The 56,518-nt window shown below is 67.2% G+C and carries 51 protein-coding genes (2 of these 51 cut by a window edge); 31 read left to right on the top strand and 20 right to left on the bottom strand.

All coding sequences use genetic code 11. The features are described 5' to 3' along the window. The 6 genes from PSQ40_RS03155 to PSQ40_RS03130 form a co-directional block, all read right to left on the bottom strand. Nucleotides 1-236: the 5' end (the start) of a foldase protein PrsA gene (locus PSQ40_RS03155; RefSeq protein WP_273948726.1), read on the bottom strand. 550 nt of this gene lie to the left of the window's left edge; 236 of the gene's 786 nt are visible here — the first part of the coding sequence; the start codon lies at nucleotides 234-236; its stop codon lies off the left edge, out of view. A gap of 70 nt (nucleotides 237-306) precedes the next feature. Then, entirely contained in the window at nucleotides 307-594 is a 288-nt protein-coding gene (locus PSQ40_RS03150; RefSeq protein WP_273948724.1) for a BolA family protein, read from the bottom strand. Continuing rightward, nucleotides 591-1,142: a septation protein A gene (locus PSQ40_RS03145; protein ID WP_273948723.1), complete on the bottom strand. Its 552-nt coding sequence runs from the start codon at nucleotides 1,140-1,142 to the stop codon at nucleotides 591-593. The genes PSQ40_RS03150 and PSQ40_RS03145 overlap by 4 nt, the downstream gene beginning before the upstream one ends. Next, entirely contained in the window at nucleotides 1,139-1,546 is a 408-nt protein-coding gene (gene msrB, locus PSQ40_RS03140; protein ID WP_273948722.1) for a peptide-methionine (R)-S-oxide reductase MsrB, read from the bottom strand. Before msrB ends, PSQ40_RS03145 begins: the two co-directional genes overlap by 4 nt. Further along, a complete protein-coding gene (locus PSQ40_RS03135) occupies nucleotides 1,543-3,027 on the bottom strand; it encodes a protein adenylyltransferase SelO (protein WP_273948719.1) in 1,485 nt (494 codons plus the stop codon). Before PSQ40_RS03135 ends, msrB begins: the two co-directional genes overlap by 4 nt. Nucleotides 3,028-3,099: 72 nt before the next feature. Further along, complete coding sequence (locus PSQ40_RS03130; protein ID WP_273948717.1) at nucleotides 3,100-3,843, bottom strand: Crp/Fnr family transcriptional regulator; 744 nt, start codon at nucleotides 3,841-3,843, stop codon at nucleotides 3,100-3,102. Between the two features lie 269 nt (nucleotides 3,844-4,112). Here PSQ40_RS03130 and PSQ40_RS03125 point away from each other — a divergent pair, with 269 nt between their 5' ends. From PSQ40_RS03125 to PSQ40_RS03045, 17 genes are all read left to right on the top strand, one after another. Beyond that, entirely contained in the window at nucleotides 4,113-5,753 is a 1,641-nt protein-coding gene (locus tag PSQ40_RS03125) for a 3-(methylthio)propionyl-CoA ligase (RefSeq protein ID WP_273948715.1), read from the top strand. Nucleotides 5,754-5,879: 126 nt separating this feature from the next. Next, nucleotides 5,880-7,112, top strand: a complete 1,233-nt coding sequence (locus PSQ40_RS03120) for a branched-chain amino acid ABC transporter substrate-binding protein (RefSeq protein ID WP_273948714.1) — start codon at nucleotides 5,880-5,882, stop codon at nucleotides 7,110-7,112. A gap of 70 nt (nucleotides 7,113-7,182) precedes the next feature. Further along, nucleotides 7,183-8,136, top strand: a complete 954-nt coding sequence (locus PSQ40_RS03115; RefSeq protein ID WP_273948712.1) for a branched-chain amino acid ABC transporter permease — start codon at nucleotides 7,183-7,185, stop codon at nucleotides 8,134-8,136. A 3-nt stretch (nucleotides 8,137-8,139) separates the two neighbouring features. Beyond that, complete coding sequence (locus PSQ40_RS03110) at nucleotides 8,140-9,435, top strand: branched-chain amino acid ABC transporter permease (RefSeq protein ID WP_273948711.1); 1,296 nt, start codon at nucleotides 8,140-8,142, stop codon at nucleotides 9,433-9,435. A gap of 3 nt (nucleotides 9,436-9,438) precedes the next feature. Beyond that, nucleotides 9,439-10,221, top strand: a complete 783-nt coding sequence (locus PSQ40_RS03105; RefSeq protein WP_273948709.1) for an ABC transporter ATP-binding protein — start codon at nucleotides 9,439-9,441, stop codon at nucleotides 10,219-10,221. A gap of 2 nt (nucleotides 10,222-10,223) precedes the next feature. Beyond that, nucleotides 10,224-10,919 (top strand): ABC transporter ATP-binding protein, encoded by a 696-nt coding sequence (locus PSQ40_RS03100; RefSeq protein WP_273948708.1) that lies wholly within the window; start codon nucleotides 10,224-10,226, stop codon nucleotides 10,917-10,919. Between the two features lie 186 nt (nucleotides 10,920-11,105). Next, nucleotides 11,106-13,217, top strand: coding sequence for a 3-hydroxyacyl-CoA dehydrogenase NAD-binding domain-containing protein (locus PSQ40_RS03095; RefSeq protein ID WP_273948707.1), 2,112 nt, complete (start codon nucleotides 11,106-11,108; stop codon nucleotides 13,215-13,217). Between the two features lie 26 nt (nucleotides 13,218-13,243). Next, on the top strand, nucleotides 13,244-14,713 hold the full coding sequence (locus PSQ40_RS03090) for a M20 family peptidase (protein WP_273948705.1): 1,470 nt from the start codon (nucleotides 13,244-13,246) through the stop codon (nucleotides 14,711-14,713). A 42-nt stretch (nucleotides 14,714-14,755) separates the two neighbouring features. Beyond that, complete coding sequence (locus tag PSQ40_RS03085) at nucleotides 14,756-15,931, top strand: acetyl-CoA C-acyltransferase (RefSeq protein WP_273948703.1); 1,176 nt, start codon at nucleotides 14,756-14,758, stop codon at nucleotides 15,929-15,931. Nucleotides 15,932-16,001: 70 nt separating this feature from the next. Next, entirely contained in the window at nucleotides 16,002-16,916 is a 915-nt protein-coding gene (locus tag PSQ40_RS03080) for a hypothetical protein (RefSeq protein ID WP_273948702.1), read from the top strand. A gap of 141 nt (nucleotides 16,917-17,057) precedes the next feature. Continuing rightward, nucleotides 17,058-18,884: an acyl-CoA dehydrogenase gene (locus PSQ40_RS03075; RefSeq protein WP_273948700.1), complete on the top strand. Its 1,827-nt coding sequence runs from the start codon at nucleotides 17,058-17,060 to the stop codon at nucleotides 18,882-18,884. A gap of 23 nt (nucleotides 18,885-18,907) precedes the next feature. Then, a complete protein-coding gene (locus PSQ40_RS03070; protein WP_273948698.1) occupies nucleotides 18,908-19,123 on the top strand; it encodes a hypothetical protein in 216 nt (71 codons plus the stop codon). Between the two features lie 162 nt (nucleotides 19,124-19,285). Beyond that, nucleotides 19,286-20,077: an SDR family oxidoreductase gene (locus tag PSQ40_RS03065; RefSeq protein WP_273948696.1), complete on the top strand. Its 792-nt coding sequence runs from the start codon at nucleotides 19,286-19,288 to the stop codon at nucleotides 20,075-20,077. A 77-nt stretch (nucleotides 20,078-20,154) separates the two neighbouring features. After that, complete coding sequence (locus tag PSQ40_RS03060) at nucleotides 20,155-20,574, top strand: PaaI family thioesterase (protein WP_273948694.1); 420 nt, start codon at nucleotides 20,155-20,157, stop codon at nucleotides 20,572-20,574. A 56-nt stretch (nucleotides 20,575-20,630) separates the two neighbouring features. Next, a complete protein-coding gene (locus PSQ40_RS03055; protein WP_273948692.1) occupies nucleotides 20,631-21,647 on the top strand; it encodes an NADP-dependent oxidoreductase in 1,017 nt (338 codons plus the stop codon). A 207-nt stretch (nucleotides 21,648-21,854) separates the two neighbouring features. Beyond that, nucleotides 21,855-22,793, top strand: a complete 939-nt coding sequence (locus PSQ40_RS03050; RefSeq protein WP_273948690.1) for a glutathione S-transferase family protein — start codon at nucleotides 21,855-21,857, stop codon at nucleotides 22,791-22,793. A 44-nt stretch (nucleotides 22,794-22,837) separates the two neighbouring features. Beyond that, nucleotides 22,838-23,743, top strand: a complete 906-nt coding sequence (locus tag PSQ40_RS03045; protein ID WP_273948685.1) for an SDR family oxidoreductase — start codon at nucleotides 22,838-22,840, stop codon at nucleotides 23,741-23,743. Nucleotides 23,744-24,052: 309 nt separating this feature from the next. Here the strand turns inward: PSQ40_RS03045 and PSQ40_RS03040 are convergent, their stop codons facing one another. From PSQ40_RS03040 to PSQ40_RS03005, 8 genes are all read right to left on the bottom strand, one after another. Next, complete coding sequence (locus PSQ40_RS03040) at nucleotides 24,053-24,661, bottom strand: bactofilin family protein (RefSeq protein WP_273948684.1); 609 nt, start codon at nucleotides 24,659-24,661, stop codon at nucleotides 24,053-24,055. Nucleotides 24,662-24,802: 141 nt separating this feature from the next. Further along, nucleotides 24,803-26,350: an amidase gene (locus PSQ40_RS03035; RefSeq protein ID WP_273948683.1), complete on the bottom strand. Its 1,548-nt coding sequence runs from the start codon at nucleotides 26,348-26,350 to the stop codon at nucleotides 24,803-24,805. Beyond that, nucleotides 26,347-27,306 carry a Bug family tripartite tricarboxylate transporter substrate binding protein gene (locus PSQ40_RS03030; RefSeq protein WP_273948682.1) on the bottom strand — a complete coding sequence of 320 codons (960 nt, stop codon included), beginning with the start codon at nucleotides 27,304-27,306 and terminating at the stop codon, nucleotides 26,347-26,349. The genes PSQ40_RS03035 and PSQ40_RS03030 overlap by 4 nt, the downstream gene beginning before the upstream one ends. Beyond that, on the bottom strand, nucleotides 27,303-27,926 hold the full coding sequence (locus PSQ40_RS03025) for a TetR/AcrR family transcriptional regulator (RefSeq protein WP_273948681.1): 624 nt from the start codon (nucleotides 27,924-27,926) through the stop codon (nucleotides 27,303-27,305). The genes PSQ40_RS03030 and PSQ40_RS03025 overlap by 4 nt, the downstream gene beginning before the upstream one ends. A 141-nt stretch (nucleotides 27,927-28,067) precedes the next feature. Beyond that, on the bottom strand, nucleotides 28,068-28,523 hold the full coding sequence (locus PSQ40_RS03020; RefSeq protein WP_273948680.1) for a GNAT family N-acetyltransferase: 456 nt from the start codon (nucleotides 28,521-28,523) through the stop codon (nucleotides 28,068-28,070). A 118-nt stretch (nucleotides 28,524-28,641) separates the two neighbouring features. After that, nucleotides 28,642-29,004, bottom strand: a complete 363-nt coding sequence (locus PSQ40_RS03015; RefSeq protein ID WP_273948838.1) for a hypothetical protein — start codon at nucleotides 29,002-29,004, stop codon at nucleotides 28,642-28,644. A gap of 638 nt (nucleotides 29,005-29,642) precedes the next feature. Then, nucleotides 29,643-30,152, bottom strand: a complete 510-nt coding sequence (locus PSQ40_RS03010) for a hypothetical protein (protein WP_273948678.1) — start codon at nucleotides 30,150-30,152, stop codon at nucleotides 29,643-29,645. 4 nt (nucleotides 30,153-30,156) lie between these two features. Beyond that, nucleotides 30,157-32,013, bottom strand: coding sequence for a monovalent cation:proton antiporter-2 (CPA2) family protein (locus tag PSQ40_RS03005; protein ID WP_273948677.1), 1,857 nt, complete (start codon nucleotides 32,011-32,013; stop codon nucleotides 30,157-30,159). Nucleotides 32,014-32,152: 139 nt separating this feature from the next. On the opposite strand from PSQ40_RS03005, the gene PSQ40_RS03000 reads away from it, so the two are divergent. The 3 genes from PSQ40_RS03000 to PSQ40_RS02990 are packed head-to-tail and all read left to right on the top strand — an operon-like array spanning nucleotide 32,153 to nucleotide 36,484. Next, entirely contained in the window at nucleotides 32,153-34,498 is a 2,346-nt protein-coding gene (locus tag PSQ40_RS03000; protein WP_273948674.1) for a Tex family protein, read from the top strand. A gap of 41 nt (nucleotides 34,499-34,539) precedes the next feature. After that, on the top strand, nucleotides 34,540-35,364 hold the full coding sequence (locus PSQ40_RS02995; protein ID WP_273948672.1) for an HDOD domain-containing protein: 825 nt from the start codon (nucleotides 34,540-34,542) through the stop codon (nucleotides 35,362-35,364). Between the two features lie 43 nt (nucleotides 35,365-35,407). Continuing rightward, a complete protein-coding gene (locus tag PSQ40_RS02990) occupies nucleotides 35,408-36,484 on the top strand; it encodes a patatin-like phospholipase family protein (protein ID WP_273948670.1) in 1,077 nt (358 codons plus the stop codon). A gap of 60 nt (nucleotides 36,485-36,544) precedes the next feature. Here the strand turns inward: PSQ40_RS02990 and PSQ40_RS02985 are convergent, their stop codons facing one another. Then, nucleotides 36,545-37,681, bottom strand: a complete 1,137-nt coding sequence (locus PSQ40_RS02985; protein WP_273948668.1) for an iron-containing alcohol dehydrogenase — start codon at nucleotides 37,679-37,681, stop codon at nucleotides 36,545-36,547. 216 nt (nucleotides 37,682-37,897) lie between these two features. Here PSQ40_RS02985 and PSQ40_RS02980 point away from each other — a divergent pair, with 216 nt between their 5' ends. Genes PSQ40_RS02980 through PSQ40_RS02970 form a run of 3 tightly spaced genes read left to right on the top strand, consistent with a single transcriptional unit; the run spans nucleotide 37,898 to nucleotide 42,045 of the window. Continuing rightward, complete coding sequence (locus PSQ40_RS02980) at nucleotides 37,898-38,866, top strand: alpha/beta hydrolase (RefSeq protein ID WP_273948667.1); 969 nt, start codon at nucleotides 37,898-37,900, stop codon at nucleotides 38,864-38,866. A gap of 4 nt (nucleotides 38,867-38,870) precedes the next feature. After that, on the top strand, nucleotides 38,871-39,743 hold the full coding sequence (locus tag PSQ40_RS02975; RefSeq protein ID WP_273948665.1) for a YbgC/FadM family acyl-CoA thioesterase: 873 nt from the start codon (nucleotides 38,871-38,873) through the stop codon (nucleotides 39,741-39,743). Between the two features lie 4 nt (nucleotides 39,744-39,747). Next, a complete protein-coding gene (locus tag PSQ40_RS02970) occupies nucleotides 39,748-42,045 on the top strand; it encodes an O-antigen ligase family protein (RefSeq protein ID WP_273948663.1) in 2,298 nt (765 codons plus the stop codon). 37 nt (nucleotides 42,046-42,082) lie between these two features. On the opposite strand, the gene ygfZ is transcribed toward PSQ40_RS02970, so the two are convergent. Beyond that, a complete protein-coding gene (gene ygfZ, locus PSQ40_RS02965; RefSeq protein ID WP_273948661.1) occupies nucleotides 42,083-43,042 on the bottom strand; it encodes a CAF17-like 4Fe-4S cluster assembly/insertion protein YgfZ in 960 nt (319 codons plus the stop codon). Nucleotides 43,043-43,087: 45 nt separating this feature from the next. Here ygfZ and mltG point away from each other — a divergent pair, with 45 nt between their 5' ends. The 7 genes from mltG to dinG all read left to right on the top strand — a co-directional run bounded on the left by mltG (nucleotide 43,088) and on the right by dinG (nucleotide 49,979). Then, a complete protein-coding gene (gene mltG / locus PSQ40_RS02960) occupies nucleotides 43,088-44,071 on the top strand; it encodes an endolytic transglycosylase MltG (RefSeq protein ID WP_337961815.1) in 984 nt (327 codons plus the stop codon). Continuing rightward, nucleotides 44,068-44,754 (top strand): dTMP kinase, encoded by a 687-nt coding sequence (tmk, locus tag PSQ40_RS02955; protein ID WP_273948658.1) that lies wholly within the window; start codon nucleotides 44,068-44,070, stop codon nucleotides 44,752-44,754. The genes mltG and tmk overlap by 4 nt, the downstream gene beginning before the upstream one ends. Continuing rightward, on the top strand, nucleotides 44,751-45,797 hold the full coding sequence (locus tag PSQ40_RS02950; RefSeq protein WP_273948657.1) for a DNA polymerase III subunit delta': 1,047 nt from the start codon (nucleotides 44,751-44,753) through the stop codon (nucleotides 45,795-45,797). Before tmk ends, PSQ40_RS02950 begins: the two co-directional genes overlap by 4 nt. Further along, nucleotides 45,794-46,150 carry a PilZ domain-containing protein gene (locus tag PSQ40_RS02945; protein ID WP_273948654.1) on the top strand — a complete coding sequence of 119 codons (357 nt, stop codon included), beginning with the start codon at nucleotides 45,794-45,796 and terminating at the stop codon, nucleotides 46,148-46,150. Before PSQ40_RS02950 ends, PSQ40_RS02945 begins: the two co-directional genes overlap by 4 nt. A gap of 180 nt (nucleotides 46,151-46,330) precedes the next feature. After that, nucleotides 46,331-47,152 carry a TatD family hydrolase gene (locus PSQ40_RS02940; RefSeq protein ID WP_273948652.1) on the top strand — a complete coding sequence of 274 codons (822 nt, stop codon included), beginning with the start codon at nucleotides 46,331-46,333 and terminating at the stop codon, nucleotides 47,150-47,152. Beyond that, entirely contained in the window at nucleotides 47,149-47,829 is a 681-nt protein-coding gene (locus tag PSQ40_RS02935; protein ID WP_273948651.1) for an ankyrin repeat domain-containing protein, read from the top strand. Before PSQ40_RS02940 ends, PSQ40_RS02935 begins: the two co-directional genes overlap by 4 nt. Further along, entirely contained in the window at nucleotides 47,826-49,979 is a 2,154-nt protein-coding gene (dinG, locus tag PSQ40_RS02930) for an ATP-dependent DNA helicase DinG (RefSeq protein ID WP_273948649.1), read from the top strand. The genes PSQ40_RS02935 and dinG overlap by 4 nt, the downstream gene beginning before the upstream one ends. Nucleotides 49,980-50,104: 125 nt before the next feature. On the opposite strand, the gene PSQ40_RS02925 is transcribed toward dinG, so the two are convergent. From PSQ40_RS02925 to PSQ40_RS02910, 4 genes are all read right to left on the bottom strand, one after another. After that, nucleotides 50,105-50,830: an NADPH-dependent F420 reductase gene (locus PSQ40_RS02925; RefSeq protein WP_409338543.1), complete on the bottom strand. Its 726-nt coding sequence runs from the start codon at nucleotides 50,828-50,830 to the stop codon at nucleotides 50,105-50,107. Between the two features lie 161 nt (nucleotides 50,831-50,991). Then, nucleotides 50,992-52,668, bottom strand: coding sequence for an alpha-keto acid decarboxylase family protein (locus tag PSQ40_RS02920; RefSeq protein WP_273948644.1), 1,677 nt, complete (start codon nucleotides 52,666-52,668; stop codon nucleotides 50,992-50,994). Between the two features lie 135 nt (nucleotides 52,669-52,803). Next, nucleotides 52,804-53,748, bottom strand: coding sequence for an AEC family transporter (locus PSQ40_RS02915; protein WP_273948642.1), 945 nt, complete (start codon nucleotides 53,746-53,748; stop codon nucleotides 52,804-52,806). Nucleotides 53,749-54,248: 500 nt separating this feature from the next. Further along, nucleotides 54,249-55,346 carry a DNA-binding protein gene (locus PSQ40_RS02910; RefSeq protein WP_273948640.1) on the bottom strand — a complete coding sequence of 366 codons (1,098 nt, stop codon included), beginning with the start codon at nucleotides 55,344-55,346 and terminating at the stop codon, nucleotides 54,249-54,251. 148 nt (nucleotides 55,347-55,494) lie between these two features. On the opposite strand from PSQ40_RS02910, the gene PSQ40_RS02905 reads away from it, so the two are divergent. Next, nucleotides 55,495-56,518, top strand: partial view of a site-specific integrase gene (locus PSQ40_RS02905; RefSeq protein ID WP_273948639.1) — the 5' portion only. Its footprint extends 35 nt past the window's final position; only the first 1,024 of its 1,059 coding nucleotides appear in the window; it begins with the start codon at nucleotides 55,495-55,497; the stop codon falls past the right edge of the window.

Here is a 56,518-nt window from a genome sequence, read left to right as displayed (position 1 = left end):
CACTTCTGGGCTTCTTGCATGAAGATCTCGCGGGCGATCACTTCTTCCTTGATTTGGCCTTCGAGTTCAGGCGTCACCGGGCGACCCGAGCGGGTCACTTGCAGGGCCAGCGCGTCAGCGCGGGACTTCGGAACCGCCTTGCCGTTCACGATGGCGATGTTTTGAGCCGATGCGGGCAGGGCCAGCGTGACGGCGATGACAGCAGCAGCAACGCTGCCCAGACACAATTTCTTCATCCTTGTTCCTCAGAAAATCCGGAGATGGTGGGTTGATTGAACCCGATGGAATGACAAGCCTTGCGGGCGTTCAAAGCACTTCAATGGCGATGGCGTGCAAGCCCTGGTCCATGAAATCTCGCAGCGCATCATACACAAGGCGATGCTGCGCCACGCGTGAACAGCCCGTAAAAGCCGGGCTGGCGATGCGGACCCTGAAATGGGTGCCAGCGCCGGTGCCATTGGCCCCGACGTGGCCGGCGTGGGCCGCGCTTTCATCGAGTACTTCCAGCCGGGTCGGCTGCAGCACCGTCTGAAGCCTTTGCTGGAGGGCCTCGGCGTTGACGCCTTGGCTGGCGAGGGGGGCGTGGAGGGTCATTCGGGGGCCTTGGCTTGATCGTCGGCCTTCATGTAGCGCGACAAGAACAGGGCTTGCCCGATGACAAACACAAACATCAGGCCCATGCCGCCAAACAGCTTGAAGTTGACCCAGGTGTCGGTGTCAAAGTTGTACGCCACCCAGAGGTTGAGGCAACCCATGGCTGCAAAAAAGCCCACCCAGCTCCAGTTGGCCAGGCGCCAGGCCTCGTCGGGCATCTGCATCTGGGCGCCCATCAGGGATTTGAGGAGGTTCTTCTTGAACACCAACTGCCCCAGCAACAAGGCCGAGCCCATCAGCCAGTACAGCACCGTGGGTTTCCACTTGATGAAGGTGTCGTTGTGGGCAATCAGCGTGGCGCCGCCAAACAGCACGATCACGCCCAGGCTGACCCACTGCATGGGCTCGACCTTGCCGTTCTTGAAGCGCAGGTAGGCGATTTGCAGGATGGTGGCCACGATGGCGATGCCGGTGGCGACATAGATGCCGGCGATCTTGAAGGCGGCAAAAAACAGGATGATCGGGAAGAAGTCGAGGAGCAGCTTCATTCTTGAGCTTCAAAGTTGAGCGAGGCCGAGTTCATGCAGTAGCGCAGGCCGGTCGGGGCCGGGCCGTCTTCAAAGACGTGGCCCAGGTGAGCCCCGCATTGTGCACAAACCGTCTCGGTGCGGACCATGCCGTGGCTGCGGTCGACGATTTCCTCGATGGCCCCGGGCTCGGCGGCCTGGTAGAAGCTGGGCCAGCCGCAGCCGGCGTCAAACTTGGTGGCCGAGTCAAACAGCTTGTGGCCACAGCAGATGCAGTGGTAGCTGCCATCGGCCCAATGCGACTCGTACTTGCCGGTGAAGGGGCGCTCGGTGGCGGCCCGGCGGGTGATCTGGAAGGCGCCGGGTTCAGCGCCTTTGGCGGCCAGTTCGGCTTGCCATTCGGCATCGGTTTTCTGGATTTTCATGATGAGCAACTGATTTCGATCGATGAAGCCCAATCGGGCGGAAAGTCGGCGTAGGCCTCGAAGCCGGGGTGCTCCTCAAATGGGCGCTCCAGCAGCTTCAGCAAGGTCTGCACGCCGGAAAAATCATGATTTTGCGCCTGGCGAATGGCCAGTTCGCCCAAATGGTTGCGCAGCACGAACTTGGGGTTGCTGCGCAGCATGAGGTCGGCGTCAGCGCCGGGGGCGCGCGCCTGGTAGCGCTGGCACCAGGCGTCAAAGGCGGGGCGGTCGAGGACCAGGTCGCGCACCGGCTCGAAATCGCCTTGGGCCACCGCTTGGCTCAGGCGGCGCCAGAAGATCGTGTAGTCGACGCGGTTCTGGGCCAGCAACTGCAGCACGCCCTCGATCAGCTCGGTGTCGCCCTCAACGGCCTGGTGCCAGCCCAGCTTGGCGCGCAGGCGGGCCTCGAAGGCCGCGGGGTAGACGCTCTTGTAGGACTCGAGGGCGGCCACGGCGGTGTCTTCGTCGCCGATCAGGGGCAGCAGCGCCTGGGCCAGGCAGAACAGGTTCCAGTAGGCGATGTTGGGTTGCTTGTTGTGCGCGTAGCGCCCCTGGGTGTCACTGTGGTTGCAGATGTGCCCGGGGTCGAAGGCATCGAGGAACTGAAACGGTCCGTAGTCCAGCGTCAGGCCCAGCAGGCTCATGTTGTCGGTGTTCATCACCCCGTGGCAAAAGCCCACGGCCTGCCACTGGGCCAGGAGGGCTGCGGTGCGTTCGCTGACGGCCTCCAGCAGCGCGGCAAAGGGTTGACCAGGCCAGCGCGGGTGGTCGCGGCAGTCCGGGTAGTGTTGGTCGATCACCTCGTCGGCAAGCTGGCGCAGGGACACGAGGTCGTTGCGCGCGGCAAAGTGCTCGAGGTGGCCGAAGCGCAGAAAGCTCGGCGCACTGCGGGCCACCACGGCGGCGGTTTCGATGGTTTCACGCCGCACCGGGGCCGGCGAGCCGGTCACACTGAGGGCCCGCGAAGTCGGGATGCCCAGGCCGTGCATGGCCTCGCTGCACAAGAACTCCCGGATGCTGGAGCGCAGCACCGCGCGGCCATCGCCTCCGCGCGAGTAGGGGGTGCGCCCGCTGCCCTTGAGCTGCAGTTCATGGCCCTGCGGGGTTTCGCCCAGCAGGATCGCACGGCCGTCGCCCAGTTGGCCGGCCCAAACCCCAAACTGGTGCCCGCTGTAGACGCTGGCCAGCGGCTTCATGCCGGGCAGCAGGGCGTTGCCCGTCAGGACCTGCAGGGCCTCATCGGTGCCCAACCAAGCGGGGTCTAGCCCCAAGGCTTGGGCCACGGCCGGGCTGTACGCCACCCAGTGCGGCTGGGGCAGGGGGGTGGGTTGCAGGGCGGTGCTGAAGGCGGGGCCCAATTGGGCCAGGCGGCTGGGCCAGTTGGCAGGCGGGGCGGCCGACGCATCGCTGGGACGCGCAGGCGCTAAGTCAAGGGTGCTCATGTGGGGATTGTCCTGCACGGCCAATGGCCTGCTCGGGGCAGGGGCTTGGGGGGGGGCATGGGCCCGGGCGGGTCAGGCCTCGGTGTCCTGCGCGGCGGAGGCGGGCGGGGCCACCGCCGAGCTGGCCTCCATGGGGGGCTCACCCGCCAGGAATCGGCTCAGGGCCTGGTCGCAGCGGATGCGCACCCGGCCATGGTCCAGGGCCACGATGCCCAGTTGGGCCAGGCTGCGCAGCACGCGGTTGACGGTCTGGCGCGACAGCCCCACCAGCTTGCCCAGTTCGTCCTGGGTGATGTAGAGCTGGCGGGTGCTGCGCCAGAACTGGCGGCTCAGGTACAGGGCCACACGTTGGTCGGGGGAGCGCAGGCGGCCGGTCTCGATCAGGGTCATGGCCTGGCCCAGGCGCATGTTGAGGTGCTGCACCAAAAACTGGTTGAAGGGCAGGTGCTGGGCCTGCAGGCGCTGAAAAGCCGCCTGCGGCAGGCACAGCAGCCAGGTGTCGCGCAGGGCCACCACGTTGTAGCGGCGCGGCTCGTTCTTCAGTGCCGAGCCTTCGCCAAACCACTCGCCGTCGGGCATGCCAATGAAGGCGGAGCGGCGGTTGCCTTCGGACTCGCTCTCCAGCAGCACCAGCCCCGACAGCACCGCATACCAGCCATCGGCACGCTGGCCCTGGGGCAGCAACACCTCCCCTTTGCGCGCGGTGAAGGTATTCACTTCCGCGTGCAAGCGGGCCTGCTCATCGGCAGGCAGGCTGGCAAACCAGGGTTGGGCGGCGAGAAACTGCCGCGCCATCGCTTCGATCCCATTCAACATGGGGTCGATTGTGGGGCCAACAGGTGGCAAGCCTGGGAAAAACCCGCCCTCGGGAAAGTCCCAGCAAGCTGTCGGTTGGACGACAACGCTTGCCGCGGTGGGCTGCAGCCCGGACATTAGTAACCCCTGTGACAGCCCCCATTCAAGGGGCTCTGTCACGGTGACAGAATGATTCCAAGAACCGCTGCGTCGCACACCGGGCGCTGTTCTGACCGGGGGCAGCGGTTCGAGATTCAGATCACTCAGACGACCAACCACCAGGAGCCAACATGTTAGGCCTCATGCAGAGCCAGCCCCTTTTGATTTCTTCCTTGCTGGAGTTTGCCGAGCGGCACCACAGCGACGGCGAAATCGTGTCTCGCCGTGTCGAGGGCGACATCCACCGCTACACCTACCGCGAACTCGCGGTGCGTTCGCGCCAGGTGGCGCGTGCGCTCGATGCCCTGGGCCTGCAGTTCAGTGACCGGGTGGCCACGCTGGCCTGGAACGGTTACCGCCACCTCGAGCTTTACTTTGGCGTCAGCGGCTCGGGCCGCGTGCTGCACACCGTCAACCCCCGCCTGCACCCGGACCAGATCGCGTGGATCATGAACCACGCCGAGGACCAGGTGCTGTGCTTTGACACCACCTTCCTGCCCCTGGTGCAGGCCGTGCACGCGCGTTGCCCCACGGTCAAGCGCTGGATCGCGCTGTGCGACGCCGACAAACTGCCCGCCGACACCGGCATCCCCGGCCTGATCAGCTACGAGGCCTGGATCGCCGAGCAAAGCAGCGACTACGCCTGGCCCGAATTCGACGAGAACTCGGCCTCCAGCATGTGCTACACCAGCGGCACCACGGGCAACCCCAAGGCCGCGCTGTACAGCCACCGGTCCAGCGTCCTGCACGCGTACGCGGCGGCGCTGCCCGATGTGATGTGCCTGTCGGCCCGCGACGCGGTGCTGCCGGTGGTGCCGATGTTCCACGTCAATGCCTGGGGCCTGCCGTACTCGGCACCGCTCACCGGCTGCAAACTGGTGTTCCCGGGCCCGGCGCTCGATGGCAAGTCGGTGTACGAGCTGATCGAATCCGAAGGCGTCACCTTCGCCGCCGGCGTGCCGACGGTCTGGCAAATGCTGCTGGGCCACATGAAACCCGCCGGTCTGAAGTTCACCCACCTCAACCGCACCGTGATTGGTGGCTCGGCCTGCCCGCCGGCCATGATCAATGCCTTCCAGGACGACTACGGCGTCGAGGTGCTGCACGCCTGGGGCATGACCGAGATGTCGCCCCTGGGCACGCTGTGCACGCTCAAGAACAAGCACCTGAGCCTGTCCAAAGACGAGCAGATGAAGATCCGCATGAAGCAGGGGCGGGCGATCTTCGGCGTCGACATGAAGATCATCGACGGCGACGGTGAAGAACTGCCCTGGGACGGCAAGACCTACGGCGACCTGCTGGTCAAGGGGCCGTGGATCGTGGCCAACTACTACAAAGGCGAGGGCGACCCGCTGGTGGCCGACCGCGATGGCCGTGGCTGGTTCCCCACCGGCGACGTGGCCACCATCGACGCCGACGGCTTCATGCAGATCACCGACCGCAGCAAGGACGTGATCAAGTCCGGTGGTGAATGGATCAGCTCGATCGACATCGAAAACATCGCCATGGGCCACCCGGCGATCGCGATGGCGGCCTGCATCGGCATGCGTCACCCCAAGTGGGATGAGCGCCCCGTGATCGCGGTGGTCAAGAAGCCGGGGACCGAAGTCAGCCGCGAAGAATTGCTCGCCTTCTACGAAGGCAAGACTGCCAAATGGCAGATTCCGGACGATGTGATCTTCGTCGAGTCCATCCCCCTCGGAGCGACCGGCAAGATGCTCAAAACACGGCTGCGCGAGCAACTCGCGGGCTACCAATTGCCTGGTTTGTAAGGCCATTGGGCAGGCGGCTGCTGGCAGTCCAGTCGCCTGCGTGATAGGCGCTAGGGGCATTCCCTTAGCGTTGCACTGCACAAAAGACTTACGCTGAAAACACTCGAAACACAACGGAGACAAAGCATGAAGTTCGTGATGAAGACAGTCGTGGCATCGACCCTGCTGGCCTTGGCTGGCGGCGCTTTGGCGCAAAAAGGAGAGACGGTCAAGATCGCTTGGCTGGACCCGCTGTCGGGCCTGATGGCAGCCGTGGGCACCAACCAACTCAAGTCCTTTCAGTTTCTCGCTGAGGAGTTCAATAAAAAGAACGCCGCCGGGGTGAAGTTCGAGATCATCGGCATCGACAACAAGCTGAGCCCGCAGGAAACCACCAGCGCCCTGCGCTCGGCGATTGACCAGGGCGCCCGCTATGTGACCCAGGGCAACGGCTCGGGCCCAGCCCTGGCCATCATCGACGCGCTCGAGAAGCACAACGCCCGCAACCCGGGCAAGGAAGTCGTGTACCTGAACTACGCGGCCGTCGACCCCGACCTGACCAACAGCAAGTGCAGCTACTGGCACTTCCGCTTTGACGCCGACACCTCGATGAAGATGGAGGCCCTGACCACCTGGATGAAGGACGTGTCCGAGATCAAGAAGGTCTACCTGATCAACCAGAACTACTCGCACGGTCAGCAGGTGTCCAAGTTCGCCAAGGCCAACCTGGCCCGCAAGCGCCCCGACATCCAGATCGTGGGGGACGACCTGCACCCACTGGCCCAGGTGCGTGACTTCTCGCCCTACATCGCCAAGATCAAGCAATCGGGCGCCGACACCGTGGTGACCGGCAACTGGGGTTCCGACCTGGCGCTGCTGATCAAGGCCGCCAACGACGCCGGCCTCAACGACGTCAAGTTCCTGACCTACTACGCCGTGACCTCGGGCACCCCGACCGCCATGGGCGCGGCCTCCGCGGGCAAGGTCTACCAGGTCAGCTACGGTCACTACAACATGGGTGGCGAGATCCAGAAAATGGCCGAGCAGTTCAAGGCCAAGTTCAACGACGACCTCTACACCACCGACATCTACACCGTGTTCACGGCCCTCACCGAGGCCTTTGTGCGCTCCAAGAGCACCGACCCGGTCAAGGTGGCCGCGACGCTCGAGGGCATGAAGTTCAAGAGCTTCAACGGCGAGGTCGAGATTCGCAAGAACGACCACCAGCTGCAACAAGGTCTGTTCATCACCAAGTGGGAAAAGGCGGGCGGCAAGTACCCTTACTCGCCCGAGAACACCGGCTACACCCTGACACCGCAGAAGTTCTTTGAACCCTATGTGGCCAGCACGCCGACTTCGTGTGAAATGAAGCGTCCATAAGGGCCGCTCACGCGACGGAGGCCCGACGCCGCTCGGGCCTTTTTTTTCACCTGATGACCAAAGACTTTCAATGAATCTTGAGTTTTTCACCATCTCCATGCTCAACGGTGTCAGCTACGGGCTGCTGCTGTTCATGCTGAGCTCTGGGCTGACGCTCATTTTCAGCATGATGGGCGTTCTCAACTTCGCGCACACCAGCTTCTACATGCTGGGCGCGTACTTCGCCTTCACCCTCTCCAAAGCCATTGGCTTTTGGCCGGCGCTGTTCATTGCGCCGCTGGCCGTGGGGGCGCTGGGCTCGCTGTTCGAGCGCTACAGCCTGCGCCGCGTGCACAAGTTCGGCCATGTGCCCGAGCTGCTCGTGACGTTTGGCCTGTCCTACCTGATTCTGGAACTGGTGCAACTGGTCTGGGGCCGTTCGACCGTGCCCTACGGCCTGCCGGAAGCCCTGCAAGGGCCGCTGTTCACGCTCTACGGCACCCAGTTCCCCAAGTCGCGTTCCTTCATCATGCTGGTCGCGCTGCTGATGCTGTTGTCGGTGTGGCTGCTGCTGACCCGCACCCGCATTGGTCTGGTGATCCAGGCCGCACTGACCCACCCGGAGATGGCCGAAGCACTGGGCCACAACGTGCCGCGGGTGTTCATGCTGGTGTTTGGTGGTGGTGCCGCGCTGGCGGGCCTGGCCGGGGTGATCGGTGGCAACACCTACGTCACCGAGCCGGCGATGGCGGGCTCGGTGGGCTCGATCATCTTCGTGGTGGTGGTGGTGGGGGGCATGGGCTCGCTCGCCGGGGCCTTCCTGGCGTCGCTGCTGATCGGCATCCTGCAAACCTTTGCCGTGGCCCTCGATTACTCGCTGGGCAACCTGGTGCAGGCCTTTGGGGTCGCCGTGACCGAGCAGACCTTCGGTTACGCCGTGCTCAAGCTCACCATTTCCCAGGTCGCACCCATCCTGCCTTACCTGCTGCTGGTGCTGATCCTCATCTTCCGGCCCAAGGGTCTTCTCGGCAAGCGGGAGGACTGATCCATGAACGCAAGTCACTACAGTTTCAAGCCCCTGAACCTGGGGCGCTTCGTGGTCTGGACGCTGTTTGCGCTGGCTTTGGCGGTGGCCCCGATGCTCTTCAAGAGCAGCCTGGCCCTGACCATGCTGTCGCAGATTGGCTACCTGATCATCATCTGCCTGAGCTACAACATGCTGCTGGGGCAAGGCGGGATGCTGAGCTTTGGCCACGCGGTTTACGTGGGGCTGGGGTCTTTCCTGGCCATCCACACCATGAACCTGGCCGGGCAGGGTGGCCCCGTGGTGCCGGTGGTGCTGATCCCGATCGTGGGCGGCCTGGCGGGCATGGCCTTCGCCGTGTTGCTGGGCTTTGTCACCACCAAGAAGTCGGGCACCACCTTCGCGATGATCACGTTGGGCATCGGTGAGCTGGTGGCCTCGATGGCGCTGATGTTGCCGGAGTTTTTCGGCGGCGAGGGCGGCATCACCACCAACCGGGTGTACGGCACGCCGTTCCTGGGCATGAACTTCGGCTCGCAAACCCAGGTGTACTACCTGATCGCGGTGTACTGCTTTGTCTGCACCGCGGCCATGTTCGCCTTCACTGGCACGCCGCTGGGCCGCATCCTGAATGCGGTGCGCGACAACCCGGAGCGCGTCGAGTTCATCGGCTACAACACGCAGCGCGTGCGCTACTACGCCTTCATCATCGCGGGCTTCTTTGCTGGCGTTGGCGGTGGTCTGGCCACCATCAACTTCGAGATCGTCACGGCTGCGGACAGCGTCAGCGCCGTGCGCTCGGGCGGTTACCTGCTGTTCACCTTCCTGGGCGGTGCCACCTTCTTCTTCGGCCCCATCATCGGCGCGGTGCTGCTGGTGTTCGCCTCGGTGCTGCTGTCCGAGCTGAGCAAGGCCTGGCTGCTGTACCTGGGTCTGGTGTTCCTGTTCATGGTGATGTACGCGCCGGGCGGCGTGGCCAGCCTGATCATGATGAACCTGCGGGTGGCCAAGTACGGCAAGCTCAAGCGCCTGGGCCTCAGCTACCTGGGACTGGCGCTGAGTGCCCTGGTGGTGCTGGCAGGGGCGGCCTCGATGATCGAGATGCTCTACCACCTGCAACTGAACGCGGCCCTGGGCCCTCAACTGCAGTTCCTGGGCCTCCAGCTCAACGCGGAGAGCACGGGCAGCTGGGTCGGATCGGTGGCGGTGCTGCTGGTGGGCCTGGGCTTGTTCGAGTCGGTGCGACGCCGCTTCAACCGCCTCTGGAACACGATCCAGGAAGAGATCGAACACGAAATCAAGCGCACGGAGGCCCACTGAGCCATGACCGCAACTTCTGAATACGCGCTGGAACTCAAGGACCTGCGCAAGAGCTTTGGCCGCTCGGAGATCATCCGCGGGGCCAACCTGAAAGTCGCCCACGGCGAGCGTGTGGCCATCATCGGCCCCAACGGGGCGGGCAAGTCCACGCTGTTCAATTTGATCAGCGGCCGCTTTGCCCCCACCAGTGGGGACGTGGTGCTCAATGGGCAGCGCATCAATGGCCTGCCGCCCTATGAGATCAACCGGCGCGGCCTGTCGCGCAGCTTCCAGATCACGAACATCTTCCCCAAGCTGAGCGTGTTCGAGAACCTGCGCTGTGGCGTGCTGTGGAGCCTGGGCTACAAGTACACCTTCCTGCGCTTTCTGTCAGGCCTGCACGACGCCAATGAACGCGCTGAAGAGCTGATGCGCATGATCCACCTCGACAAAAAGCGCGACGTGTTGGCCACCAACCTCACGTATGCCGAGCAACGCGCACTCGAGATCGGCATCACCATCGCGGGCGGCGCCAACGTCATCTTGCTCGATGAGCCCACCGCGGGCATGAGCCGCAGCGAGACCACGCGGTTCATCAACCTGATCCGCGAGGTCACGGTGGGCAAGACCCTGCTCACGGTGGAGCACGACATGGGGGTGGTGTTCGGCCTGGCCGACAAGATTGCCGTGGTGGTGTATGGCGAGGTGATCGCCTTTGACACCCCCGAGGCGGTGCGCGCCAACCAGCGCGTGCAGGAGGCCTATCTGGGCTCCGTGGTGGCCGAGAACCAGGCTGGAGGACATTGACGATGTTGAAGGTAGAGAACCTGCACGGCTACTACGGCAAGAGCCATGTGCTGCATGGTGTGAATTTCGAGGTCCAGCCCGGCGAGATCGTGGCCCTGCTGGGGCGCAACGGCTCGGGCCGGTCCACCACGGCCAAGGCCATCATGGGCCTGGTGACCTGGGAGGGCAACATCAGCTGGAAAGGCCAGCCCCTCAGCGGCCGCAAGGCCTACGAGATTGCCCACCTGGGCATCGGCTATGTGCCTGAGAACCGCGACATCTTCCCCAAGTTGACGGTGCACCAGAACCTGCTGCTGGGCCGCAAGGGCAGCGGTCAGGGGTCGCGCTGGTCGTTTGACGACATGTACGAGATGTTCCCCCGGCTGCGCGAACGCCAGCACACTGAGGCCGGCGTGCTGTCGGGCGGCGAGCAGCAGATGCTCACGCTGTGCCGCACGCTGATGGGCGACCCCGACCTGATCATCATCGACGAGCCGACCGAGGGCCTGGCCCCGAAGATCGTCGAGCTGGTCGGTGAGTACCTGCAGAAGCTCAAGGCCCGCGGGATTTCCGTGCTGCTGATCGAGCAGAAGCTGACCATCGCGATGACCATCTCCGACCGCGCCCTGGTCATGGGCCACGGCAGCATCGTGTTCCAGGGCACCCCTGACAGCCTGCGCGCCGATGCCGACACGCGCAAGGAATGGCTGGAGGTCTGAGGCCTCTGGGGGGCGGTGCCGCTGGCGCCGCCCCGGCGTCCATTGATGCCTAGGTGTTTTCCCTTGATTTGCGCTCAAACCGCTGTTTTTGTCTCAGCCGGGACAAACGAGCGTTGCGGTGCAGCAAGCTTTTCCTAAAATAAAAAACGCACGATCGTTCGTTTTCACCCTTTGAGGACCACCCGCATGACGGCAGAATACAAAGTCCATGGCGATATCGCCGTGATCACCCTGAACAACCCCCCGGTCAACGGCCTTGGTTTGGCCACGCGCCAGGGCATCGTGGCGGGCCTCGAGCAAGCCAATGCCGACGCCGCCGTCAAGGCCATCGTGCTGACCGGCGCCGGCAAGGCGTTCTCGGGCGGCGCTGACATCAAGGAATTCGGCAGCCCCAAGGCCCTGCAGGAACCCAACCTGCTGAGCGTCATCACCGCGGTCGAGAACTCGACCAAGCCCGTGGTTGCCGCGCTGCACAGCGTGGCCATGGGCGGTGGCCTCGAACTGGCCCTGGGCGCGCACTACCGCATTGCCGCCCCGGGCACCCAGATCGCACTGCCGGAAGTCAAGCTCGGCCTGATCCCCGGCGCCGGTGGCACGCAGCGCCTGCCGCGCGTGCTGGGCGTGGAGACCGCCCTCAACATGATCGTCAGCGGTGAACCCGTCAAGAGCGAGCTGCTGGCTTCGCTACCGGGCCAGAAGCTGTTTGACAAACTCGCCGCCTCGGCTGAATCGCTGGCCGACGAAGCCTTTGCGCTGGCCCGCGAGGCCGCCGCCAAGCACGCGGATGGCAGCGCCTTCCCGCTGGTGCGCAACCTGCCTTGCAAGCACCCCTTGGGCGACGCGTACTTCCAGTTTGCGCGCAACATGGTCAAGGGCATGGCCAAGAACTACCCGGCCCCGGCCAAGTGCGTGGACGCGGTCGAAGCCGCCACCCAGAAGAAATTTGCCGACGGCATGACCTTCGAGCGCGACATCTTCATCAACCTGATGTGGACGCCCGAATGCCGTGCGCTGCGCCACCTGTTCGTGGCCGAGCGCGCAGCCTCCAAGATCCCGGACGTGCCGGATGACACCCCCAAGCGCGACATCAAGCTGGTCGGCGTGATCGGTGCGGGCACCATGGGCGGTGGCATCACCATGAACTTCCTCAACGCCGGCATCCCCGTCAAGATGCTGGAGATGAAGCAAGAAGCGCTGGACCGCGGGATTGCCACCATCCGCAAGAACTACGAAGCCCAGGTCAAGAAGGGCAAGCTCAAGCAAGACAAGTACGAACAGCGCATGAGCTTGCTGAGCACCACGCTGAGCTACGACGACCTGAAAGACGCCGACCTGATCATCGAAGCCGTGTTCGAAGAGCTCGGCGTCAAGGAAGCGGTGTTCAAGCAGCTCGACGCCGTGGCCAAGCCCGGCGCCATCCTGGCCTCGAACACCTCGACGCTCGACGTCGACAAGATCGCCAACTTCACCCAGCGCCCGCAAGACGTGGTGGGCATGCACTTCTTCAGCCCGGCCAACGTCATGAAGCTGCTCGAAGTGGTGCGCGGCCAAGCCACCGCCAAGGACGTGCTGGCCACCGTGATGGCGATCGCCAAGAAGATCAAAAAGACCGCTGTGGTCTCGGGCGTGTGCGATGGCTTCATCGGCAACCGCATGATCGAACAATACAGCCGCCAAGCCGGCTTCCTGCTCGAAGAAGGCGCCACCCCGGCCCAGGTCGACAAGGCGGTCGAGAAGTTCGGCTTTGCCATGGGTCCGTTCCGCATGGGCGACCTCGCCGGCAACGACATCGGCTGGGCCATCCGCAAGCGCCGCTACACCGAAAAGCCCGACCTCAAGTACAGCAAGACCGCCGACCTGCTGTGCGAAATGGGTCGCTACGGTCAAAAGACCGGCGCGGGCTGGTACGACTACGTGCCGGGCAAGCGCGATGCCATCCCCAGCGCGCTGGTGGTGGAGATGATCGAGAAGCACCGGCAGGAGCTGGGCATCACGCCGCGCAAGATCTCCGACGAGGAAATCGTCCAGCGCCTGGTGTTCTCGCTGGTCAATGAAGCCGCGCACATCCTGGAAGAAGGCATTGCCAGCAAGGCCGGTGACATCGATATGGTGTATTTGACCGGCTATGGCTTCCCGATTTACCGCGGTGGACCGATGCACTACGCTGATCAGTTGGGCTTGTTCAACGTGGCGGAAGCCATGAAGCGCTTTGCCCAGAACCCGCGTGACGATGCCAATTTCTGGCAGCCGGCTCCGCTGCTGGCACGCTTGGTGGCGGAGGGCAAAACCTTCAATTGAAGGTGACCAACCTCTGAAAGAAACCCATGAAACTCAAACGTATCTCCCTGGCCGTGCTGGCGGTTTGCGCTGGACTGGGCGCGGTGGTGTTGGCCAACACTTGGCTCAAGCCCTCTCGCCAGCTCCAAGTCGAGCGCCTGACCTTGCCGGCCGTCGATGCCTCTGCGGCTGCGGCCCGCTTGGCTGGGGCGGTGCGTTTTCAGACCATCTCATCGGACACCGATCCCAACGCCAGCGACGAAGCGTTCAAAGGGCTGCAGGCCTTTTTGGTGCAGCAGTTCCCGCGCGTTCACCAACAACTCAAGCTGGAACACTTCGGCGCCCACAGCCTCATGTACACCTGGGCCGGCAGCGATGCCAAGGCCCGGCCATTGGCCCTGATGGCGCACCAGGACGTTGTTCCGATCGCGCCAGGTACCGAGGCCAAATGGAGCGTGCCCCCGTTTGAAGGGCGCATTCAGGACGGCTTCATCTGGGGGCGTGGCGCTTGGGACGACAAGGGCAATTTGTTGGCTCAATTGGAGGCCGTCGAGGCTTTGCTGGCCTCGGGCTTTCAGCCGCGGCAAACGGTTTATCTGTTGTCAGGTGGCGATGAAGAAGTGGGTGGCCTCGGAGCCCAGGAGATGGCGCGTGTGCTGAAGCAGCGCGGGGTGGAGTTCGAGTTCATCTTGGACGAAGGTTTGTTGGTCACCGAAGGCGTGATGCCCGGTCTTGAGCAACCGGCGGCGCTGATCGGGGTGGCCGAAAAAGGCATCGGAACCTGGCAACTCAGCGTGGAGGCGGTCCCAGGACATGCCTCGATGCCCCCCCATCACACGGCCATCGGGATGATCAGCACGGCCTTGTCACGGCTGGAGGCCAACCCCTTTCCAGCCAAGATTGACGGCATTGTCAAAGAACTGTTCGACACCTTGGCGCCTGAAATGAAGGGGGCCAACCGAGTCTTGCTGTCCAACCTGTGGCTGTTCGGGCCCCTGGTGCAGCAGCAGCTCGAAAAGTCGCCCAGCTCCAATGCCATGCTGCGCACCACAACGGCCTTGACCATCGTGAACGCAGGCAACAAGGTGAATGTGTTGCCCGGTCACGCGGAGGCCAGTGTGAACTTTCGCCTCTTGCCGGGTGACAGTCTTGACACCGTGGATGCCCATGTCAAGAAAGTGGTGGCCAACGAGGCAATCAAAGTGCAGCGTCCCCAGGACGGGTCAGAGCCGTCTGCCGTGTCGCCCACGTCTGCGCCAGGGTACCAGTGGATCAACCGCACCGTGCGGGAGGTCTTCCCCACGGCCGTGGTGGCCCCCGGCCTGATGGTGGCGGGCACCGACGCCCGTTTTTTTGCGGAATTGAGCCGCAACATCTACAAGTTCTCACCGGTGCGCGCGCGCCCCGAGGACTTGCCACGTTTCCACGGCACCAACGAGCGCATCTCGGTGGCCAATTACGTGGAAGCGATCCAGTTTTATCAGCAGTTGCTGCGCAACGCCGCCAAGGCGTCCTGAGCGCAGTGCCTTCCCCTTTTACCGACTGAAAGGCGATTTGCCATGACCAAGGCCGTTATTGTTTCCACCGCCCGCACCCCGCTCGCCAAGAGCTGGAAGGGTTCGTTCAACATGACCCATGGCGCCACGCTCGGCGGTCATGCCGTCAAGCACGCGATCGAGCGCGCCGGCATCGATGCCGCGCACATCGAAGACGTGATCATGGGCTGTGCCAACCCCGAGGGCGCCACCGGTGCCAACATCGCACGCCAGATTGCCCTGGCCGCGGGCTGCCCCATCAATGTCTCGGGCGTCACGGTCAACCGTTTCTGCTCGTCGGGCCTGCAAACCATTGCGCTGGCCGCTCAGCGCATCATTGCCAATGAAGGCGATGTCTATGTGGCCGGTGGCGTGGAAAGCATCTCCTGCGTGCAGCAAGAGATGAACCAGCACATGCTGTCGGACCCCAACCTGCTCAAGGTCAAGCCTGAGATCTACTGGTCCATGCTGCAAACCGCCGAGCAAGTGGCCAAGCGCTACAACATCGGCCGCGACGTCATGGACGAGTACGGTGCCGCCAGCCAGCAAAAGGCCTGCGCGGCCCAGGCGGCGGGTCTGTTCGACGCTGAAATCGCCCCCATCACCGTGACCGCTGGCGTGGCCGACCCCGTGATGGGCCTGCGCACCAAGGAAGTCACCGTGAGCCGCGACGAAGGCACGCGCGAGGGCACCACCAAGGAAGGCATCAGCGGCATCAAGCCCGCGTTGCCCGGCGGCCTGATCTCGGCCGGCAATGCCAGCCAGTTCTCCGACGGTGCGGGCGCCTGCGTGGTGGTCAGCGAAGACTATGCCGCCCGCCACGGCCTGAAGCCACTGGGCCGTTTCCTGGGCTTTGCCGTGGCCGGCTGCGAGCCCGACGAAATGGGCATCGGCCCGGTGTTTGCCGTGCCCAAGGTGCTGGACCGCCTGGGCCTGAAGGTCAGCGACATCGACCTGTGGGAGCTCAACGAAGCCTTCGCCGTGCAGGTCCTCTACTGCCGCGACAAGCTGGGCATCCCGGCCGACCGCCTGAACGTCAATGGCGGCGCCATCGCCCTGGGCCACCCCTATGGCGTCAGCGGCCAGCGCCTGACCGGCCACGCCCTGATCGAAGGCAAGCGCCGCGGCGCCAAGCGCGTGGCGGTCACGATGTGCATCGGCGGCGGCATGGGCGCGGCCGGCATTTTCGAAGTGCTGTAAACCAGACCAGCGCTGAAACTGCGGCCGGGCCGGCCCATAATCAACCGGACTTTTTCCGGAAGAACATGACATGACTGGCCGCCGTTTTGTGCTGTACGTAGCCCACGGCGCCGACTGCTTTGTGCAGGAGGCGGCGTACTCCATCCTCTCGCTGTGGCGGCAGACCGACGCGCCGCCCTGCGAGGTGGTGGTGGTGACCGACCGGCCCGAGCGCTTCAGGCAACTGCTGGACGACCGGCCTAGCCTGCACCTGCTGAGTTTGTCGCCCGAGCAGCGCGACACCTGGCGCGGCGCGCAGGGCTACATCCACCGCATCAAGCCTCTGGCCATCCAGTGGGCCGCGCAGCAGATGCAGGCCCAGGCCGACGATGCGTTTCTGTATGTGGACTCCGACACCGTGTTCAGCCACTCGCCCGCCACCGTGTGGGCGCAGATCGAAGCGGGTGGGGTGGTGCTCAACGAGCGCGAAGGCAGCCTGGGCGAGTTGCGGCGCAACACCCGATCGCACCGGCGCCTCTTTGAGGCCTGTCAGGCGCACCGTTTTCAGGTGCGCGGACGCGAGCAGCAGGTGCCGCTGAGCACGGGCTTGTGGAACTCCGGCGTGCTGGGCTTTCAGGGCCGTTTGCTGCCGGTGTTTGACGAGACCGCCCAACTGATCGACCAGATGCTGCCGGTGGTGCAGGTGCACACCGTCGAGCAGGTGGCGCTGTCGGTGGTCCTGCAGGACCGCGGGCTGCGCCTGCACGAGTGCCTGAGCGACGTCTTTCACTACCATGTCTTCAAGGAATTTCGCGATGACCTGGCCCTGTTCTTTGACCGCTACGGCGCACTGCCGCTGGCCGAGCGCCTGCAGCATTGGCCCGAGATCGATCCGGTGCGCCGCATCCAGCCCAAGCTGGCCTTCAATGCCTTGCCCAAATGGCAGCGCCAGTGGCGCAAGCTGTGGGGCCAGCGCTGGCAGCCCTTGCCTTACCCCTGGGCCTGAGCGGCGGGTGGGGCAGGGCGGCGCACTGTCGCGCAGGCAACCGCCGGGGCCGTGCCGACACGGCAAGCTATGGCCTTGAGCCCTGGCTGGGCCGGTCCTGGAGGACCGCCCGCTGTTCAACCCCCTCACTGAGCCCCTGACATGAGCCTCCGTTCCAGCATCGACTTTCTCCTGTACCAGTGGCTGAACGCCCCCGCGCTGAACCAGCGCGAACGCTTCAGCGACCACAGCCGCGACACCTTTGACGCCGTGCTCGACACCTGCGAGCGCATTGCGCGCGAGAAGTACGCGCCGTTCAACCGCCTGGTGGACACGCAGGAACCCCACTTCGACGGCGACAAAGTCACCCTGCCGCAGGCCACCCACGACGCCCAGAAAGCCTATGCCGAGTCCGGCATGTTGAGCGCCGCGCAGGACTACGACTGGGGTGGCATGCAGCTGCCCTACACGGTCGAGGCGGCGGCCAACGCCTTCTTTGCCTGTGCCTCGGTCAGCATCGGCTCCGGCATGCTGACCACTGGCAACGCCAACTTGCTGATGGCGCACGGCACCGAGGCCCAGAAGAACGTCTTCGCGCGCCATGAGTTTGCCGGCCGCTGGTCGGGCACGATGTGCCTGTCCGAGCCGCAGGCCGGCTCCAGCCTCAGCGACGTCGCCACCCGCGCGGTGCCCGACGGCGCCGACCACGAAAGCGACCCCCTGGGCCCGCGCTACCGCCTCAAGGGCAACAAGATGTGGATCTCGGCCGGCGAGCATGAGCTGACCGAGAACATCATCCACCTGGTGCTGGCCAAGATCCCGGGCCCCGATGGCAAGACCGTGCCCGGCGTGCGCGGCATTTCGCTGTTCATCGTGCCCAAGAAGCTGGTCACCCCCGAAGGGCAACTCACGGGCGAGCGCAACGACGTGGCGCTGGCGGGTCTGAACCACAAACTGGGCTGGCGTGGCACCACCAACACCTTGCTCAACTTTGGCGAGGGCAAGTTCCAGCCCGGCGGGCAGGCGGGGGCGATTGGCTACCTGGTGGGCCGCCCCGGCGAAGGCCTCAAATGCATGTTCCACATGATGAACGAGGCCCGCATCGGCGTCGGCATGGCCGCCACCATGCTGGGCATGGCGGGCTACCTGGCCTCGCTGGACTACGCGCGCAACCGCCCGCAGGGCCGGCCGATGGGCGTGGGTGGCAAGGACGCAGCGCAGCCGCAGATCCGCATCATCGAGCACGCCGACGTCAAGCGCATGCTGCTGGCCCAGAAGTCCTACTGCGAGGGGGCGCTGGCACTCGAGCTGTTCTGTGCCCGCCTGGTCGATGAACAACACACCGGGGATGCCGCCAGCGCCGACGAGGCCCGCCTCCTGCTGGAGGTGCTGACCCCGATCGCCAAGAGCTGGCCCAGCGAATGGTGCCTGGAGGCCAACTCGCTGGCGATCCAGATCCACGGCGGCTACGGCTACACACGCGACTTCCCGGTCGAGCAGTACTGGCGCGACAACCGCCTCAACATGATCCACGAGGGCACGCACGGCATCCAGGCCATGGACCTGCTGGCCCGCAAGGTGTTGATGGAAAACGGCCGCGGTCTGCAGTTGCTGGCCGGCCGCATCAACCAGACCATCGAGCGCGCCATCCAGCAGCCCGAGTTGGCGGCCCACGCCAACGCGCTGGGGGCCGCGCTGCAACAGGTCGGCTCGGCCACCAAGGCGGCCTGGGCCACCGGCGTGCCCACCGACGCGCTGGCCAACGCCGTGCCTTACATGCAGGCCTTTGGCCACACCGTGCTGGCCTGGATCTGGCTGGACGTGGCGCTGGCGGTGCGCGCCTCGGGCAGCCGCGACGCCGCCGCCCAGGGCCGCCTGGCGGCTGCGCGCTTCTTCTTCCACTACGAGCTGCCCAAGATCGGTGCCTGGCTGCGGGTGGTTGAAACCCGCGACCAGACCTGTGCCGAGCTACCCGAAGACGCGTTCTGACCCCCTGCCACGGAGCCTGCCCCATGCCCAGCCCCAAGCCCCCTACGCGCGCCTTGCAACACCTGCAGACCTTGATCTGGGTGTTGATCTACGGCGGCTTGCTGAGCCTGGTGCTGGGTCTGGCCATGCCCCGCGGTGGTGACGGCCTGGGCGATGCGCTGCGCCTGTGGGGTGCCCTGGTGGCGGTGCTGGGGGTGCTGCTGATCCCCGTGCGCGCCTGGCTGGAGCCCCGCGACTGAGCACCGGGGCCCCCGGCCCCACGCCCGCCAGCACCGCCACCGCCATCAACAACCTGGTTCGCCTCCGGCAAGGCCTATCGCCGCCGGGACAGGGCACTGGCCCTGAATTCACCAAAATCGTTTTTCTCTGACCTCTTTCAAAAATCAACAGGAGACTTCGCCATGACCCGTTCCATCCAGCAACTGTTTGACCTCAGCGGCAAGACTGCCCTGGTCACCGGTGGTTCGCGCGGCCTGGGCCTGCAACTGGCCCGTTCGCTGGGCGAGGCCGGCGCCCGCATCGTGCTGAGCTCGCGCAAGGCCTCGGACCTCGAAGAGGCCGCCGCCGAGCTGCAGGCCGCTGGCATCGACGCCAGCTGGATCGCCGCCGACTGCGCTCGCGAAGACGACATCCGCCGCCTGGCCGACGAGTCCATCGCCCGCCTGGGCCACATCGACATCCTGGTCAACAACGCCGGTGCCGCCTGGGGCGCGCCCGCCGAAGACCACCCCGTCGAGGCCTGGGACAAGGTGCAGAACCTCAACGTGCGCGGCTACTTCATCCTGAGCCAGCATGTGGCCAAGCACAGCATGATTGCGCGCAAGAAGGGCAGCATCATCAACCTGGCCTCGATCGCCGGCCTGGGCGGCAACCCGCCCGGCATGAACACCATCGCCTACAACACCTCCAAGGGCGCGGTGATCAACTTCACCCGCGCGCTGGCCGCCGAATGGGGCAAGTACAACATCCGCGTCAACGCCATCTGCCCGGGCTTCTTCCCGAGCAAGATGACGGTCGGCACGCTCAAAGCCATGGGCGAGGACAAGCTCGCCGCCCATGCCCCGCTGGGCCGCCTCGGCGACGACGAGGACCTGAAGGGCCTGTGCCTGCTGTACGCCTCGGACGCGGGCAAGCACATCACCGGCCAATGGCTGGCGGTGGACGGCGGCACCAGCATCATCACCGGCGGCTGAGCCCGCGCCGATGAACCCGCCCAGCGCCACTGAAATCCGTCAGACTGGCGCTTTTGATTCAACTGTGGACAGATGGCATGAGCTTTGGTGTTGAGATTCCTTTTGTGACCCTGCTGGGGTTTGAGCTGACCGTGTTCGAGGGCGGTCGCTCCGAGATCGTCTACGCGCCACAGCCCGAACACATGAACTCGTTCCAGGTGGCCCACGGCGGCTCGATCATGACCCTGCTGGACGTCACCATGGCCACCGCGGCGCGCAGCCAGACGCCCGAACTGGGCGTGGTCACCATCGAGATGAAGACCAGCTTCATGCGGCCCGGCACGGGGCGCCTGACCGGCCAGGGCCGGCTGATGCACCGCACCGGCAGCATGGCCTTCACCGAGGCCACCGTCTACAACGAAGCCGGCGAGGCCTGTGCGCACGCGACCGGCACCTTCAAGTACGTGAAGCGGCGTGAAGCGCCGGGCCAAGCGGCCCCCGCCGTGTCCACCGACTGACCCCCTGGCAGCCCGCAGCGGGCTGCCTTCCCTTGATGGCCTTTCAGGAGAGCTCCATGCCCCAAAACCAACAAATCGTGCTCGACAACCGCCCCCAGGGCGAAGCCACCGTCAGCAACTTCAAGCTGGTGCAAAGCGAGACCCCAGCGTTGCAGGACGGCCAGGTGCTGGTACAACACCACTACCTGAGCCTGGACCCGTACATGCGCGGCCGCATGAACGACGGCAAGAGCTACGCCCAGCCCCAGCCGCTGGGCCAGGTCATGATCGGCGGCACCGTGGGCGAGGTGGTGGAGAGCCGCCACCCGCGTTACGCCGTGGGCGACAAGGTGGTGGGCATGGGCGGCTGGCAACAGTACAGCGTGGTCGATGCCAACACCCCTGGCACCCTGCGCAAGGTCGACACCACCCATGTGCCGTTGTCGCACTACCTGGGCGCGGTCGGCATGCCTGGCGTGACCGCCTGGTACGGCCTCGTCAAGATCATCAACCCCCAGGCCGGTGAGACGGTGGTGGTCAGTGCCGCCACGGGCGCCGTGGGCAGCGCCTACGCGGCGGTGGCCAAGGCCCGCGGCTGCCGCGTGGTCGGCATCGCCGGCGGACCAGACAAGTGCGCCTATGCGGTCAACGAGCTGGGCTTTGACGTTTGCCTGGACTACAAGGTGCACACCGACGTCAAGAGCCTGAGCCAGGCCCTCAAAGAAGCCTGCCCCGATGGCATCGACGGCTATTTCGAGAACGTCGGGGGCTACATCCTCGACGCCGTGCTGTTGCGCACCAATGCGTTCGCCCGCATCGCCGTGTGCGGCATGATCGCGGGCTACGACGGCAAGCCCATGCCGCTGAGCAACCCCGCGCTGATCTTGATCAACCGCCTCAAGGTGCAGGGCTTCATCGTGGGCGAACACATGGAAGTCTGGCCCGAAGCGCTGGCCGAACTGGGTGGCCTGGTGGCCAGCGGCAAGTTGCGCCCGCGCGAAAGCGTCGCCCAGGGCCTGGCCGCAGCCCCCGAAGCCTTCCTGGGCTTGCTCAAGGGCAAGAACTTCGGCAAGCAATTGGTCAAGCTGATCTGAGCCGGGCCGCCGGGCGCTGAGTGGCGAGCGGGCAGGGCGCTTGCGTCCGCCCCCCGCGCCGGGTCCAGCCCGGCCCCACGGGGCCCGGTCCCGCCCAAGGCGGCGACCCGCCCCAAGGCCCTCAAGCCCAGGCCCCAGCGCAACGCCCCCCTCCCAGCCCCACGGCCGCCGTCCCCCGAGCCTCGCCCCCAACCTTTGGAGCCCGCCATGCAAGACCTCATCCTGCACCATTACCCCACTTCGCCGTTCTCGGAAAAAATCCGCCTGATCCTGGGCTACAAGCAACTGGCCTGGAAGTCGGTGATCATCCCGTCGATCATGCCCAAGCCCGATGTGCTGGCCCTGACCGGTGGCTACCGCAAGACCCCGTTCCTGCAGGTGGGCGCGGACATCTACTGCGACACGGCCCTGATCTGCGATGTGCTCGAACGCCGTCAGCCCAGCCCCACGCTGTACCCGACCCACAGCAAAGGCGTGGCGCGTGTGTTGGCCCAGTGGGCCGACACCACCCTGTTCTGGGCGGCCATGGCCTACAACCTGAGCCCGCGCGGCGCGGCCGCGATGTTTGCCGGCGCGCCGCCCGAGGTGGCCAAGGCCTTTGCCGCCGACCGCGGCGCGATGAGCACGGGCATGACCCGGCTGCGCCCCGGCGATGCCACGGCCGCCTACAAGAGCTACCTGCGCCGCCTCGCCAACATGCTGGAGTCGCAGCCCTTCCTGCTGGGCGAGGCGCCCACCGTGGCCGACTTTGCGGCCTACCACCCGCTGTGGTTCAGCCGCGTGCGCAACGCGGTGATGGGCGACATCCTCAATGCCACGCCGGCCGTGCTGGCCTGGATGGACCGCCTGGCGGCGCTGGGCCACGGCAGCTTCGACAAGATCGACTCGGGCGACGCCATCGCGGTGGCCGCCGCCAGCCAGCCGCTGGCCCTGGGCGACGAGCCCTTCCAGGACGAGCACGGCATTGCGCTGGGCAGTCGGGTCAGCATCGCCGCCGAGACCTTTGGCACCGAACCCACCGAGGGCGAGCTGGTGGCCGCCACGCGCATGCACTACACACTGCGCCGCACCGACGAGCGCGCTGGCACCGTGCACGTGCATTTCCCGCGCATTGGCTATGTGCTGCGCGCGCTCGACGCGGCCTGAGAGCGCCCCGGACCCGACAACAACACCATCAGGAGACCTTTGACATGATCCAAAACTTCAAGAACACCACCGCCGTGCTGACCGGCGCCGGCTCGGGCTTTGGCCTCGAATGCGCGCGCATTGGCGCCCGCCTGGGCATGAACCTGGTGCTGGTCGATGTGCAGCAGGACGCGCTGGACCAGGCCCAGGCCGAACTCGAAGCCGCGGGGGCCCAGGTGCTGGCCCGCCGTGTGGACGTGTCCAAGGCCGACCAGATGGAAGCCCTGGCCGCCGCCGTCAAAGAGCGCTTTGGCGCGCCGCACTTCGTCTTCAACAACGCCGGCGTCGGCGCGGGCGGCCTGGTCTGGGAAAACTCGGTGCAGGACTGGGACTGGGTGCTGGGGGTCAACCTGTGGGGCGTCATCCACGGGGTGCGCCTGTTCACCCCCATGATGCTGGAGGCTGCCGCCCAAGACCCGGCTTACCGGGGCCACATCGTCAACACCGCCAGCATGGCGGGCCTGCTGACGCCCCCCAACATGGGCATCTACAACGTCAGCAAGCACGCGGTGGTGAGCCTCAGCGAAACCCTCTACCAAGACCTGCGCCTGGTGTCCGACCAGGTCAGCGCCAGTGTGCTGTGCCCGTACTTTGTGCCCACCGGCATCAGCCAGAGCCACCGCAACCAGCCCGACGCCCTGAAGTCGCAAAAGCCCACCAAGAGCCAGTTGATCGGCCAGGCCATGAGCGACAAGGCGGTGGGTTCGGGCAAGGTGACCGCGGCCCAGGTGGCGCAGAAGGTGTTCGACGCCATCAGTGCCGACCAGTTCTACATCTACAGCCACCCGCATGCGCTGGGCTCGGTGCAGACCCGCATGGAAGACATCGTGCAGGGCAAGAACCCGACCGACCCCTTCGCCCACAAGCCCGAACTGGGTCAGCAACTGCGCGCCGCCCTGCGCGCCGCGTGAGGCGACGGCCCGCCTGGCCAAGGGCCCAGACGGGGTGGCCTGGGCGGGTGGCCGGCGACGCCGCCGCGCGCTGGCAAGGCCTGGATCAGGTCCTTGGGCAGGGCCATGCCTTGCCGTGGCCACCGCAGCGTGGCCTGCTGGAAGCATGAACGCATGGAGGGATGAGTCCCCTCCGCCATCACGGGCCATGCGCCGCATGGGCGTCATGAGTGGCATGGGCGTCATGAGTGACATGGGCTCCAGGACCCGCATGATGCACGGCGCCCCAGCCCCACCGTCTGACGGCCCCCGCAGCGGGGACTTGGCGGTTCAGGCGGTGGCCAGGGGCCCCGAGCGGGCGTCGGTGGCCGAGCCTGCGCCCAAGGCCAGCGGCGCCGCCGATGCGTCGCCAGCGCCTGCGTGCCGGCCCGAAGCCGGGCCGCTGTCGACTTCACCGAGCAGTTGACCGCCTTCTTCGACCACCAGTTTGCCGTAGCGGATTTTGCCGCTGACCCGCCCTGTGGCGTGGATCACGAGCTTCTGGCGTGCGGTCAGGGTGCCGTCAAAGCGGCCTCGGATTTCGGCGATGTCGATCTCGGCCGCGCCGCGGAACGAACCCTGTTCGGCGATCTGCATCAGGCGCGAATCCATCGTGGCCTCGACCATGCCTTCGACGAACAGGGTGTCGCAGTCGGTGATCTCGACCCCCTTGAGCTTGATGTTAGGCCCCACCGTCAGCTTGCTTCCGCCATCGGCCGCGGGGCTGGCCGCTGCGGCGGCCCCGGGCACCGGTGCGGGCACGGGCGTGGCCACCACATCCGTTGCCAAAGGTTTCGTGACCGAAGCCGCTTGCAGCGACGGGGTGCCATGGCCTGGCACGGTGCGGGCGGGCAGCACATCGGGGTCCCGTTTGCTGAAGAAGTTGGGTTGCAGCGCCATGTTTTCTCCTCAAAGAAACCCATGCTACGCAGCGTCCAAGATACATCTTGGCCTCGGCACGCAACATGGGTAACCAATGGAAAACATCGGTTCAAATCAACTTATTAGGCTTGCTTATTCCTAAAAAAAAGTCGTTGCAAATCAGACCGCTGGCCGCAACCCCTCGGTCAGTCCCTCGGTCCGCCATTCGCCCGGCTGCAGCGGCGGGTGGGTCACCGGGTCTTTCAGCTCGGGGCGGGGCGTTCGCAGCGCCGCCAGGTCGGGGCGCGGGCGGCCGCCGTCGGCTTGGCCTTGCCACCAGCGCTCCACGGCTTGCCCCATCGCCAGAAGGCGTGCGTCCTGGCCCAGCGCCGCGACCAACTGCACGCCGAACGGCAGCCCACGATCGTCCACCCCCAAGGGCAGCGACAGGGCCGGGCAGGTGCTCAAAGTGACCAGGTAGGTCAGGCTCAGCCACTCGTAATAGTGGCGCTGCGGCACGCCGTCGATGGTCTGCGCGTACAGCGTGCGCCAAGGAAAGGCGGGCAGGGGAGTGACCGGCGAAATGATCACATCCACCTCGGACAGCACCTGTTGAAACTGCCGGAAGAGCCGCGTTTGGGCCAGGTGGGCCTCGGCGCGGTCGGCCAGGCTGATCTGCGCAGCCAGGGCCAGGTTGGCGCGCACATGGGGCCCGAGGGTCTCGGGGGCGTGGCGGTTGACCTCGGCAAAGCCGGCCAGAAAGCTCTCGGCGCGGATCACGTCAAAGCTGCGGTGGCCCGCTTGCAGGTCCCAGTCCAGGCGGTCGCAGCTTTTGACCCGGCGCGACAGGCGTTGCACCCGGTCTTCAAAGTGGCGGCGCACCTCGGGGTCGAGGGCGCAGCAGCCAAAATCGGCGCTGACGGCGATGCGCAGGTCGGACAGCGCCACCTCAGGCAGGCGCAAAAAGGCTTGGGCAGACACCGGCACGGACAGCGGGTCCATCGGGTGGGTGCCGACACTGGCGGCCATCAGCAGGGCGGTGTCGGCCACGTCGCGCGCCATGGGGCCCAGCACCGAGATGGCCGACCAGCCCAGGCTGCGTGCGTCATGGGACACCAGGCCAGGCGAGGGCCGCAAGCCCACCACACCACACAGCGCCGCGGGCAGCCTCAACGAGCCGCCGGTGTCCGAGCCCGTGCACAGTGGCAGCATGTCGGTGGCCAGGGCCACCGCCGAGCCACCCGATGAGCCCCCGGCGTTCAGCGTCGGGTCAAACGGGTTACCGGTGGCGCCCCAGACCGGGTTCTGGGTGTTGCCCCCTGCGCCCATGTCGGGCACGTTGGTCTTGGCGGTGACGATGGCCCCGGCCTGCCTGAGCCGGGCCACCAGCGCGTTGTCGGCACGGGGCACTTGACCGCGCAAGCGCACGTTGCCGCAGGTGGTGAGCAGGCCCTCGGTGTCCTGCAGGTCTTTGACGCCCAGCGGCAGGCCCTCGAGCAGCCCCAGCGCCTCGCCCTGGCGCACCCGTGCTTCGGCGCGCTGGGCGGCTTGCCGGGCCCGTGCATCGTCTCGGGCGCACAGGGCATTGACCGCCGGGTTGAGCTCGTCGATGCGGCTCAGGCAAGCGTCCAGCAGCTCGACGGGCGACACCTCACCGCGCCCGATGAGCGCACGCAGTTCGACCGCGCTGTGTTCGACCAGGGCCTTGGGAGACGGCTGGGCGCTCATTCGGTGGCCAGGCCCAGCTTGTCGATCAGGGGCTTCCAGACCGCGATGTCGCGCTCGGCGAAAGCGTTCACGTCGCTGGGCTTGCTGTCGGTCAGGGTGACATTCATGGCGTTCAGGCGGCTGCTGTACTGGCTGTCGCTGCGGCACTTGTTGGTGGCCTCGTTGAGCCGCGCCACCGTTTCTGGGGGGCTGCCTTTCTTGGCCACGACCGCGATCCAGGCGGGCCGGGCCAGCACCGCCGGGCCACCGGCCTCGGCAATCGTCGGCACCTCGGGCATCAGGCTTGAGCGCTCGGCGGCAAACACCGCCAGCGGCACCAGCTTGCCAGCCTTGACCTGGGCCGCCGCGGTGCCAATGACCAGGGTCATGGCCTGGATCTGCTGGCCCATGAGGGCAGTCAGACCGGCGCCCTCGCCGACAAAGGGAATGTGGGTGGCGGGCCACTTCATGGCGTCGGTGAGTGCGCTGGTCAGCAGGTGGGCCGGGCTGCCCTTGCCGGGCGAGCCGAAGTTCAGCCCGCCGCTCTGGGCGCGGGCCACCTTCTCGAGGTCGCTCAAGCGCTGGATGCCAGCGCCGCTGGGCACCACCAGGACCAGGGGCGAGGTGCCGATCACGGCGATGCCGTCAAAGTCCTTGAGCGGATCGTAAGGCGGTTGGCGGTGCACAAAGGGGGTGATCGTCATCTGCGACATGCCAATCGTCATCACATTGGCACCGTCGGCGGGCAGGCCCTTGAGCTGGTTGATGGCCAGGATGCCATTGGCCCCGGGCTTGTTGACCACCACGATCGCCTGCCCGGTCTGGCGCGCCACGCATTCCGCCCAGACGCGGGTCATGGCGTCCGAGCCACTGCCCGGTGGCTGTTGGGCGATCACTTGCATCGGACTTTGGGCGCTGGCCGCAAAAGCGCTCAGCAAGCTGGCGGCCAACAGGCCTGGGAGGAAGCGGGGCGTCATGGTTGGGTCTCCGTGTTTTGAATGAAAAGCAGCAAGGTGTCGGCCAGCACCTGCAGCTGCGGCCGGATCGTGTCGGGGCTGGCAAACGGCGTGATCAGGCCCAGGCCACGCAGGGTGGACAGGATGAATTGCATGCGGGCCTCACCCTGGGGCTGGGCCGCCAGCTCCGGAAAGCTCTGGCCCATGCGCGCCATGAGGGTCTGGCTCAGCGCCGCGCGGCGGGCACGGATGTGCTCGGTCAGCAAGGGGTCGTCGCGCACCGCGAAGTAGGCCGTCCAGGCCACCGCAAAGCGCGGCTGGCCATAGAGCTGGTCCCAGGCCCGGTGCACCAAGTGATCGGCGCGCTGCCGCGCAGGCCATTCGGCGGGTGGCCAGAAGTCGGTGGATTCCCCCAGGCGCGTCACCAGGTGGGCCACGATGTCCATCATCAGGGCTGCCTTGGAGCCGAAGTGGTGCTGCACCGCGCCCGTGGTCAGGTCGGCCACCCGGGCCACCTCGTGCAGGGACAGGTGGCCAGCCCCTTTGGCCTGCAGGATGTCCTCGGCTGCCTGCAGCAGGCGGGCCCGCGTCTGGGCGCTTTTGACTTGGTGCAGGTTGCCCGCGCTCGATACATTACTCATGTAATGCATTGTGTCTGTAATGTATTTGGAGCGAGCCTGGGGATTGCCCTGAGGGGGGGCGGACAGGATTGGGGCGGGTTCAGTGGGCCTGCGAACGCTGAGTCTGCAAACGCTGAGTCAGTGAGCGCCGGGCCCGCGGGCTCACAGGCTTTTGTGCAGGCTCAGCAGATTGAGGTCCACAAATCCTTGCGTGGCGTAGAACTGCGCCGCTGGGCTGCCTCGGCTGGTTTGCAGGTTGATGCTCTGGTAGCCGCGTTCGCGCAGGCCGCTGCCAAGGGCCTGCATCAGCGCACGCCCCTGTCCCTGGCCTTGCAGTTCGGGGGCCACGCCCATTTCTTTGAGGTGAAAGGTCCAGCCGTCCACCCAGCGTTCGCCCCAACCGAGTGCGAAACCCAGCAAGCGCTCACCGTGCCACTGGCCCAGGCCCCAGAAGGTCGGCACCGCGGCAAAGCCGCTCAAGCGCTCCAGTGCGACGGCCTCGGTCCAGCCGTCGTGCCAGGGCGGCCCATTGAAAATTTCGACATAGAGGCGGGCCAGGCGAGCCAGATGGCCTGGTTCCAATGCGGTGATGGTGTTCATGGCGGCAATGGTGTTCATGGCGGGGCTTCGCCTGGGATCAACAGCCCCGGGCCGGCGGGCCGTTCCCTGGCTCAGCGAGCTTGACCGTCCCGGTGTCGCCGCGTCAGCGCGGGGCCGGGCCGCTCAAACGCGACCCTCAAATGTGCAGTTGCCGCTCGATATCGCCGAGCTTGTAGCGCGCCAGCGCCAGGTTGCCCTTGGTCTTGTCGAGCACCAGGTACAGAAACAGGCCGGGGTGGGCGGGCAGCAGCCGGATCAGGTGGTACTGGTCACTGAGGGTGATCAGGATGTCCTCGATGCCGCGTCGCAGGCCCAGCATTTCCATGGTTTTGAGCTTGGCGCGCACCACCTCGGTGTTGCCGGCGGCAGCCAGGTCCAGGTTCATGCCCGAGCCGATCTGGGCCAGGCACATGCCGTTGCGGTGGTCCACCAGGGCCGCGGCCAGGGCGCCGTCGATGCCCATGGCCAAATCCATGCATTGTTTGATGGTCGAACTCATTGTGGGGTCCTTCGGGGATGCGGTGTCGGTGAACGGGTGGATCAAGGCGTGCTCGGCATGGCAGCGTTGCAGTTCATCGAGCAGCACAAACCACAGGGTGGCGGCGTCGCTGCGGGGCAGGGCCATGCGGCGCATCGGCGGGCGGGCCAGGCGGTCGAGCACAAACCCCTCCATGAGGGCGCTGGGCATCACCATGAAACACAGCTCAGGCCCGGACCCACCCGGCGCGGCCGCGGCCCCGTGCTGCCAGAAGGCCATGAACCCCTCCAGCGCCTGGGAGCTGCCGGGCCCCACCAGCACGATGCAGCGCTGCAGACCAGCCAGCAGCGCGGGGTCTTGCAGTGCGTCGGACGAGGCCCGCAACCAGTACAGGCGCATGCGCAGGCCAGGGATCAGCATCGCCCCCTGGTCGGACAAGCGCTGGGCATGCATGGCCTCCAGCTGGGCCAGGGCATGGCCCCCCACACTGGCGGTCAGGTCGACCACGGCCACTTGGGCCAGGGGGACGGTGGGGGTGTTTGCTGCTGTCACACGTTGTTACTTATTACTGAAAGTGCAATATAAACAACGAAGCCTTGGTGAAACTGACGCCCTCGGGAAAGCGATGAGTGCCAGGGGGGCTTGGCGCCCTCAACGCTTCAGCGCTTGAGCCTTCGCCACCAGGCCCGGGCGCGGGCCTTGACGCCGCGGGCCCAGCGCCAGGCCGCGGTGGTTCGCAAATGCGTCAACAGCTGGTCCTTCCAGGCTTTCCAGCGCGGGTACCAGCGCGCAAACCAGGCCAGTTGCATGAGCGCTGGCTGGGTCAGCTTGAACAAATGGGCCAGCACGGCGGTCCCCAGCACCTTGGCGCCCAGCAGCAGGCCCAGCCCCCAAGCGGCATGGCCTTGGCCAAACAGCCACAGGGCCAGCAACTTGACGGGCAGCAGCGCCAAGGCGGGCAGGGCAAAGGTCAACAGCGCCGCCCACGGGGGCAGGCGCCGGATGCCGCGCTCCAGCCAGGCCAACAGGGGCAGGCGGGCGATCCAGGCCAGCAGGCCGGAGAGGGCGTCCCAACCCCACTCTTCAAAGGCCAACAACAGCGCCAGCGCGCCGAGCAGCGCGCGTTGGAGGCCGCGCCGCAGGGCCGCCGCCAGCGAAGTGGGACGCATGGGCTCAGCCCCCCGCCACCGCGGCAGGCGGGTGGATGGCCTGATCGGCCTCGGGATTGAGTGGCTGGCCTTCGCGTTGCGGCGTGGTCAGTGGCGCCGGCGTCCAGCGGTTGCCGTGCATCAGCGGCAGGCCGGCCTTGATGTCGCCCCCCATCTGCATTTGCAGGCGTTCAGCATCGCGGCGACGGATGTCGTCGCCCACCGCCAGCACATCGGCCTCGTCCACGCCCAATTGGCGCAGTGCTTCGAGGCTGAACAGCATGGCGGACTCGAAGGTCTCGCGGATCTGGAAATCCACCCCGTGCTGGATCAACTCGATGGCGTGCTGCCGGTCATACGAGCGGGCCAGCACCGGGGTCAGCGGGAAGCTGCTCTTGATCAGCTCGACGATCTTGGTGGTCAGGGCCTTGTTGTCGACACAGACCAGCACCGCGCGTGCATGCGCCGCGCCGCTGGCGTGCAGCACATCCAGCCGGGTGCCGTCCCCGTAATAGACATTGAAGCCGAAGGTCGAGGCCGCGCGGATCATGTCCGTGTCGTGGTCGATGATGGCGATCTCCACGCCCCGGGCCAGCAAGGCCTGGCTGGCGATCTGGCCAAAGCGGCCAAAGCCAATGATCAGCACGCAGGGCTTGAGTTCGTTGGCAGCCTCGGTGACCGACTCGACACCGCTCATGTCGGTGGGCGCCGGCCCCTGGCGGGCCAGCACGCGGCGCATCATGACCACCATCAGCGGGGTCAGCGCCATCGACAGGATGACCGCGGCGTTCAGCACGGCGTTGGTTTCGGCTTCGATCAAGCCGGCACTGGCCGCCGTGGCGTAGAGCACAAAGGCGAACTCTCCGCCCTCGGCCATCATGGCAGCCCGCTCCAGGGCGTCGCGGTGGGGGCTGCGGGTCAGGCGCGCCACGGTGTAGACGCCCAGCGCCTTCAAGCCCATGTAGGCCACCACCCCGGCCAGCAGCTTGGGCCAGCCTTGCAGCACCAAGGGCACATCGAGCGACATGCCCACGCCCATGAAGAACAGGCCCAGCAGCAGGCCCCGGAAGGGCTCGATGTCGGCCTCCAGCTGGTGGCGGAAGGTGGACTCCGACAGCATGACCCCGGCCGCAAAGGCCCCCAGCGCCATCGACAGGCCGCCCCATTGCATGGCCAGCGCAGCACCCAGCACCACCAGCAGGGCGGCCGCGGTCATGACCTCCCGTGCCCGGGACGCGGCCAGCCAGCGGAACACCGGGTTCAGCAGCCAGCGGCTCACGGCCACCAGGCCCAGGATGGCGCTCAGCGCCACCCCCATGCTGACCCAGCGCGACACCGGCTCCTGGTCGGCCGGCGTGGGGGCCAGGAAGGCCACGACCGCGAGCAGCGGCACGATCGACAGGTCTTCCATCAGCAAAATCGACACCATGCGCTGGCCTTGCGGGGTGGAGGCCTCGCCGCGCTCGTTGAGCGCCTGCATCACGATGGCCGTGGACGACAGCACAAAGCCCATGCCGGCGACAAAGGCCAGCGGCCAGTCGAGCCCGAACACCGCGTGGCCCAGCACGGTCAACAGCACCGCGCAGGTGCTGACCTGCAGCAGACCCAGGCCAAAAATCTGCCGCCGCAGGTTCCACAGGCGGCTGGGCTGGGTCTCCAGCCCGATCAGGAACAAGAACATCACGACGCCCAGTTCGGCGATGTGCAGCACCGACTGCGACTCACTGAACAGCCCCAGGCCCGACGGCCCCACCGCCAGGCCAGCGGCCAGGTAACCCAGCACCGATCCCAGCCCCAGCCGCTTGAAAAGGGGCACGGCCAGCACCCCAGCCCCCAGCAGGGCCACGGTCTTCACCAATTCACTGCCTTGTTCGATCGCCATCCCCACTCCTGTGACATCTTGCGCCGGCATGTTAGCGCGTACCGCCTCCAGCGGCTGGAAGCGGGCAGGGCCTGTGGCAAACTTCCGGGCTTCCGAATCCAGCGCTTCGCTTGGGGATTGGTGAGTACGTTAGACAGACATGCAAAAGATCATTCGGCAATTGGCCGCAGAAATCAAAGTGACCGAGCAGCAGGTGCGCGCTGCGGTCGAGTTGCTGGACGGTGGTGCCACCGTCCCCTTCATTGCCCGCTACCGCAAGGAAGTCACCAACGGCTTGGACGACGTCCAGTTGCGCGAGCTGGAAGCCCGTCTGGCCTATGTGCGTGAGCTGGAAGACCGCCGTGAAGCCGTGCTCAAGAGCATCGCCGAGCAAGGCAAGCTGACCGACGCGCTGCGCGCCGCGATCGACGCCGCGCCCACCAAGCAGGAACTGGAAGACCTGTACCTGCCCTACAAGCAAAAACGCCGCACCAAGGGCCAGATCGCCCGCGAAGCCGGCATCGAGCCCCTGGCCGACCTGCTGTTCACCGACCCGACCCGGGTGCCCGCGGACGAGGCCCAGGCCTATGTCAAGCCCGCCAAGGGCGAAGACGGCAGCGACTTCACGACCACCGGTGCCGTGCTCGACGGCGTGCGCGACATCCTGTCCGAGCGCTGGGCCGAAGACGCCGCCCTGGTGCAGAGCCTGCGTGAATGGCTGTGGAACGAAGGCCTGCTCAAGAGCAGCAAGGTCGAGGGCAAGAACGAGAACGACCCCGATGTGGCCAAGTTCCGCGACTATTTCGACTACGACGAACCGATTGGCCGCGTGCCCTCGCACCGCGCGCTGGCCGTGTTCCGTGGCCGCACCCAGGAAATCCTCGAAGCCAAGCTGGTGCTGCCCGAGCCCCCCGAACCGGGCAAGCCCTCGGTGGCCGAAGGCCGCATCGCGCTGCACCTGGGCTGGAGCCACGCCGGCCGCCCGGCCGACGACCTGATCCGCAAGTGCGTGGCCTGGACCTGGCGCGTCAAGCTCAGCCTGTCGACCGAACGCGACCTGTTCTCGCGCCTGCGCGAAGAGGCCGAAAAGGTCGCCATCAAGGTGTTTGCCGACAACCTGCGCGACCTGCTGCTGGCCGCGCCCGCTGGCCCGCGCGTGGTGATGGGCCTGGACCCGGGCATCCGCACCGGCGTCAAGGTGGCCGTGGTGGACGCCACCGGCAAGCTGGTCGACACCAGCACCGTGTTCCCGCACGAGCCCCGTCGCGACTGGGACGGCTCGCTGCACACCCTGGGCCGACTGTGCGAGAAGCACGGCGTGAACCTGATTGCGATCGGCAACGGCACCGCCAGCCGCGAGACCGACAAGCTGGCCGGCGACCTGATCAAGCTGCTGGCCAAGGTGGACCGCGTGGTCGAGAAGGTGGTGGTCAGCGAGGCCGGCGCGTCGGTCTACTCGGCCAGCGAGTTCGCCTCACAGGAGATGCCCGACGTTGACGTCAGCCTGCGCGGTGCCGCCAGCATCGCGCGCCGCCTGCAAGACCCCCTGGCCGAACTGGTCAAGATCGACCCCAAGTCGATTGGCGTGGGCCAATACCAGCACGACGTGAACCAGAGCGAGCTGGCCCGCACGCTGGAGGCCGTGGTCGAGGACTGTGTGAACTCGGTGGGCGTCGACCTGAACACCGCCAGCGTGCCCTTGCTGTCTCGCGTGTCCGGCCTGAGCGCCAGCGTGGCCAAGGCCGTGGTGCGTTGGCGGGAGGCCAACGGCGCCTTCGCCAATCGCCAGCAACTGCTGGGGGTTACGGGCCTGGGCGCCAAGACCTTTGAGCTGAGCGCGGGGTTCCTGCGCATCCGCCACGGCGACAACCCGTTGGACATGACCGGCGTGCACCCTGAAACCTACCCGGTGGTCGAGAAGATCATCGAGAAGACCGGCAAGCCGGTGGCCGAACTGATGGGCCGCGCCGACATGCTCAAGACCCTCAAGCCCGAGCTGTTTGCCAATGAGCAGTTCGGCGTCATCACGGTCAAGGACATCCTGGGCGAACTCGAGAAGCCCGGCCGCGATCCCCGTCCCGACTTCAAGGTGGCGCGTTTCAACGACGGTGTCGAGGACATCAAGGACCTGCGCGAGGGCATGGTGCTGGAGGGCACGGTCAGCAACGTGGCCCAGTTCGGCGCTTTTGTCGACCTGGGGGTACACCAGGACGGCCTGGTGCACGTCAGCCAGTTGAGCCACAAGTTCGTCAACGACGCCCGTGAGGTGGTCAAGACCGGCGACATCGTCAAGGTCAAGGTGATGGAGGTCGACGTGGAGCGCAAGCGCATTGGCCTGTCGATGAAGCTCGATGCCGCTCCCGCTCGCCGCGATGGCCCGCGTGACAACCGCTTTGAGGGGGCCGGGCGGCATCAGCAGGCCGGCGCTGGCCGCCGTCAGGCCGAGGCGGCCGCGCCGTCGGCCATGGCATCGGCTTTTGCCAAGCTGCAAAGCCGCTCGCGATGAGCATAATCGGCGGCATCAACTAGTCCACTGAGGCCCTGTCCATGGAGCTCCAAGCCCTTCTGGCCCACGAAACCGCGCTGCCCAGCATCCCCCGGGTGGTGGCGCTGCTCATGCACGAGCTGGACCAGGAGGAACCGGACCTGCGCAAGGTGTCGCAGCTCATCAGCACCGACCCGGCGCTGACCGCGCGCCTGCTGCAATTGGCCAATTCGGCGTTTTTTCAGCTCTCGCGGCGCATCAACGGTGTGGCCGAGGCGCTGGCCCTGCTGGGCCTGAACCATGTGCGCACCTTGGTGTCGGCCGCCGCCGTGGGCGGCGCTTTCCGCACGGTGACGGGCATCAACCTGCAACAGTTCTGGCGTTACAGCCTGGACACCGCCAAGGTCTCGCGCACGCTGGCCAGCGTGGTGCGGCAAAACCCCAGTGCGGCCTTCACGGCGGGCCTGGTGCACGCGGTGGGCGAACTGGTGATGCACATCGGCATGCCGCGTGAAATGGCCTTGCTCAACATGGAGCACCCGCCGCTGGACCTCAAGCGCGCCAAGACCGAACGCCGCCACCTGGGCTACTGCTATGCCCAGGTCAGCGCCGGCTTTGCGCGCCAATGGCAGTTTCCGCCAGCCATCGTGGACGCGCTGGAGTACCAGATCGCGCCGTTCGACAACGACGTCTACGAGCCGCTGGCCGGGGTGATCCACCTCGCCGCCTGGCGCATTCGCGCCAAGGAAGCCGGCTTCACCGAGCGTGAACTGGCGGTCAGCTTCCCTGACACCGTGGGCCTGGCCCTTGAGCTGGACATCGACATGGTGTTGCAGCAAGACCCCATCGACTGGACCTCGGCCCACGAAGTGGGTGCCTTTTCTTGAGGGCGCGGCCGCTCGCAGGCGGCGCCCTCCACCCCAGGACACCATGAAGAAAGCCCTTCGCCTTTACGCTGGCCCGATGGCGCTGGCCCACCTGCGTCAAAACGGCCTGCAGGCGCAGGATGTGCGCGTCATCCCGGGGGCGGCCGGCGGCCCCAAAGGGCTGGTGCTCGGGCCCCTGGACCGCTTCATTTTTGGGGACTGGCTGCCTCAGAGCCCCCAACCCGTGCACCTGGTGGGCGCCTCGATCGGCGCCTGGCGCATGGCCACCGCCTGCCTGAATCAACCGGTGGCGGCCTTTGAGCGCCTGGAGCACGACTACATCCAGCAGCGCTACGAGCTGGCCCCGGGCGAGAAGCGCCCCAGCGCCCAGCACGTCAGCGAACGCTTTGGCGACAACCTGCGCGCCTTTTATGGCGGCCGAGTGGCCGAGGTGCTGACCCACCCGCGCTACCGCCTGCATGTGATCGCTGCGCGGGGCCGCCATGTGCTGGGCCGCGAGCACGGTCTGCGCACGCCGCTGGGCTACCTGGGCGCGTTCTTGAGCAACACGGTGCAACGCCGGGCGCTGGGCGCCTGGCTGGAGCGGGTGGTGTTTTCATCCCAGGGGGCGGACTTGCCCTTTGCCACCCGCGATTTCCGGACCCGCCATCTGCCCCTGACCGAAGCCAACTTCCAGCCCGCGGTGCAGGCCAGTTGCTCGATCCCCTTTGTGCTGCAGTCGATTGCGCACATCCCTGGCGCGCCGCCCGGCGCCTACTGGGACGGTGGCATCACCGACTACCACCTGCACCTGGACTACCGCCCGATGGCGCCCGGCCTGGTGCTGTACCCGCATTTTCAAAAAGCGGTGGTGCCGGGCTGGCTGGACAAAGGCCTGCGCTGGCGGCACGGCGCCACGCCCTTCTTGGACAACATGCTGGTGCTGGCCCCCGATCCCGATTGGGTCAAGACCTTGCCCAACGCCAAGCTGCCCGACCGCAAGGACTTCACCCACTACGGCCAGGACCACCACGGCCGCGCCCAGGCCTGGACCCGGGCCGTGCGGGCCAGCCAGCAACTGGCGGACGAGTTTGCCGAATGGCTGGCCGCGCCGGACTGGCGCCGGGTGGAGGCCTTGTAGGGCCTGCACACGCTGGCAGGGCAGCCCCCGGCAAGGCAGCCGCAGGGCTGCCAAGGCGCCTCACATCGACGCTTCCAGCATCTCGCGGTAGTCTTCCGGCGTGGCCAGGCGCGGGTTGGTCTTATGGCAGTGGTCGGCCAGCGCGCCCTTGATGACGTCATCAAACTGGTCCCGCGTCACGCCCATGGCGGCCAGGCCGGTGGGCAGGCCCAGGCGGGCGTTCATGTCACGGATGGCCAGCGGGATGTCGCCGCCCGATCTCAGGCCCATGGCATGGGCCATGCGGTCCAGGCGGCGCTCGCGTTGCACCGACTCGGCGCTGGCGTTGAAGCGCACCACCGCGGGCAGGAACATGGCGTTGAGGGTGCCGTGGTGCAGGCGCGGGTTCACGCCGCCCAGGCTGTGGCTCAGGCTGTGCACGCAGCCCAGGCCTTTCTGGAAGGCCATCGCGCCTTGCATGGACGCGCTCATCAGTTGCAGGCGCGCCTCGCGGTCCTGGCCGTTGCGGGTGGCGCGCTCGATGTGGGCCCAGCCGCGCTCCAGGCCGTCGAGGCCAATGCCGTCGGCGGGCGGGTTGAAGGCGCTGGCCATGAAGGTTTCCATGCAGTGGGCGATGGCGTCCATGCCGGTGGCAGCGGTCAGGCCAGGCGGCAGGCCGAGCGTGAGTTCGGGGTCGCAGATGGCGGCGCGGGGCACCAGGAACCAGGAGTGAAAGCCCAGCTTGCGGTGGTCGTCGACGATGATGATGGCGCCACGCGCCACCTCGCTGCCGGTGCCGCTGGTGGTGGGCACGGCAATCAGCGGTGCCGCGCGCTCGGTGATCAGGCCCGATCCGCCTTCGATGGTGGCGTAGCGGGTCAGCGGGCCTTCATGGGTGGCCGCGATGGCAATGCCCTTGGCGCAGTCGATGGCCGAGCCACCGCCCACCGCGATCAGGCCATCGCACTGGTGGGCCCGGTACACCTCGACAGCGGCCCGCACGGCGGCCTCGGTGGGGTTGGACGGGGTTTGGTCAGACACGGCCACCGGCAGGTCGGCCAGGGCGTCCAGCGCTTTTTGCAACACCCCCGCGGCCCGCACCCCGGGGTCGGTGACCACCAGGGGGCGCTGGATGCCCACGCGGGCGCACTCGGCGGCCAGCAGGCGCACGGCGCCGAAGTCGATCTGGATCTGGGTGACGTAGTTGATGAAGGCCATGTCGGTGTTGCGGTTCCAAAGAATCAGGATCAGCGCCCAGGCTCCCCGCCCTGGCGCCACGTTGTACGATGCACGGCTGACTTTAGCGACCGCCTGCGCCCGTGACCATGAAGCAAACCCTCATGAGCCCCCTGGCCGGCGTCACCCCGGTGACAAACGCGACGGCCCCGGCCCCGCGTCAGCGCCGATAGTTCGAGTTTTGTTTTGCCTGCCCCGATGCCCACGCCCCCCACCGATCGACCGCACCGACTCACCAGCGCCATGCAGGGCGTGCTGCACCGCATGGCCCGCGCCGCCCGCCCGGCCCTGCACACCTTGACGCCACGCCAGGCGCGCATGGCCTACGCAGCCGGTGCCGGGGTGCTGGAGATCAACCGGCCGGCACTGCCCGGGGTGCTCGACCTGGGCATCCCCGCCCGCGATGGGGCCACGCTGCCGGCGCGCCTGTACAAGCCGGTGCTGGCCGACCGGCAACCGGTCCTGCTGTACTTCCATGGTGGGGGCTTCACGGTGGGCAGCATCGACACCCACGACACGCTGTGCCGCAGCCTGGCCCAGCACTCAGGCTGCGCCGTGCTTTCACTCGACTACCGACTGGCGCCTGAGCACCGGTTCCCGGTCGCCGCCAACGATGCCTGGGATGCGCTGGCCTGGTTGCTGGCCCACGGCAGCACCCAGGGGCTGGACCCCAGCCGCGTGGCGGTGGGCGGCGACAGCGCCGGCGGCACGCTGGCCGCGGCCACCGCGGTGGAGGCCGCGTTGCGCGGCCAGGCGCTGGCCCTGCAGCTGTTGTTTTACCCGGGCGTCAGCGCCCACCAGGACACCGATTCACACCGCGACTATGCCGACGGCCTGGTGCTGGAGGCCAGCCACATCCAGTGGTTTTTTGGCCAGTACGTGCAAAGCCGCGAAGAACGCGAGGATTGGCGTTTTGCCCCCTTGCTGGCCCCCGACACCGAGCAGTTGGCCCCGGCCTGGATCGGGCTGGCCGAGTTCGACCCCTTGTTTGACGAGGGCCTGGCCTATGCCGACAAGCTGCGCCTCGCGGGCCACACCGTGGACCTGGAGATCTACCGCGGCGTGACCCACGAATTCATCAAGATGGGCCGGGCCATCCCCGAAGCCCTGCAAGCCCACCGAGACGCCGGCGCCGCTTTGCGCCAGGCCCTGCACCCCACGGAGTAAGCGCATGAGCACCGCCGCCCCCCATCGCAACGATTTCCGCTTCTTCCACCGCCTGCGCGTGCGCTGGGTCGAGGTGGACATGCAGAAAATCGTCTTCAATGGCCACTACGCCATGTACTTTGACACCGCCATGGGCGACTACTGGCGCGCCCTGGCACTGCCCTACCAGGAGTCCATGGAGCACCTGCAGGGCGACCTGTACGTCAAGCGTTTGCTGGTCGAATACCACGCCTCGGCGCGCTATGACGAGGTGCTGGACGTGGGGCTGCAGTGCCAGCGCGTGGGCACCTCATCGATCCAGTTCCTGGGCGGCATCTTTCGCGGCGAGCAATTGCTGGTCAGCGGCGAGCTGGTCTATGTGTTCGCCGACCCGGCCAGCCAGACCTCTCGCCCGGTGCCCGACGCGCTGCGCCAGGTGCTGCTGGGCCACGCGGCGGGCCAGCCCGTGGTGCGGCTGCAAACCGGCTCATGGCAAGACCTGAGCGCCGATGCCTCGCGCGTGCGCACCGAGGTCTTTGTGCAGGAGCAGGGCATTGCGCTCGAGGAGGAATGGGACGAGGCCGACGCCACCGCGGTCCACGCCGTGGCCTACAACGGCCTCCATCAGCCGGTGGCCACGGGCCGCCTGCTGGTGCACGGCCCCGGGGTGGCCCGCATTGGGCGCATGGCGGTGCGCCAGGCCCTGCGCGGCGCGGGTTTGGGGGTGCAGATCCTGCGCGCCCTGATGACCGCCGCCCACGAGCGGGGCGACCACGAGGTGGTGCTGAACGCCCAGCTCAGCGCGCGTGGTTTCTACGAGCGCCTGGGCTTCCAGGTGCGCGGGGAGGTGTTCCATGAGGTGGACATCCCGCACATCCAGATGAGTCGGGCCCTCTGAGCGCATGGCCAGCCCCCGATCCAGCGAGCGCCGCGCGGCGGCGGCGTCCGCTGACGCCAAGGTGCCGCGCGCCGCGCCCGCCACCGCCTCAAACCCCGCGACCCGCGCGACCAGCGGTCTGACCCAGGGCCTGAAGGCCCCGGTCGACTGGGCGGTCTACGTCGTGGTCCTGATGCTGGCCCTGGCCCCGGCCGTCGGCGTGCCCTCCGAGGAGGTGGTGCAGGACACCCTCAAATCGGCGCTGATGGCGCTGGGCACGCTGCTGGCCGCGCTGTGCTTCGTGTGGCAACGCCGCCAGCAGGGGGCTGTGCTGGACTGGCACCTCAGCCTGGCCTGGCCCGCGCTGCTGGGCGCTTATGCGCTGGGCAGCATGGCCTGGTCCCACACCTACCTGGCCGCGGTGGAAGCGGTGCGCTGGGCGGTGCTGGGCTTGCTGATGGGCCTGAGCCTGCAGTTGTTCAGCCCCGCACGCCTGCCGCGCCTGGCCTGGGCCCTGCACGCCGGGGTGTCGGTGGCGTCGCTGTGGGCGGCCTGTCAGTTCTGGTTTGAACTCAACTGGTTCCCGCAGGGCCCCAACCCGGCGTCGACCTTTGTCAACCGCAACTTTTTTGCCGAGCTGGCGGTCTGCGTCTGGCCGTTCTCGCTGTGGGCCCTGAGCCGGCTGCGCAGCAGTTCGACGCGGGCGCTGATGGTGGCGTCGCTGGCCTTCAACGCCACGGCCTTGTTCATGACAGGCACCCGCTCGGCGTTGACCGCCTGGCTGCTGATGGCCTGCATCCTGCCGGTGCTGATCCACCGCTGGCGGGCCGAATGGGGGCAGGGCCGCTGGAGCCGCCTGGCCGTGGCCGGGTGCCTGGGGGGCGGTCTGGCGCTGTTCCTGGCGCTGGCCAGCCTGCCCACGGGCAACGCCCGCATCATGGCCGAAAGCGGGCAGGGCGCCTCGGCGCTGCAACGCAGCCTGAGCCGTGTGGTCAGCGTGGCCCGGCCTGCGGAGTACACCGACGGCTCGTTCTCGGTGCGGGTGCTGATGTGGGGCAGTGCCCTGCGCGCCATCGCCGACCGCCCACTCAGCGGCGTCGGGGCCGGGGCGTGGGAAGTGCACATTCCGCTCTACCAGCCCCCGGGCAGCCAGATCGAAACCGACTACTACGTGCACAACGAGTTCCTGCAGTTGCTGGCCGAGTACGGCCTGGTGGGCTGGCTGGCCGCGGCCCTGCTGCTGGCCACGCTGGCCCGCGCCGCGTGGGTGACCTGGCAGGTGGGCGAGAGCCCGCACCCTGAAGTGCGCCAGGAACAAGCCCTGCGGCTGATCGCCCTCAGCAGCCTCGGGGCCCTGATGCTGGTCAGCCTGGCCGGCTTTCCGTGGCGCATGGCCTGCACTGGCGCCCTGTTGGCGCTGGGCCTGGGCCTGCTGGCGGGCTCAGACTTGCGGCTGGCCCGACTGGGTTGGGGCCCAAGGTCCAGCCCTTGGTGGCGCCCCGACGCCCTGCGCCTGTCCCCGCGCGTGGCGTGGGTCGCCGCCTGCACCTTGCTGGCGGCGCTGGCCTTGGGCGCCTGGATCACCCGCCAGGCCATGGTGGCCGAGAGTCGGCTGGTGCAGTCCATCAAGCTCGCGATGTGGGTGGCGCGCCTGCCCAACCCGCAAGACCCCCGCGTGGCCGAAGACCGCGCCGAGGTCCTGCGCCTGGTGCGCGAAGGCGTGGCGATCAACCCGCATTACCGCAAACTGACCCCGATGGTGGCCGACGAAGTGGCGCTGTGGGGCGACTGGGCCTCGGCCATCTGGATCTGGGAATCGGTGGCCGAGTCACGCCCCCATGTGCCGGTGCTGCTGCTCAACATCGCGCGCGCCCACCTGCGCCTCAAACAACTGGACCAGGCCGAGCAGTACTACGAACGTGCCCGCCGCCTGCAACCGCAGTCGGTGTCGGTGCACGGCACCGAAATCATGCTGCTGTCCGAGCGGGGCCATTTGGACGAGGCGGCCAAGCGCCTGCGCCGCTACCTCCAGGCGGGCGAGCATGAACTGGAAATGGTCAACGGCGCCTACGACCTGGGTCAGCGCCTGGGCCAATGGGACCTGGCGCTGCAAGGCACCGAGTTGCGCTTGAAGCACTTCCCCGAGTACCAAGCCGACAGCTGGTACAAGCTGGGTCGGCTCTACAGCCAGCCCGGCCCCCACCAGGACGAGGCCAAGGCGCTGCAGGCCTACCGCGCGGCCTTGGCCAACTTGCCGCCCCCCCAGCAGACGCTGCTGCGGGCCCAAGTGCCGTCGCCGTACCGCGAGCGGCTGCTGCCTTGAGCCAGCCGCCTTGAACCTGCGGGCGCGGCGCCCGGGTTCAAATGTCGTCGAGCAGCGCGTAAGGCAGAGGCTGCACCGTGAGGGCAGGGCCCGTGGGCGCGCCCAGGTGCAGCGTCTGGCCGGCGGCACTGGCTGCGGTCTGCACCACCGCCAGCAGGTCCAGGCCACCGTGGGGCGCCGCCGCCCACTGCACGACCACGCCGGTGGGCTGGTCGGCTGCGTCGCTGGCCAGGAACAGTTCCTGGCCGACCGCGGGGGCCTGCTCGGCCGACCAGGTGGCGTGCGCCAGGCAGGTGCGGCGCTTCAGCGTGCCGCGGAACTGGCTGCGGGCCACCACTTCCTGGCCCGGGTAGCAGCCTTTTTTGAAGTTCACGCCACCGACCGACTCGTAATTGAGCATCTGCGGCACAAAGGCGTCGGCCTGGCTCAACGTCAGTTGCGGCACCGCGGCCTGCACCTCGGACCAGGCCCACAGCGGTTCACTGAGCGCGGGCGTGGCCGGCAGGGCTTCGTCGGCCGGGCCGATCCACAGCGCCCGGGGCACACCGGCCGCGGGGTACAGGGTCACGGCGTGCCCGCCTCCCAGCGGCTGGGCCTGCCACGGGGCCAGGCCGGTGTTCAGGCCCAGCGCGGGCAGGGCGGCCCCCGCCAGACCGCGCACCGCCAGGTCGGCGCTGGCGTCACTGAGCTTGACCTTGGCGCGCAGCACGAACATGGACAGGCGCTTCAGCGTGCCCGGCAGCAGCTCGAGCGGGCACGCCAGCCACAACTCGGCGGCCGAGCGGCGCAGGACCACCAGGGTGGCCAACAGGCGGCCCTTGGCCGAGCAATAGCCCGCAAGGCGGGCCTGGCCGTCGGGCAAGAGCAACAGGTCCTGGGTCAGCTGGCCGTGCAGAAAATGAGCGGCGTCCTCGCCCAGCGCGCGAATCACACCCCATTGGGGCAACGAGGCCGTGCCGTCGAGCAGGGCCGCAGGGGAATTCAGAGCTTGAGTCATCCGTGAATTATCATCGCCGGTCGAAAACATGAAGGTGACAGGGCTGTGCGTGCTTTGCTGGTGGTGTTGATCTTGGCGGCCGCGGCCCTGGGCGGTGCTGTGTTTTGGTGGCTGGACGCGCCTTTGCGCCTGTCGGCGCCCACACTGGACCTGTCCATCGAGCCTGGCACCTCGCCGCGCGCCCTGGCCCAGGACGTGCAGGATGCGGGCGTCGACGTCAACCCGTACTTCTTGTATGCGTGGTTCCGCTTTTCGGGCCAGGCCCGCGGCATCAAGGCCGGCAGCTACGAGCTGGATGCCAGCCTCACCCCCCGCAGCCTGCTGAACAAGCTGGTGCGCGGCGAAGAAGCGCTGCGCGCCGTGACCCTGGTCGAAGGCTGGAACTGGCGCCAGGTGCGTGCGGCGCTGGCCCGTGCCGACCAACTGCGCGGCGACACGCGTGACCTGAGCGACGAGTCGATCATGCGCCTGCTGGAGCGCCCCGGGGTGCCGCCAGAGGGGCGCTTTTTTCCTGACACCTACACCTACTCCAAGGGCAGCTCCGACGTGGCCGTGCTGCGCCGGGCCCTGCGGGCCATGGACAAAAAGCTGGCCGCGGCCTGGGACGCGCGTGCCGATCAGCTGCCGCTCAAGTCGCCCGAGGAGGTGCTGACCCTGGCCAGCATCATTGAAAAAGAAACCGGCCGCGGCAGCGACCGCCCCTTGATCGCCAGCGTGTTCATCAACCGTTTGCGCAGCGGCATGTTGTTGCAGACCGACCCCACCGTCATCTACGGCCTGGGCGAGCGCTTTGACGGCAACCTGCGCAAGCGCGACCTGCTGACCGACACCCCCTGGAACACCTACACCCGCCCCGGCCTGCCGCCCACCCCGATCGCCATGCCCGGCCGGGCCGCCCTGCTGGCCGCGGTGCAACCCGCCAACACCCCTGCGCTGTACTTTGTCGCACGCGGCGACGGCAGCAGCCAGTTCAGTCGCACGCTGGACGAGCACAATCGAGCGGTCAACCAATACCAGCGACGCCCATGAGTTCCACCCCCTCCGGTTTGTTCATCAGTTTTGAAGGCATTGACGGTGCGGGCAAGACCACGCACATCGAAAGCATGGCCGCGGCCTTCCGCGACCAGGGCCGGGTCGTCACCCTGACGCGCGAACCCGGGGGCACGCCACTGGCCGAGAAGCTGCGCACCCTGGTGCTCAACGACGCCATGGACCCCTTGACCGAGGCCCTGCTGATCTTCGCCGCCCGGCGCGACCACCTGCTGCAGGTGATCGAGCCCGCCCTGGCCCGCGGCGAGGTGGTGCTGTGCGACCGTTTCACCGACGCGACCTTCGCCTACCAAGGCGCCGGCCGCGGTTTTGACCTCGCCACGCTGGCCGCGCTCGAGCAGATGGTGCAGGGCCGCAGTTCGCCCACGGGCCAGCCCAGCCTGCGCCAACCCGACCTGACAGTGTGGTTTGACCTCGACCCCGAAGTGGCGGCCAGCCGCCTGGCCGACGCCCGCGTGCCCGACCGCTTCGAGTCCCAGCCGGTCGCGTTTTTCCGCCAGGTGGCCGCGGGCTATGCCCAGCGCGCCGCCGAGGCGCCGCAGCGTTTTGCCCGCATCGACGCCGACCAGTCGCGCCACCAGGTGTGGCAGCAGATCACCCGGGTGCTGGTCCGCCGCGGCTGGCTGGCCATCATGGTGGCGGCCAACGGAGGCCCGCGTTGAGCCGCAGCGACAGCCCCGACAGCGCCGTCGCCGCGCGTGCGCCACTGGCCCCCTGGCTGCAGTCCCAGCTGGTGTCGCTGCTCGGCCAGCGCGGCCACGCCTGGCTGCTGCAAGGCCCCTCGGGGCTGGGGCAGTACCCTCTGGCGCTGGCCCTGGTCGAGGCCTGGCTGTGTGACGAGCCGACACCCCACGGCGCCTGCGGCCATTGCGCCAGCTGCCATGCCATCGCCGTGCGCACCCACCCCGACCTGATGGTGCTGATGCCCGAGACCGCCTTGATGGCGCTGGGCTGGCCGCTGTCCGAGAAGGCGCAGTCGGACATCGACGACAAAAAGCGCAAGGCCAGCCGCGAGATCCGGGTCGAGGCCATGCGCGATGCGGTCGAGTTTGCCCAGCGCACCGCCTCGCGGGGCCGTGGCAAGGCGGTGCTGGTCTACCCAGCCGAGGACATGAACCACATCACGGCCAATGCCTTGCTCAAGACCCTTGAGGAGCCGCCCGGTGATGTGCGCTTCGTGCTGGCCAGCGAGGCCGCCCACCAGCTGCTGCCCACCATCCGCAGCCGCTGCCTGACCCACGCGCTGAGTTGGCCCGAACCGGCCGTGGCCATCCCCTGGCTGGCGGGCCAAGGCCTGCCGGCCGCGGTGGCCGAAAGCCTGTTGCGGGCGGCCGGTGGGCGCCCTGAAGACGCGCTGATGCTGGCCGCGGACGGCCTGACGCCGGAACTGTGGTCGCGCCTGCCCAAGGCGCTGCTGCGCGGCGACCCCGGGGTGCTGGCCAATTGGCCCGCGACACGGGTGATCCAGAGCCTGCAGAAGCTCTGCCATGACCTGCTGGCCCGCGCCGCCGGTGGGGCCACGCGTTACTTTGCCCCCGCCGACCTGCCTGCGGCGCCGGCGCCACAGGCCCTGAGCCGCTGGGCCAACAGCCTGGCGCAGGCCGCCCGCACGGCAGATCACCCCTACAACGCGGGTTTGATGCTGGAAGCGCTTGTGAGCGAAGCGCAAATCACCCTAAACTCCCGTCCAGAGTCCGCACCATGAGCAGTACCAGTACCCCGCGCCCCAGTGTTGTTCAGCTCGCCATCAAGGAGAAGGCGGCGCTGTACGCCGCTTACATCCCCTTGTTCAGCGAGGGGGGCATGTTCATCCCGACCACGCGGGACTACCGGCTGGGCGACGATGTCTATGTGCTGTTGTCCCTGCCCGAAGACCCTCAGCGTTACCCGATTGCGGGCCGTGTGGCCTGGGTCACGCCGCCCAAGGCCGCCGGCAACCGCACCCAGGGGGTGGGCATCCAGTTTCCGCGGGACGAAAAATCCCGCTTGTTGAAGATCAAGATCGAAGAAATCCTCGGCAGCCACCTGGGGTCTGAGCGTCCCACCCAGACCATTTGACCCGCCAGACCCGTGCCCCAACAGCCCCTTTGAACGGTTGGTCGCGGCATCGGTGCCCAGCCCACCCCGGTGGGTCACCAAGTCAGCGGGTCCCCCCAGGTGTTGCCTTTTTCAGCCCGCGCCGCGGGCTTTTCAGTTTGACCGGCTGCAGCCCCGCCGCCCCAGCCACTCGCCATTGCCATGTTTGTTGATTCCCACTGCCACCTGACCTTCCCTGAGTTGCAAGCCCAGTTGCCCGCGATCCGTGAGGCCATGGCCGCCGCCCAGGTGGACCGCGCCCTGTGCATCTGCACCACGCTCGAAGAGTTCGACGATGTGCACGCGCTGGCCCAGACCTACGACAACTTCTGGTGCACGGTCGGCGTGCACCCCGACAACGAGGGCGTGCGTGAACCCAGCCTCGACGACCTGCTGCAAGGGGCGGCCCGCCCGCGCGTGGTGGGCATTGGCGAGACCGGCCTTGACTACTACCGCCTGGGCGAACGCAGCATCGCCGACATGGCCTGGCAGCGCGATCGCTTCCGCACCCACATCCAGGCGGCCCGCCAGACTGGCAAACCGCTGGTGATCCACACCCGCAGCGCGTCCGACGACACCCTGGCCCTGCTGCGCGAGGCTGGCGAAGACGGCAGCCCCGGGTCGGCCGGGGGCGTGTTCCATTGCTTCACCGAAACCCGCGAGGTGGCGCGCGCGGCCCTCGATCTGGGCTTCTACATCTCGTTTTCGGGCATCCTGACCTTCAAGACCGCGGCCGATCTGCGCGAAGTGGCCACCCTGGTGCCACTGGACCGCATCCTGATTGAAACCGACAGCCCCTACCTGGCCCCGGTGCCTTACCGCGGCAAAACCAACAACCCGTCCTACGTGCCCCATGTGGCCGCCCAGTTGGCCAGCCTCAAAGGCTTGCCCGTGGAGGCCATTGCCGAACACACCAGCGCCAACTTTGAGCGCCTGTTCCGCGGTGTCGTGGCGGCGGACACCCCCACCGGGAGCGCTTCATGACGATTTCACGCCGTACTTGCTTGGGCGCGGGCCTGGCGGCCTGCGGCCTGTTGCTGGGGGGCCTGGCCCAGGCCGGCTCATTCGAGGACTTCTTTGTCGCGGTGCGCCGCGACGACGCGCGCACCATCAAGACCCTGTTGGCCCGGGGCTTCGACCCCAACACCGTCGATGAAACCGGCCAACCCGCGCTGATGCTGGCCTTCAATATGGAGTCTTACCGCGCCATGGAGGCCTTGCTGGCGTCGCCGGACATCAAGGCCGAGCTGCGCAACTCGCGTGGCGAAAGCCTGCTGATGCTGGCCGCCATCAAGGGCGACCTGCGCCTGGCCAAGTGGCTGATCGACGGCGGCGCCGACGTCAACAAGACGGGCTGGACCCCGCTGCACTACGCCTGCTCGGGCACCTCCCCCCAACAGCTCGAGATGGCCCGCTTGCTGCTGGAGAACGCGGCCTACATCGACGCCGAATCCCCCAACGGCAGCACCCCGCTGATGATGGCCGCCATGTACGGCACCACCGATGTGCTGCGCCTGCTGCTCGAAGAGGGCGCCGACGCCACGCTGCGCAACCAGCAAGGCCTGACCGCGATCGACTTCGCCCAGCGCGTGGGGCGCACCGCCAACGTCGACGCCATTGCCGCTGCGCTGCGCAAGAACCAACCCAAGGGCACCTGGTGAGCCCTCAGGACATCGAAACCCGGGCCCTGGCGGCATTTGACCATGTGGTGAACAGCCCGGTGGGCTTTCGGGCCCGTGAGGGTCAGCGCCACATGGCCGAGCTGGTGGCGCAGACCTTCAGCACCCCGACCCTGGGCAAATGCGAGGACGAGCCCGAGCGCGCCTTCGCCGTCATCGAAGCCGGCACCGGCGTGGGCAAGTCCATCGCCTACGCGGCGCCCGCCATCGCGGCGGCCCTGGCGCGCAAGACGCGCGTCATCATCTCGACCGCCACGGTGGCGCTGCAAGAGCAGTTGGTGCACAAAGACCTGCCCTTGCTCAGCACCTTGATGCCCGAGCCTTTCACCCACGCCCTGGCCAAGGGGCGCGGGCGCTATGTGTGCAAATACAAGCTGCAGCGCTGGGTCAACGGCGAGGCCGAGCCTGACCTGTTCGCCGACGAGATGCCCACCAGCGGCGCGGCCAGCGCAGGCGGGCAGGGCGGGGCGGCCTCGGGCAAAGGCCCGACCGAGTACCAGTTGCTGTTCTACCGCCAGATGGCCACCGAGCTCAAAGAGCACCGCTGGAACGGCGACCGCGACACCCTGGCCGTGCCCCCCACGCCCGAGATGTGGCGGCCGGTGGCGGCCGAGGCCAGCAGCTGCACCGCCAAGCACTGCCCCGACTACCAGGACTGCACCTACTTTGACCAACGCAAGGCCCTGGCCGCGTCGCAGGTCATCGTGGCCAACCACGACCTGCTGCTGGCCACCATCCATGGCAACACCTTGCCCGACCTGTCCGACTGCCTGCTGGTGCTCGACGAAGGCCATCACTTGCCGTCGGTGGCGCTGAACCACTTTCAAGAAAGCACCGACCTGACGCGCCTGCGCTGGGTGGAGCAATTGGCGCTGCGGGCGCGCAAGACCGCCGAGATGCTGGACCTGGACTGCGCCGCCGAGCTGGGCGGGCAGGGCAGTGCGCTGCGACAGCACCTGCAAGAAGCGGCCCAGCAAGCCCTGGCCTTGTACCGCCCCCACGGCCTGACCGAGGAGCCCGTCGAGCTGCTGCCGATCGGCCCGCTGCCCGCGCCCCTGAGCCAGCCGGTGAGCGAGGTGCTGACCCTGTCGGCCGCCCTGTTGAAGCACCTGCAGAACATCTCGAACGCCCTGCGCACACAGATGAAGGAGCGCCCCGAGGATTCGCGTGAACTGTCCACCCACTATGTGCAGTTGGGCGTGCTGGCCCCCAAACTGGAGGCCGTGCAGGCCTGGGCCGCGTTGATGCTGCTGGAGACCGAGGTGCCCGCCGCGCGCTGGTTCACCTTTGGCCAGTACGGCGAGTTCATGTCGATCACGGCCTCGGCCAGCCCGATCCAGCCCGCCAGCGCGCTGCGCCACAAGCTGTGGGGCAAGGCGAGGGCGGTGGTCATCACCTCGGCCACGCTGACCAGTTGCGGCAACTTCGACTTCTTCCTCAACGAAACAGGCTTGCGGGGCCTGGACAACGTCAGCACCCGGGTGGTCAGCAGCCCGTTTGACTTTGCCCGGCAAGGCCACCTGGTGGCGGTGGAAACCCAGGCTGACCCCAAACGGGCTGCCGATTTCAACCACGCCATGTGCCAGGAGCTGATGAAAGACCTGGCCCAGGTGGAGGCCGGGGCCTTGGTGCTGTTCACCTCGCGCGACCAGATGCGGGTCGCGGTGGACAGCCTCAGCGGCGCCCTGCGGCACCGCGTGGTGGTGCAGAACGACCTGCCGCGCCAGACCTTGCTGCAACGCCACCGCGACCGGGTGGAGCGCGGCGAGGCCTCGATCATCTTTGGCATGCAGTCCTTTGGCGAAGGGCTGGACCTGCCCGGCGCCCTGTGCGAGAGCGTGTTCATCTGCAAGCTGCCCTTTGCACCGCCGTCCGACCCCGTGAGTTCGGCGCGCTCGCAATGGCTGCGCTCCAAGGGGCGCGATCCCTTCATGGAACTGGTGGTGCCTGCGGTCAGCATCCGCCTGGCGCAATGGGTGGGGCGGGCCATCCGCAGCGAGACCGATCAGGCCCATGTCTACTGCTATGACCGGCGCCTGATCCAGACCAGCTTCGGCCAGCGCTTGCTGGCCGGTTTGCCGCCTTTCAAACGCCAGCGGCGCAACCCGCAAGGGCAGGTGTTCGACCTCTGAACGACAGCCGCGGGTCCTCATGACGCCGGCGCCAAGCGGGGCAAGGCACCCGCCAGCCCATCGTCCCCAACGCGTTGGACCGGTGCCGCTGGGCCAGCATGGCCGCGCCCCAGGGTTGGAAGGGCTCAGCGTGACGGCCGGGTGGCGGTCGGGTCGGTGAAGACCTCGCGTGTCTCGCTGGCCAGGCGCATGGCGGCCGGCAGGTTGGTGGCCGCCAGGGCCGCGATCTGGCGCGCGTTGTCGGGTGTGAAAGCCTCGCCGTACACGGCGCCCTCGCGCTTGGGCGCGTCCATGAGGACGCCCTCGGCCAGGCTGCCCAGGTCGACGGGCGCAAAGCCCTGGGCAACGATCAGCTGCGCGGCCAGGGCTTTGCTGTGGGCATCGCCGCCACAGAAGAACATCGCGGTCTGGCCCGGGTGCTGCTGGGCCTCTGCCTGAAAGCCCGCCGTGAGGGTGTTGAAGGCTTTGATCAGGGTCACCCCCGGCAGGCGCGCTGCATTGAAGCTGCCACTGGTGACCCCTTTCGGCAGCGTGAGCAGACCCTCGACATGCAGCGGGTTGCTGGCATCCGGGTTGCTGGTGTCGATCAGCACCTTGCCCGCCAGAGGCCCGGCCTGGGCCAACACCGCCGGGATGGCGGCCCAGGGCACCGACATCACCAAAAAATCGGCCTGAGCGGCCTCGGCCACGGTGCCGGCCTGCGCCCGAGGGCCCAGCTGAACCGCCAAGGCGACCAGGTCAGCGGGGTCGCGTGCAAAGCTCAGCACCACCTCGTGGCCCGCCTCAGTGGCCCGACGGGCGATGACCGAGCCGACATGGCCCGCGCCCAAAATTCCGATTTTCATACTGATGCTCCTGAGAACAAGGGGGCCGGCGAACGGGTGTCGCGGCCGAAACGGGGCCTGGCTGCCGGTGGCAGCAGGCCAAAGAGCCCCTCACCACCGCGGCGGGAAGCACGAGGCTGGCGGGGGGGCGTTGGCCCCCCACCGGCCCCACAGAGGGGCTTGGGGCCTCAGCTCGGGGTGTCGAGCTTGTAGGTGTTGTCTTCGACGGCATGGGGCTGGGGTACGCTCTCGGAGGCCGGAATCACCACCTCGATGTAGGCCGCACCGTCCCAGGTCTGCAACTGGGCGATGGCCTGGTCCAGCTCATCAACGGTGCGCACCACCTTGCTGAGCCAGCGGTCGCAACCCATGGCGTAGGGCAGCTCGGCGTAGCGCCACGGGGCCAGGTCGTCATAACCGTGGCCGGTCTCGCTGAGCACGATCTCGATCCCATAGACCCCGTTGTTGAGCACAAAGATGACTGGCTTGACGCCATAGCGCCCCATCACCCCGAGCTCGTTGGCCGAGATCTGGTGGGCCCCGTCGCCCGTGACCAGCACGACCCGGCGACTCGCATCGCCCAGGGCCAGGCCCAGCACGGCGGGCGTGCCCCAGCCAATGGCACCCCACAGCGTGTCGGCGGCATAGCCCACCCCCTCGGGCAGCAGCATGCCGGGCAGGTGCACATTGCAGCCCCCGGTTTCGCACACCAGCAGGTCGCGGGGGCGCAGCATGGCTTGCAAGCGGGGGTAGAAGGACTGGTTGAGGATGGCATCGGTCGGCGCGCCACTGGCGGGCAGCAGGGCAGGGCGTGGGCGCGTCGGGGCCCCCTCGAACACCGGGCAGACGCTGGCCAGTCCCGCCAGCACATCGCGCAACGCGGTCTGCACAAAGACCTTGGCGCCCACTTTGACGAAATCCGGCCCGATCACCACATGGCGGGTGCGGCTGAGGTCGCTGCTCCAGCTCGCGCTGTTGAGGTCCTCGAGGATGACGCCGCCCAGGTCGAGCACCACATCCGCTTCCTCGACCCAGGCCTGGACGCCCGGGGTCGAAGCCCGGCCGTTGTACATGCCCAGGTAGGCCGGGTGGCTTTCGTCCAAGATGCCTTTGTCCATCGGCAGCGTGGCAAAAGAGACCCCAGTCTGGGCCAGAAAGGCCTCCAATTCGGGCACCGCGCCATAGCGCGCTACCAGGAAGGTGGGCAGCGCCACCACCCGGGTCGCAGGGGCCAGCACCTGGCCCAAGGCCGCGAGGGCGGCTTTCAGTTCTTGCGGATCGCTGCGCACCGCGGTCAGTTCGGACAGCGGCCGCCCCTTCACGGGCTCGCCGATGATCGGCAGGCCGGCCAGGTCTTCGGGGATCAGGAAGTAGCCCGGCATGCTCAGGCGCAAGGCCTCGCTGATGACGCGTTCGACCTCCTGCACTGCGTTCTGGGGTGTCAACTGCGCGCTGGCCCCAGCCGCGGCCGAGCTCAGGGCAAAGAAGTTGCCGTACACGCCGTCGCCCAGCGTGTGGTGGGTCACCAGTCCGGAGCGCTGGATGCGTGTGCTGGGCTCGCCCACCACCACAAACACCGGCAACCGGTGGGCCTTGGCCCCCATGACGCCGTTGAGGGCGCTGAGTTCGCCCACGCCGTAGGTCACGGTGAGGATCGCCGCGCCCTTGAGGCGGGCGTAACCGTCCGCCGCGTACGCGGCGTTGAGCTCATTGGCGCTGACGACCCAGTCGACCCCAGGCACGGTCTCCACGGCATCGTCGATGGGAAAGGAATAGTCGCCCGGGACGCCGAACACCTTGTCGAGGCCGAGGTCGGCCAGGCGCTGAATGACATATACCGCCAGGGTGGGAGGACTTGTAGGCATGGGGCTTCCTGATGAATAGCGTGCCGTGGGGATGAGCCATGCCCGCGATACGGCAGCGATCGCAGACACAGAGGCCCCGCACCGACTGGGGTGGGACCGTGTAGGGGAGGAGGGCGCAGGCGACGGCAGGGCGCCTCAGGGGGCCAGCAAGGCGATGAACAGGCTCATGCTGAAGACCGACAGGACGGTGCTCAGGAACAGCACCGAGGCCGATTCCTGCTCGCCGACCTGGTGCTGCACGGCGAGCATGATGACCACCGAGGCGGAGGGAATCGACAGCGTCACGGCGATCTGCCCCATCTGAGTCAGCGGCAGGCCCAGGGCCCAGGCCAGCAGCAAGGCAATGCCTGGCAAGACCAGGTTCTTGCCGATCACCGACGCCCACACCGCGGGATTGAACTGAACCCGCTGGGCAAACAGGATGGCCCCCGAGGCAAACAGCGCCACGCCGCCCGTGGTGCTGCCCAGCATGGCCAGGGCTTTGTCGGCCGACTCGGGGATGTGCACCCCCAGCAAGGTGATGACCAGGCCCAGCAGGGGCATCCAGACCACCGGTGTCTGGAGGGTGTCCAGGACTTTTTGCAGGCCACCGGGCCCGGCGCCTGCGCTGGTCGCGTCCGGCGCAGCGGACGCACTGAGCAGGTAGATGCACAGGGGCACCTGAAACAGGTTCATCGCCAGGGATGCCGCGGCAATCAACAAGGTGCTTTGGTTGCCATACAGGCTGCCCAGCACCGAAATGCCAATGAACGGCACCGCAGGGCCCGCGATCGACAAGGCCTGCAGTGCGCTGACCTGGGCCGGGCGCCGAAACACCCAGTGGGCCACGCCAAACACCAGCAGGTAGCCCAGGCACATCACGCCGATGATCAAGGCCAGCAGCATCCCATCGCTGGCCAGCTCGGCGCGGGAGGTGCGCACCGTGCCCACGAACAAGGACAGCGGCAGCGCATAGCGCATGACGAGCCGGTTGAGCACCGACGCGTCCGACGGCGAGAAGGTCTTTTCCCGAGCGGCCATGAAGCCAATGCCCAGGGTGACGACCGCGGGCGCGATGGCCGATAACAAGGTGGAGAGCATGGCGACATCCTTTTTCGATGAAGCCATGCTAGGGGGGGCCATTGCCTACATCTGCGCTCGGGACGCAAGAGAAGTGTTCAAATGAATCCAGTCCCCAGCCGCCGATGGACGCACTGTGGGCGCGCTGAGGGACATTGACGAACTGCGTGGTGATCGGGGCACTTTGCCTGGGTTGAAGTCGTTCTATGATTTAACATAATATACATTGTATAAAGTAGTTTCATTGACTCTGAAAGCACCTCAGAACACCCCCTCGACAGCTTGGCGTGGCCCGCCGCCATGGGCAGCTCGGACGCCGAGCCTCATCGCCATGGTGACCGCGGTCGTCAACGCAGCGTACACGGTCTGCTCAAGCTCATCACGAGCCACACCAGGCTGGCATGGGCATCGGCCTGCTCTGCACGGAACCCCTCGGACTCCGCACGACCGCTGGCCCCATGGACTGGCATGGATCAAGCCGATGGGAAGTGCGCAGCCTCATCGTGGGACCGTGCTACCGATCAAGGCTGGCGCCGCAAACGCCAGGCGCCTGAAGGCCGCGCAGCTGAACGCTTGGGGGCCCGGCGCGGGGCCGGTGCCGTCGACTGAGGGGGACTGGTCGCAGCCGCTGGGCGCCTGGCGGCCTGGTTGCCGGACTGGCTGGCCACCGGCGCTTGTGCCACGGACCGTTCGGCGACTTGGGCTTTCAGGGCCTTGATCTCACCCAACCAAGCCGCCTCGCGGGCCAGCCACTGGCTTTGCAGCAGTTGCGCCTGTTCCTGGGCCGCCAGCCGTTCGCGTTGCCAACTCAGCTGCGCGTTGGCCTGAACCGCCTCCCATTGCGTTCGCTCGGTCTGGGCTTGCTGCTGCAGCGCCTGCAGTTGGCTCTCAAAGGCCTTGCCATCTTTTTCTGCGGCGAGTCGGCCCGCTCGCTCTGCCTTGACCTCCTGGCGGGCTCGGTCGATTTCAAGTGCCGCGCGGACGGCGGCGCTGTCGTAACGCTCTTCGGCCTTGCGGCGGTCATCGGCCAGTTGCTTGAGTTCACGGTCGTGCTGGGCTTCGGCCTGTTCGCGGCGTTCCTGGGCCTGTCGCAGGCTGGCTTCTAGCTGCTCGATCTTGTGGGCCTTGGCGTGCGCCTCCTGCTGCACCAGGGCCAACTGGCCTTGCAAGGCGGCAGCCTGTTGTTCGGCCGCTTGCAGGCTGCGCTCCAGGCCGGCCTGGCGCTCCCGCCACAGCGCCTCTTGCTGCACCAGGGCCTGCGAGCGCTCTTCCAGGCGTTGCGACTGAGCCGCCAGGGCGTCCTTCAGTGGGGCCAGGGTTTGCTGGGCCGCCTCGGATGCCGCCTCCTGCGCCTGTCGCCACAAAGCTTCGGCGCTGGCCAGCAGGCTGGCAGGCAGTTGGTCGCCCCACCCTTCTGCGCCCGCCAGGCCCCGCACCCGGCGCCCCAGGCCACTGAACCAAAGGTCCAGCATCGGGGCGATCGTGTTCGGTGACCCGCGCCCGAGCTGGGCCCGCACTTTTTCGATCGTCGGCCGCTCGCCTGCTGCCAGCAACTGGTCGGCAGCCCGCTCCACATCCGCCGCCTGGATGCCTTTTCGACGCTCGTTTTGCAGATTCATGGCTTCCATCCTAAACTGCCCACGATAAGTGATGTTTATCGTGACTTATCTTCGATATAAATATGGTGTGCTATCGTACATGTAATATTAAATACATTCAATGCTGAAAAGAGCCCCTCTCCAAGTGATTTCGCCTCCCCCGGGCGAAATGGGTCACCTCACACCCGCTTTGAGCCCCGACAGCCAGCAGGCGGTGCGCGAGTTGCTGCAAGAAGGCGAGTCGGCCAACACCCAGCGCAGCTACCAGGGGGCGTTGCGCTACTGGGCAGCCTGGTACGCCTTGCGCTACGGCGGGGCAGCCGCCCTGCCCTGGTCGCCGCCGGTGGTCATGCAGTTCATCGTCGACCACGCCCAGCGAGCCACCGAGCAAGGACTCAGCCATGAGCTGCCCGCCAGCGTCGATGCCGCGCTGGTGGCGGCCGGCGTCAAGGCCAAACCCGGCCCGATGTCGCTGAACTGGTTGATCCACCGCATCGCCGTGCTGTCCAAAAGCCACCAGATGGCGGGCGTGAGCAACCCCTGTGAAGACCCCTTGGTGCGCCACCTGCTGAGCCAGACCCGGCGCGCCTACGCCAAACGCGGCCAATTGCCCGTGAAGAAGGACGCGCTGACCAAAGCCCCCCTGAGCGCCCTGCTCGCCAGCTGCGACGACAGCCTGCAAGGGCGGCGCGACCGGGCCCTGCTGCTGTTCGCCTGGGCCAGTGGTGGCCGCCGGCGCGCCGAAGTCAGCAGCGCCGACATGAGGCACCTGAAACGCGTGGGCGAAGAGGCCTACACCTACCAGCTGGCCTTTTCCAAGTCCAACCAGTCGGGCCAGGACCGCCCCGAGAACGACAAACCGATCCAGGGCGAGGCCGCACGCGCATTGACGGCCTGGCTCAGCGCGGCGGGCATCACCAGCGGCCCGATCTTCAGGCGAGTCCTCAAAGGGGGGCGCCTGGGCGACGGCTTGTCGGCGGCCGCCGTGCGAGACATCGTCAAAAAGCGCTGTCAGCTCGCCGGTTTGGACGGCCAGTTCTCAGCCCATTCCTTGCGCTCCGGCTTTGTGACCGAAGCCGGCGCGCAAGGCATCCCGCTGGCCCAGACCATGGCCATGACCAGCCACCGCAGTGTCGCCACGGTGATGGGCTACATGCGCACCCAGACCGAGCAGGCCCGGGCGGCAGCCAACC

Source organism: Curvibacter cyanobacteriorum, from assembly GCF_028649475.1.
Classification (GTDB): Bacteria; Pseudomonadota; Gammaproteobacteria; order Burkholderiales; family Burkholderiaceae_C; genus Curvibacter; species Curvibacter cyanobacteriorum.
This window is presented reverse-complemented; position numbering and strand designations above follow the sequence as displayed.

Bases quoted from the DNA above. Each gene is read 5' to 3' on its own strand.
- PSQ40_RS02920 (WP_273948644.1), bottom strand. From the start codon at position 52,668: ATGCCTACAAGTCCTCCCACCCTGGCGGTATATGTCATTCAGCGCCTG.
- PSQ40_RS02995 (WP_273948672.1), top strand. From the start codon at position 34,540: ATGGAGCTCCAAGCCCTTCTGGCCCACGAAACCGCGCTGCCCAGCATC.
- PSQ40_RS03065 (WP_273948696.1), top strand. From the start codon at position 19,286: ATGACCCGTTCCATCCAGCAACTGTTTGACCTCAGCGGCAAGACTGCC.
- PSQ40_RS03060 (WP_273948694.1), top strand. From the start codon at position 20,155: ATGAGCTTTGGTGTTGAGATTCCTTTTGTGACCCTGCTGGGGTTTGAG.
- PSQ40_RS03150 (WP_273948724.1), bottom strand. From the start codon at position 594: ATGACCCTCCACGCCCCCCTCGCCAGCCAAGGCGTCAACGCCGAGGCC.
- PSQ40_RS03015 (WP_273948838.1), bottom strand. From the start codon at position 29,004: ATGAGTTCGACCATCAAACAATGCATGGATTTGGCCATGGGCATCGAC.
- PSQ40_RS03005 (WP_273948677.1), bottom strand. From the start codon at position 32,013: ATGGCGATCGAACAAGGCAGTGAATTGGTGAAGACCGTGGCCCTGCTG.
- PSQ40_RS03055 (WP_273948692.1), top strand. From the start codon at position 20,631: ATGCCCCAAAACCAACAAATCGTGCTCGACAACCGCCCCCAGGGCGAA.
- PSQ40_RS03105 (WP_273948709.1), top strand. From the start codon at position 9,439: ATGACCGCAACTTCTGAATACGCGCTGGAACTCAAGGACCTGCGCAAG.
- PSQ40_RS02910 (WP_273948640.1), bottom strand. From the start codon at position 55,346: ATGAATCTGCAAAACGAGCGTCGAAAAGGCATCCAGGCGGCGGATGTG.
- PSQ40_RS03070 (WP_273948698.1), top strand. From the start codon at position 18,908: ATGCCCAGCCCCAAGCCCCCTACGCGCGCCTTGCAACACCTGCAGACC.
- PSQ40_RS03025 (WP_273948681.1), bottom strand. From the start codon at position 27,926: ATGAGTAATGTATCGAGCGCGGGCAACCTGCACCAAGTCAAAAGCGCC.
- PSQ40_RS03130 (WP_273948717.1), bottom strand. From the start codon at position 3,843: ATGTTGAATGGGATCGAAGCGATGGCGCGGCAGTTTCTCGCCGCCCAA.
- PSQ40_RS03090 (WP_273948705.1), top strand. From the start codon at position 13,244: ATGAAACTCAAACGTATCTCCCTGGCCGTGCTGGCGGTTTGCGCTGGA.
- PSQ40_RS02975 (WP_273948665.1), top strand. From the start codon at position 38,871: ATGAGCACCGCCGCCCCCCATCGCAACGATTTCCGCTTCTTCCACCGC.
- PSQ40_RS03100 (WP_273948708.1), top strand. From the start codon at position 10,224: ATGTTGAAGGTAGAGAACCTGCACGGCTACTACGGCAAGAGCCATGTG.
- ygfZ (WP_273948661.1), bottom strand. From the start codon at position 43,042: ATGACTCAAGCTCTGAATTCCCCTGCGGCCCTGCTCGACGGCACGGCC.
- PSQ40_RS03145 (WP_273948723.1), bottom strand. From the start codon at position 1,142: ATGAAGCTGCTCCTCGACTTCTTCCCGATCATCCTGTTTTTTGCCGCC.
- PSQ40_RS03050 (WP_273948690.1), top strand. From the start codon at position 21,855: ATGCAAGACCTCATCCTGCACCATTACCCCACTTCGCCGTTCTCGGAA.
- PSQ40_RS02985 (WP_273948668.1), bottom strand. From the start codon at position 37,681: ATGGCCTTCATCAACTACGTCACCCAGATCCAGATCGACTTCGGCGCC.
- PSQ40_RS03040 (WP_273948684.1), bottom strand. From the start codon at position 24,661: ATGGCGCTGCAACCCAACTTCTTCAGCAAACGGGACCCCGATGTGCTG.
- PSQ40_RS02980 (WP_273948667.1), top strand. From the start codon at position 37,898: ATGCCCACGCCCCCCACCGATCGACCGCACCGACTCACCAGCGCCATG.
- PSQ40_RS03020 (WP_273948680.1), bottom strand. From the start codon at position 28,523: ATGAACACCATTGCCGCCATGAACACCATCACCGCATTGGAACCAGGC.
- PSQ40_RS03000 (WP_273948674.1), top strand. From the start codon at position 32,153: ATGCAAAAGATCATTCGGCAATTGGCCGCAGAAATCAAAGTGACCGAG.
- PSQ40_RS03115 (WP_273948712.1), top strand. From the start codon at position 7,183: ATGAATCTTGAGTTTTTCACCATCTCCATGCTCAACGGTGTCAGCTAC.
- tmk (WP_273948658.1), top strand. From the start codon at position 44,068: ATGAGTTCCACCCCCTCCGGTTTGTTCATCAGTTTTGAAGGCATTGAC.
- PSQ40_RS02990 (WP_273948670.1), top strand. From the start codon at position 35,408: ATGAAGAAAGCCCTTCGCCTTTACGCTGGCCCGATGGCGCTGGCCCAC.
- PSQ40_RS03075 (WP_273948700.1), top strand. From the start codon at position 17,058: ATGAGCCTCCGTTCCAGCATCGACTTTCTCCTGTACCAGTGGCTGAAC.
- PSQ40_RS03110 (WP_273948711.1), top strand. From the start codon at position 8,140: ATGAACGCAAGTCACTACAGTTTCAAGCCCCTGAACCTGGGGCGCTTC.
- PSQ40_RS03045 (WP_273948685.1), top strand. From the start codon at position 22,838: ATGATCCAAAACTTCAAGAACACCACCGCCGTGCTGACCGGCGCCGGC.
- PSQ40_RS03080 (WP_273948702.1), top strand. From the start codon at position 16,002: ATGACTGGCCGCCGTTTTGTGCTGTACGTAGCCCACGGCGCCGACTGC.
- PSQ40_RS03035 (WP_273948683.1), bottom strand. From the start codon at position 26,350: ATGAGCGCCCAGCCGTCTCCCAAGGCCCTGGTCGAACACAGCGCGGTC.
- PSQ40_RS03135 (WP_273948719.1), bottom strand. From the start codon at position 3,027: ATGAGCACCCTTGACTTAGCGCCTGCGCGTCCCAGCGATGCGTCGGCC.
- PSQ40_RS03095 (WP_273948707.1), top strand. From the start codon at position 11,106: ATGACGGCAGAATACAAAGTCCATGGCGATATCGCCGTGATCACCCTG.
- PSQ40_RS03085 (WP_273948703.1), top strand. From the start codon at position 14,756: ATGACCAAGGCCGTTATTGTTTCCACCGCCCGCACCCCGCTCGCCAAG.
- PSQ40_RS02945 (WP_273948654.1), top strand. From the start codon at position 45,794: ATGAGCAGTACCAGTACCCCGCGCCCCAGTGTTGTTCAGCTCGCCATC.
- PSQ40_RS03030 (WP_273948682.1), bottom strand. From the start codon at position 27,306: ATGACGCCCCGCTTCCTCCCAGGCCTGTTGGCCGCCAGCTTGCTGAGC.
- PSQ40_RS03120 (WP_273948714.1), top strand. From the start codon at position 5,880: ATGAAGTTCGTGATGAAGACAGTCGTGGCATCGACCCTGCTGGCCTTG.
- PSQ40_RS02915 (WP_273948642.1), bottom strand. From the start codon at position 53,748: ATGCTCTCCACCTTGTTATCGGCCATCGCGCCCGCGGTCGTCACCCTG.
- PSQ40_RS03010 (WP_273948678.1), bottom strand. From the start codon at position 30,152: ATGCGTCCCACTTCGCTGGCGGCGGCCCTGCGGCGCGGCCTCCAACGC.
- PSQ40_RS03125 (WP_273948715.1), top strand. From the start codon at position 4,113: ATGTTAGGCCTCATGCAGAGCCAGCCCCTTTTGATTTCTTCCTTGCTG.
- PSQ40_RS02940 (WP_273948652.1), top strand. From the start codon at position 46,331: ATGTTTGTTGATTCCCACTGCCACCTGACCTTCCCTGAGTTGCAAGCC.
- PSQ40_RS02935 (WP_273948651.1), top strand. From the start codon at position 47,149: ATGACGATTTCACGCCGTACTTGCTTGGGCGCGGGCCTGGCGGCCTGC.
- msrB (WP_273948722.1), bottom strand. From the start codon at position 1,546: ATGAAAATCCAGAAAACCGATGCCGAATGGCAAGCCGAACTGGCCGCC.
- PSQ40_RS02970 (WP_273948663.1), top strand. From the start codon at position 39,748: ATGGCCAGCCCCCGATCCAGCGAGCGCCGCGCGGCGGCGGCGTCCGCT.